The following is a 56,885-nucleotide window of genomic DNA, read 5'->3' as shown; positions in this document are numbered from 1 at the left end:
GATTGAGCCGCAAGAGTATCTGCCGTTTGTCTGGCTGATGAATCGCTCATGGCTGATTCTCACCGACTCCGGTGGCATTCAGGAAGAAGCGCCGTCATTAGGCAAACCGGTGCTGGTGATGCGCGATACCACCGAGCGTCCGGAAGCGGTGGACGCAGGCACGGTGAAACTGGTCGGCACCGATATCAGTAAAATTGTCGCTGAAGTCAGCCTGCTGTTGCAGGACGATGAAGCCTGGCAGGCAATGAGTCGCGCGCACAATCCGTATGGCGATGGCCATGCCTGCGCGCGCATCTTGCAGGCCCTAAAACAACACAGAGTGTAACCATGCGTTTTGAAACCATTTCCGTTATCGGACTGGGCTACATTGGGCTGCCAACGGCAGCCGTTTTTGCCTCAAAGGGAAAGAAAGTCGTTGGGGTGGATATTAATGTCCGCGCCGTTGAAACCATCAATCGTGGCGATATCCATATCGTGGAACCCGAGTTGGGTGATGTGGTGCGCGAAGCGGTGCGTGCCGGTCATCTACGTGCGACTACACAGGCCGAAGCCGCCGATGCATTCCTGATCGCCGTGCCCACGCCGTTTATCGGCGACCATCAGCCGGATCTCAGCTATGTGCAGGCCGCGGCGCTGTCGATTGCACCCGTGTTAAAAGCGGGCGATCTGGTGATCCTCGAATCGACGTCGCCGGTGGGCGCCACCGAGCAAATGGCGGAATGGCTGGCGGCGGCGCGTCCCGATTTGCGTTTCCCGCAGCACGGTGATGCGTGCGATGTGTTTATCGCTTACTGCCCGGAGCGCGTGTTACCCGGCAAAGTGATGGTTGAACTGCTGGAAAACGATCGCGTCATTGGTGGCATGACGCCAGCCTGTTGCGCACGCGCCAGCGAGCTGTACCGCATTTTCCTGCGCGGCGCGTGTGTGGAAACCAATGCGCGTACCGCCGAGATGTGCAAATTGACAGAAAACAGCTTCCGCGATGTGAATATCGCCTTTGCCAATGAGCTTTCGCTGATTTGCGCCGAGCAGGGCATCAACGTGTGGGAACTGATTGCGCTCGCGAATCGCCATCCGCGCGTCAACATCCTGCAACCCGGACCGGGCGTCGGCGGGCACTGTATCGCCGTCGATCCGTGGTTTATCGTGGCGCAGAATCCAGAACAGGCGCGACTGATTCGCACCGCACGTGAAGTGAATGATGCCAAACCGGGCTGGGTGCTGGATCAGGTAAAGCAGGCGTTAGCAGAGTGCCTTACCGCCAGCGGCAAACGCGCCAGCGATGTCACCATTGCCTGCTTTGGTCTGGCCTTCAAACCGAATATTGACGATCTGCGCGAAAGTCCGGCGATGAGCGTCGCCCATCGTATTGCCGAGTGGCACAGCGGCGTAACCTGGGTGGTTGAACCGCATGTGGAAGACATTCCGCAACGTCTGGCGCACGAAGCCACGCTGGTTGCTACGGATGTAGCGCTGCAGCAGGCGGATATTCTGGTGATGCTGGTTGATCACGCACAGTTCCGCGCGATTGATGCGGCCCAGCTTGCCCAGCCGTGGATTGTTGATACCAAAGGCGTGTGGCGATGAAACAGTTTTTGGTGACCGGCGGGGCAGGATTTATCGGTTCTGCGCTGGTACGTTTTCTGCTTGAAAACACCGAACACCGCGTGGTGGTGGTCGATAAGCTGAGCTATGCCGGCAATCTGGCGTCGCTGGCGCCGGTGCAACAGAATGCACGTTTCGCCTTCGAACAGGTGGATATTTGCCATCGCGCTGAGCTGGATCGCGTCATGGCGCACTATCAACCGGATTGCATTATGCATCTGGCGGCAGAAAGTCATGTTGACCGCTCGATCGATGGACCTATCGCCTTCGTCGAAACCAATATTGTCGGCACCTATCAGCTGCTGGAAGCGGCGCGTCATTACTGGAATGGCATGGCAGATGAACGTAAAAAAGGCTTCATTCTGCACCATATCTCCACTGATGAAGTGTTTGGTGACCTGCACGGTAGCGACGACTTCTTTACCGAAACCACGCCGTATGCGCCGAGCAGCCCCTATTCGGCGACCAAAGCCAGCAGCGATCATCTGGTGCGCGCCTGGCTGCGCACCTACGGTTTGCCGGTCATCATCACTAACTGCTCCAACAATTACGGACCGTATCATTTCCCGGAGAAGCTGATCCCACTCACCATCATTAATGCGCTGGCGGGCAAACCGCTGCCAGTGTATGGCAACGGCAGCCAGATACGCGACTGGCTATATGTAGAGGATCACGCGCGGGCGCTGTATAGCGTAGTGAGCAGCGGTAAAGTGGGGGAAACCTACAATATTGGTGGTCATAACGAGCGACGTAATCTTGAAGTGGTGGAAACGCTGTGCGATCTGCTGGATGAGTTGGCGCCGCAACAGCGTGCACCGCACCTGAGCCGCTACCGTGACCTGATTACCTTTGTTAGCGATCGTCCCGGCCACGACCAGCGCTACGCCATCGACGCCAGTAAAATTGAGCGTGAGCTGGGTTGGACGCCGCAGGAAACCTTTGAGAGCGGCATTCGTAAAACCGTGCACTGGTATCTGGCAAACCCGCAATGGTGGCAGGCAATTCTTAACGGCAGCTATCGCGGTGAGCGTCTGGGATTAGCCACGCCGCGTTAAACGCACTTCAGAAGGAGCAGCGATGAAAGGCATTATTTTAGCCGGAGGTTCGGGCACGCGTTTGCATCCGATTACCCGCGCCATCTCGAAACAGCTGTTGCCGGTATATGACAAACCCATGATTTACTATCCGCTGTCGGTACTGATGCTGGCAGGGATTCGCGAAATTTTGATCATCACCACGCCAGAAGATCGCGCCCATTTTGAACGTTTACTGGGCGACGGCAGTGAATTTGGGATTCAGCTAACCTATGCAGAACAACCCCGTCCTGATGGGCTGGCGCAGGCATTTATCATTGGCGAAAGTTTTATTGGTGACGATCACTGTTGTCTGGTGCTGGGCGACAATCTCTATTTCGGCCAGGGTTTCAGCCCCAAGCTGAAGAAAGTGGCCGCGCGCAGCAGCGGCGCGACCGTCTTTGCTTATCAGGTGATGGATCCGGAGCGTTTTGGCGTGGTGGAGTTTGATGACGACTTTAACGCGCTCTCCATTGAGGAAAAACCGCAGCAGCCGAAATCGCGCTGGGCGGTCACCGGACTCTATTTTTACGACAACCGCGTGGTGGAGTTCGCCAAACAGGTGAAACCTTCCGAGCGCGGTGAGCTGGAAATCACCGCCATCAACCAAATGTATCTCGATCAGGGCGAGCTGGCGGTGGAGTTGCTGGGGCGCGGATTTGCCTGGCTGGATACCGGCACGCACGACAGCCTGATTGAGGCGAGTATGTTTGTGCAGACGGTGGAAAAACGGCAGGGCTTTAAAATTGCCTGCCTGGAAGAGATTGCATGGCGTAACGGCTGGCTGAGCGATGCCCAGCTTTTAGCCGCGGCTCAGGCGCTAACCAAAACCGGCTACGGCCAGTATCTGCTGGATGTTCACAATGCCCGTCCGCGTCAATATTGATCCCCTTACGTGGGAAAATGGCTTTTTCGGTCAGAACAGCGCGCGCTTATCGCTGGATGGCGATTTGGTGCTGGCCGAGGCCCTTCAGCAGCCGTATGCGCTGTGGCAAGTGAAGGTGCCCGCTGAACGCGTTGATGCCATCGATGCGCTGAGCCAGCATGGTTTTCAGTTAGTGGAAGGCGAAGCTGACCTTTCCCTCAGCATCAAACATACCGAGCGGCAAGTTGGCGTGCGCATTGCGCGGGAAGCACAAATCCCGGCACTGCGTGAAGCGGCTGCGCAGGCGTTTAGCCAAAGTCGCTTCCGCGCGCCGTGGTTTGCTGCAGCAGACAGCGGACGTTTCTACGCGCAGTGGATTGAAAATGCGGTGCGCGGCACCTTTGATAATCAATGTCTGGTGGCCTGCGATGAGCAGGGCGCGCTGCAAGGTTTCGTCTCGATGCGCGAAGTGGACGGCGACATGCGCATCGGTCTGCTGGCGGTATTGCCCGCCGCACAAGGTTGCGGCGTCGGCCTGCGCTTACTGCTTGCTGCCGCCGACTGGGGCCGCGTGCGTCAGCTAACGCATCTGCGCGTGGCGACCCAGCTCAGTAATCTCACGGCGATGCGCCTCTATTTACGCAGCGGTGCGCGGCTGGAAAGCACCGCTTACTGGTTCTACAGGAAAGTCTCATGATCCCATTTAATGCGCCGCCGATTGTCGGCAGCGAAGTTGAATATATGCAGTCGGCGATGGCCAGCGGCAAGCTGTGCGGCGATGGCGGCTTTACTCGCCGCTGCCAGCAGTGGATGGAACAGCATTTCGGCAGCAAAAAAGTGCTGCTGACGCCATCCTGCACCGCGTCGCTGGAGATGGCGGCGCTGCTGATTGACCTGCAGCCTGGCGATGAAGTGATCATGCCGAGTTACACCTTCGTCTCCACCGCCAACGCCTTTGTGCTGCGCGGCGCGACCATTGTGTTTGTCGATGTGCGCCCCGATACGCTAAATATCGATGAAACGCTGATTGAAGCGGCGATCACGCCGAAAACCCGCGCCATCGTGCCAGTGCATTACGCGGGCGTGGCCTGCGAGATGGACAGCATCATGGCGCTGGCGGCGAAGCATAAACTCTATGTTATCGAGGATGCCGCGCAAGGCGTGATGTCGCAGTACAAAGGACGCGCGCTCGGCACCATTGGTCACATTGGCTGCTTTAGCTTTCACGAAACTAAAAATTACACCGCCGGCGGTGAAGGCGGCGCAACGCTGATCAATGACGCGAAGCTGGTGGATCGTGCCGAGATCATTCGTGAAAAAGGCACCAACCGCAGCCAGTTTTTCCGTGGTCAGGTAGATAAATATACCTGGCGCGATATTGGCTCCAGCTATTTGATGGCGGATTTGCAGGCGGCCTATTTGTGGGCGCAGCTGGAAGCGGCGGAGCAAATTAATCAGCAGCGTTTGCGTTTGTGGCAACGCTACTACGATGCGCTGCAGCCGCTGGCTGCTGCCGGCCGTATTGAGCTGCCGGTGGTGCCAAAAAATTGCCGCCACAATGCACATATGTTCTACATCAAGCTGCGCGACAGCGACGATCGTCAGGCGCTGATCAACTGGATGAAAGAGGCGGAAATCCTCACGGTGTTCCATTACATCCCGCTGCACTCGTCGCCAGCGGGTGAACGTTTTGGCCGCTTCCACGGTGATGATGCCTTTACCACGCGTGAAAGCGAGCGCCTGCTGCGCCTGCCACTGTTCTACAACTTATCGGATAACAACCAGCGTACGGTGATCAGTTCGCTGCTGAGTTTCTTTGCCTGATGTCATTAGCAAAAGCATCAGTCTGGACCGCTTCTTCCACGCTGGTAAAAATCGTTGCTGGCCTGCTGGTGGTGAAACTGTTAGCGATAAGCTTCGGACCCGAAGGGATCGGGCAAGCCGGTAACTTCCGCCAGTTGATTACTGTACTCGGCGTATTGGCGGGCGCGGGCATCTTCAACGGCGTCACTACGTTAGTCGCGCAACATCAGCAACAGCCACAACAACTGCGCGCGGTGACCGGCACGGCTTCGGCGATTGTGCTCGGTTTTTCAACGCTGCTGGCGCTGGTGTTTTTGCTGGCGGCAACGCCCATCAGCACGGCGCTGTTTGGTCATGCTGAATATGCCAACGTGGTGCGCATTGTCGCCTTTCTGCAGCTCGGTATTGCCTGGGCCAATCTGACGCTGGCGTTGCTGAAGGGCTTCCGCGATGCGCGCGGCAATGCGCTGGCGCTGATTGCCGGAAGTATCGTCGGCGTGCTGGGTTATGTGCTGTGCTGGTGGCTGGGCGGCTATGCTGGTGCGTTAGTGGGGTTGGCGCTGGTGCCGGCGCTGCTGGTGTTTCCGGCGTTGCTGATGCTACGTCGCCATCGCGATCGGCTGCCGCTGAGCTGGCTGATGCCAGGCTGGCATCCTGACCTGGCGCGCAATCTGGCGAAGTTTACGCTGATGGCGCTGATCACCTCATTCACCTTGCCGGTGGCGTGGGTGATGATGCGAAATCTGCTGGCCGAGCAGCAAGGCTGGGCGCAGGTTGGTTTATGGCAGGGCGTGACCAGTATTTCCGATGCCTACCTGCAGTTTATCACCGCCACCTTTAGCGTCTGGCTGCTGCCCACGCTGGCGCGGCTGGAGCAGAAACCGCAAATCGCCCGTGAGATTGGGCGTGCGCTGCGCTTTGTGTTACCTGCCGTCGCAGCGGCCAGTTTCTGCGTATGGCTGCTGCGCGATGTCGCTATATGGCTGCTGTTTTCGCCGCAGTTCAGCGCGATGCGTGACCTTTTTGTCTGGCAGTTGTGCGGTGATGTGTTTAAAGTCGGCGCCTATGTTTTCGGATATCTGGTGATCGCCAAAGCGTCACTGCGCTTCTATATTCTGACGGAAATCAGCCAGTTTGCGCTGCTGACCGGTTTTTCCCATTGGCTGATTCCGCTGCACGGTACCGCTGGAGCCGCGCAGGCTTACATGGCAACCTACGTTCTCTATTTCGCCCTGTGTTGTGGCGCCTTCATGATTTATTGCCGGAAAAAATGACGACTTTTCACGTATTGGGATCGGATATCCCGCATCACAATCATACGGTGCTGCGCTTCTTTAATGACGTAATGAGCGCCGAGCTGCCAGGCGCTGCCCCGCGTCAGTTTATGGTGGTATCCAGCGCGCCCGAAACGCTGCAAGCGTATGCTTCATTGCAGATTGAAACCTTTGCCAGCAAGCATGCGCTGGCGCAAGCGGTGGTGACGCGTGCTGCCGATCGCTCGCAGCGCTTCTTCTTTCACGGCCAGTTTAATCCCAGCATTTGGTTGGCCTTGCTGAGCGGCAAACTGCGTCGTCAGCAGGCGTTCTGGCATGTATGGGGCGCGGATCTCTACGAAGAAGGGCGCGGTCTTAAGTATCAGCTGTTTTATCTGCTGCGCAGAATGGCGCAAGGACGCGTGGCGCGCGTGTTTGCGACGCGCGGTGATTTGCACCATTTCCAGCAGCGTCATCCGCGCGTTCCCGCCTCGCTGCTCTATTTCCCGACGCGCATGCCGGATGTGGCGCTGCCTGCGCCAATGGAAAGCCCCGATTTCACTATTCTGCTCGGTAACTCCGGCGATCGCAGTAATCGTCACATTGCCGGTTTAGAGGCGATTCGAGCCCAGTTTGGTGAACAGGTGAAAATCGTCGTGCCGCTCGGTTATCCGCAGAATAATCACGCTTATATCGATGAGATTGCCGCCGCCGCACAGCGCCTGTTCCCGGCGGGGCAAGTGACGCTGCTGCGCGACAAGATCGACTTTGATGCCTATCTGACATTGCTTAGCCGCTGCCAGCTCGGCTATTTTATGTTCGAGCGCCAGCAAGGCATTGGTACGCTTTGCTTGCTGATTCAGGCCAATATTCCGTTTGTGCTGAACCGCAAAAATCCGTTCTGGCGCGATCTTAGCGAGCAAGGTTTGCCGGTGCTGTTTAGCGAAGATGCGCTGGATAGCGCCAGCGTGGCCGAAGCGCAACGGCAATTAGCGCAATGCGATCACTCTTCGATTGCCTTTTTTGCCCCCGGCTATCTGGCAGGCTGGCGCGACGCGCTAACCCTGAGTGAAAGGGAGAGAACATGAGCCTGATGCAGTTTAGTGGTCTGCTGGTGGTTTATCTGTGTTCGCTGGGTTTCATTCTGACCCTAACCTGGCGGGAATTTAAACGGGTGCGCTTCAACTTCCACCTGTTCTTCACCATTCTGTTTTTGTTGACCTTCTATTTCGGCTTCCCGCTGACCAGCGTGCTGGTATTCCGCTTTAACGTGGCGGTGGTGCCGCCGGAATATCTGCTGCAGGCGCTGCTGGCCGCTACCAGCTTTTATGCCATCTATTACGTTAGCTACAAGGTGCGGCTGCGGCCGGCCAATGCGCCTGCGCGCAAACCCTGGCTGCAGATGAACCGGGTTGAAACCCATCTGACCTGTCTGCTGCTGGCGCTGGTGGCAATTGGCACCGTGACGGTGTTCTTTATGCACAACGGCCTGCTGCTGTTCCGGCTTTCGGCTTACAACCAGATCTTCTCCAGCGAAGTGTCCGGCGTGGCGCTTAAACGCTTCTTCTACTTCTTTATTCCGGCGATGCTGATTCGCTACTTCCTCAAGCCAACCCAGCGTCAGTGGCTGTGGTTTTTGCTGGTGTCGGTGGCATTTGGCTTGCTGACCTACGCGCTGGTGGGCGGCACGCGCGCCAATATCATTATCGCGTTCGCGCTGTTCTTGTTTATTGGCATTACGCGCGGCTGGATCACGCTGTGGATGCTGGTTGGCGCCGGTGTGATGGCGATTGGCGGTATGTTCTGGCTGGCGTTGCGTCGCTATAACCTCGACGTGGTGGGCGATGAAGCGTTTTATACCTTCCTTTATCTGACGCGCGACACCTTCTCGCCGTGGGAAAATCTGGCGCTGTTACTGCAAAACTACGACAAGATCGATTTTCAGGGGCTGGCACCGATTTGGCGCGATTTCTACGTGTTCATTCCCAGCTGGATGTGGCCGGGACGTCCAACAGCCATTCTTAACAGCGCTAACTACTTTACCTGGGAAGTGCTGAATAACCATTCCGGCTTGGCGATCTCGCCCACGCTGTTGGGTTCGCTGGTGGTGATGGGCGGCGTGTGGTTTATCCCAATCGGTGCGGTGGCTGTCGGCCTGCTGATGAAAGGCTTCGATAACCTTTATCTTTATGGCCGCGATACCAGCAATCGTTACAGCGGGGCGATTTTGCAGAGTTTCTGCTTCGGCGCGGTGTTTAATATGATCGTGCTGGCGCGTGAAGGGCTGGATGCTTTCGGCTCGCGCGTGGTGTTCTTTTGTCTGATTTTTGCGGCCTGTATGTGGGCGGCTAAATTGCTTTACTGGCTGTTGGCGCGCGCGGGGTTGATTCGCCCGCGCAGCAAGCCGGTTTTACACAGCCCTTCTTAACCTTTGGGCACAACGGGAAATTCATACCATGGAAACCGATAAGCCGCGCTATAGCCTGCGCGGAGTCGATCTTCACGCCTTCAACGATATGGCGAGCTTTCTGCGCTTTCTGCTGCCCGAGGGTAAACCGCGTTGCGGCACGCTGGTGGCGATGAATGCCGAGAAAATGCTCACGCTGGAAGAAGATGCGCAGCTACGCGCACTGATCGCTGAGGCTGAGTTCAAATATCCGGATGGCATCAGCATCGTCCGTTCGCTGCGTAAGAAGTATCCTCAGCTGCAGGTGAACCGCATTGCAGGCGCGGATTTATGGGAAGCGTTGATGGAGAGTGCAGGGCGTAGCGGCATTCCGGTGTTTCTGATTGGTGGACGTCAGGCGGTGCTGCAGGAAACCTGCGACAAGCTGCGCCGACAGTGGAATGTGAATATCGTTGGCAGTCAGGATGGTTACTTTGCGCCTGAAGCGCGCGACGCGCTGTTTGCCCGCATCGCCGCGAGTGGTGCGCAGATTGTCACGGTGGCGCAAGGTTCGCCGCGCCAGGAGCTGTTGATGCGTGATTGCCGCGCCCATTGGCCGCATGCGCTCTATATGGGCGTTGGTGGCACTTACGATGTGTTTACCGGGCACGTTAAGCGCGCGCCCGTTTGGTGGCAAAAGTCCGGACTGGAATGGCTTTATCGCCTTATTCGTCAGCCTTCGCGTCTGCGTCGCCAATTTAAGCTGCTGAAATACTTACGCTACCATTGGCGGGGCGACCTCTGAAATTGCTGGTTTTTCCAGCGAAAATGAGAGGGTAAGCGCCTCAAACTGCTGTAATTATCGATGGAATGCACAAAGCGTAATCAAACGCGTTTTTTTTCTAAAAAAGGGCTGGACAGTATGAGGTCAAGCCCGTAGTATGCCCATCCGCAACGGCGCTACGCGCCCGTAGCTCAGCTGGATAGAGCGCTGCCCTCCGGAGGCAGAGGTCTCAGGTTCGAATCCTGTCGGGCGCGCCATTTAGTTTGTGCGCAAGAGCTTCGGTGGTTGGTTAGACCGCGTTATGCAGTGAATTAGTAAGCGAAACACGCTTACGCACCAGAATTATGGTGGCTATAGCTCAGTTGGTAGAGCCCTGGATTGTGATTCCAGTTGTCGTGGGTTCGAGTCCCATTAGCCACCCCAGATTTTGCTCGGTCACGCGATGGTGGCGGAATTGGTAGACGCGCTAGCTTCAGGTGTTAGTGTTCTTACGGACGTGAGGGTTCAAGTCCCTCCCTTCGCACCAGGCAAAATTACGCTGTAGCGTTAAAGAAGTAAAAAATCGGCGAGTAGCGCAGCTTGGTAGCGCAACTGGTTTGGGACCAGTGGGTCGGAGGTTCGAATCCTCTCTCGCCGACCATATTCGAAAAGCCTGCTTGAAAAAGCAGGCTTTTTTCGTTTGTATCCGCCATTCATATTCTCAACTCTTCCCATCATTTCCTTTGAGCGTAATTCCGCACATTGTCGCTATTTAGATACATATAACTCATTGATTTATATGGGTATGACAATTCCTTGCATAGCTTGTCGTTCTGCGGAGACAGCTTATTGAATGATCGTCGCGTTTTACCGACAGTGGCTAACACCGGGATTGTGGCAGGGACTATATCCTGTTGATATTAACTAGCTTATTGCACGTGCTGCAACTTTGGCACGTCTTGTGCAATAATCTACCTGTAGATGCTCATTCCACCTCTTATGTTTGCTGATGCTACATAAACCTGGGAATGATGCAGAGCCCCTTACGGCATCCGTTGTCCAGCCTGGCAGTATTTGCGCACGCTTTACTGCAGTAAGAAGGACATTACGTTGAGTCGGATGCCATCAGTTGTCTTAACGACCTGATCTTACACCTGCTTATGGCAGGTGTTTTTTTGTCTGCAGTATGGTGAAGGGTAGATTCGGCTTCGGAACGCAAGGTTCAGTTAAGCCGCTTTGGGTTTTGCGATGAGTTCACTGGTCACGCGTATATCGAACTCAGTGAAAAGTGCGGTAGGAATTTTTTTTTTGCCTATCTTCTTCAGGCTCACAAAGCCGTGACCTTCCAACGTTTTCAGCGTCGCAGACAGATTACTGACTCGACGTCCCGAAAGCTCCGCCAGCTCTGTAACGGTCTGAGGTTTGCGCTCGTGCATAAGCTTGAGAAGTAGGATGTTCTCATTGCTAAGCACCTGCGCAATCGCGTTTACGGACGCAAACCAAACTTTGGGTTCATCAGCCTCAGGTTTGTACTGCCCACTCGCAATGCTCAGCATGCGATTACGCATATTCTCTGGAGAAATAATGCCGATGAGCGCTTTCATGATTTACCCTCTTTTTCACCAATGATTTTGTCTACATTTTCCAGAAAGTCTTCGAGCAGTTGGCTGGCCGAAACAAAGAAATAGGGCTGCCCAGAATCAACAGAGGTTTTATGCAGATGGTCATAAACCGTCCATTTACCTGAAAAACCTCTCTTCGGCGGCTTAATGGCATGAGCGTTATCTATGCCGAAGATGCGGGTGTTGTAATTGTTATGGAAGGTAAGATTGTACCTTATGCCATGCGGCCTGAACTTCGACGGTGCTTCTTTACGAACCTCAATTTTCCACCAATATCCGCTCTCATAAGTAAATCGATATCCATCCATGTCGATCAGCGTATTTAATCCGTAGTCTTCATCATCCATATACTTATGACCCGATCATAACAAATCTATGTTGCTGTGTAAAATTTCATCAGGCCCACACGGTAATGATCGAAACAGATCTGGATATTGATTAGCGATAAATTGCAGGCAAAAAAAAGCCGGGACAAGCCCGGCGTGCACAAAAGTAACAATCGTAAAATCAGGCGCTGGAATTGGTCTTCAGCGTGAGTAGCAGGCCTTCACGACGCATTTTGGCAGCATCTTCCGGGCGATGCAGGCGGTCGTAAACATCGGCCAGCCAGGCATAATCAAACGCATCCGGACGCTGCGCCAGCGCTTGCTGGAACGCTTCTGCTGCCTGCTGCCATTCCCCATGACGCATCAGCAGCTGACCCAACGTGCTATGGAGCAGCGGCGTGGCGCCATGCTGTTTAATCTGCTGACGCAATGCTTTCTCCAGAGATTGCGGATCGCCACTTTTGATGCGGCGGCATCAGCAATACCAGACGATCGTCATATTGACGTTTCAGACCTTCCAGCACGATGCTCTGTGCGGTATCCGGATCGTCACACTCAATCAGGTGTTCTGCCATAGCCACCTGCAAGGCGGTTTCCTGACGCGTTTTGCGGCTCTGGTTTTGCCACCATTTCTTCAAACCGTCGCTGCCTTGATCGGCCATCGCCTGGTTCATCAGGCCCAGCCAGGCTTGCTGCTGCAAGGCATCGCGCTGTGCTTCATCATTGATCTGCACTTTCTGCATCGCAGGCAGAATGTCGAGCAATGCGCCCCATGCGCCGGTACGAATATAGGCTTGTTCTGCCAGACGCAACACTTCCGGATGGCGCGGCGCGACTTCCAGCAGGCGATCAACGCCATGGCGTGCCGCATGATCTTCGTTGCGCGCCAGTTGCAGACGTACGCGTGTGATTTCAACCGGAATCGTGTCGTTCACCGATAACTCAGAAGCGCGCTCCAGATGCTGATTAGCACGGATTTCGTCACCGCGTTGCTGTGCCGCTTCGGCAGCCAGCAAGTAGTTTGCCACTGGCTGATCGGCGTGGTCGGCATTTTTCGACAGCAGTTTTTCGGCCTGTTTAAAGTCACCTTCCGCCAGTTTCATCAGCGCGCTTTGCGTGTGGCGCTGCGCGCTACGGCGCTTGCGGCCGGTGAACCAGCCGCGTGTGCGGGCGCCAGTACGGAACAGGCGACGCAGAATCCATTCCACCAACAAAATCACCAGCAGGCTGAGGATCAAGATGATCGCCAGGCCGGTTACGCTGGTTTCAATGTTCCAGTTGTCGGTTTGGATCAACACGTAGCCCTGATGGCCGGCCACCATCGGTCCAACCACAATGCCCGCAATCAGCAGCAGGAAAAGCACCAATACTTTCAGCATGGTTAGCCTCCTTGTTGATCAGCAGCAACCGATGGCTGAGCCAGCAAATTACGTACGCGGGTTTGCATCAGTTTTTCCAGCAGCGGCTGGCTTTCCAGCGTATCCGGCACATCCATTGAAATGCTTTGCTGACTCAATTCATCCAGCTGTGCAAGGAAGGCTTTGGTGGCGGCATCGTTGGTGTCATACCAGGCGCGAACCCAGGTTGATACCGCATCGATAGACTGTTTGTAGATCTCATCCTGATGACGCGGTACGGCCTGAGCCGCAATCAGCAGGCGCGAACGAATGTTTTCGCGCAGGTAAACGTCCTGATTCGGTGCCAGCAGCGGCTGTGCGGTGTTGTCGCGGCGGCGGATGGTGATGAAATCATCCATAAAGTTATGCCAGCTTTTCACCAGATTTTGACGCCACTCGTGCAGCGAACTTGAGAGTTCACCGCCATCAGCGTCCATAGGCGAATCATCGCTGTCGTTGTCGGCCAGGCGTAGATTATCGACGCCGTTCGACAGCTGATTAAGCTTGAGGATGGTGCCGTCATAATCAACCTGGCTGACGGCGGAGAGTGAACTGATGTCCTGCGTTAAGGCGCGACGCACGTTCATCACACTCGGATCGTTCATGTCGGCCAGGCTGGAATCAGCACTTTTCAATAACGCTGCCGCGGTGGTGACATCCTGATCGCTCCACAGTTTGCGGCCCGCCAGTTTGACGAGGTAGTCCGCTTGCGCCAGTAGCCAGGTACGCGTGTCGTTTCCAGAGATGGTAGCGACTTTATCGCGCAGGGTTTCCAGCTCTTTTGCGCTGTTATCCTGCTGCGTGCGCGCCTGCTGCAAGGCGCTGTTGGCGCTATCCAGCTGTTGCGTCAGCTGCTGTTTGTCGCTGCCCAGTTGCTGCTGCAAGGCGCTCAGCTGCTCACTGAGATTCTGGTTAGTTTGAGCCTGTAAATCGGCCTGGTGTTTCCCATTAAGGTAAAGTCCCGCCCCAATCGCCAGCGCAATCACAATCGCCACGGCACTCAGCACCTTGCCATCGCCTTTTTTATCGCGAGGTGGTTTGGTTGCTGGCGAGGGAGAATTGTCCGCTGGGGTGGTTTCTTCAACCATGGCGGAGGAGGCTTTTTGTTCCGTCATTATGGCTCATCCCATTGTTAAGTTCAGCGTAACGCGCGCAGCAGCGCATCGTTATCGGCACCATCGGCTACATCAATGTCCTGCCAGCCTAATTCAGCGGCTTGCGTAGCCAAACGTTCACTGACGACCACAAGCCGACAGTGCAGTAACCATTCCCGACGATCAATTGGCGGAAACAGAGAAAAGAGTTGTTGTAACATTTCGCCGCTGGTTACCACCAGCGTTGTAATGCCGCGATCGCGCCAGCGTCGGCCTTCAGTCGCGCCGTTGTAGTGCTTTTCACAGCGCTGATAGCACTCGCAGTATTGCACCTCAACGCCGCGTTCAATCAGCGTTTCTGCCAGCAACTCGCGCCCCGGACTGCCGCGCAGAATCAGCGCGCGTTTGCCACTCACCTGCTGCAGACGGTTCAGGCGCACCAGCTCTTCGCTGGTCTCCCGCGCATGAGGATAGTCTACTTTGAGATTACTGACGGTATGCAGGGCTAAAGCGGTGCTGCGACCAATAGCATAATAGTTGAGGGCTTCAGGCCATATTGTTGCGCTTTGCTGTAAAGCGGGCTCGGCGAAAGTAACGACCTGCTGCGACAGTAAAAACACCAGATCGCCTGGCTGTAACGCCGCAAGTTGGCTTGGCAAATGGATAAGATCGCGACCCGGCGTAAATTCAATCAGCGGGAAGCCCCATGCCAGCTTGCCCAGGCTGCGCAAACGCGAGACCAGTTCAGTGGCGGCCGGTTCCGGGCGGGTCACGAGGATGGTCATACTGGCGGTTGACCTTGATACACTTCACGCAGAATGTCGCGCGCGCCGCCATCCAACAGCTCTTCGGCCAGCGAAACCCCCATTCTTTCGGCGTGATCGCGTGGACCGCGACGCTCGCCGACCACCATTTGACTGCCGTCCGGTGAGCCGACTAATCCGCGCAGCCACAGCTGATTGTCTTCCAGCACCGCGAAGCTGCCGATAGGCACCTGACAACCGCCTTCCAGCCGCGTGTTCATTGCGCGTTCGGCGCGCACGCACACGGCGGTATCGTCGTGATTCAACGCCTGTAGCAGCGTAATCAATTGTTCATCATCTGCGCGGCATTCAATGCCGACGGCGCCCTGACCCACTGCGGGCAGAGAGATCTCGGCAGGCATTGCCTGACGGATGCGATCTTCCAGACCTAAACGCTTCAAACCGGCCGCCGCCAGAATGATGGCGTCATATTCACCGGCATCGAGTTTGCCGAGACGCGTGCCGACGTTGCCGCGCAGTGAGCGAATCACTAAATCCGGACGACGGGCGCTAAGCTGGCACTGGCGACGCAGGCTGGACGTCCCAACAACCGCGCCTTGTGGCAGCTCATCAACACTGTTGTAACGATTGGAGACGAAAGCATCGCGCGGATCTTCACGCTCGCAAATGGTCACCAGACCGAGGCCTTGTGGAAAATCGATCGGCACATCTTTCATTGAGTGCACGGCGAGATCGGCGCGGCCTTCCAGCATTGCCAGCTCAAGCTCTTTAACGAACAGCCCTTTGCCGCCAACCTTTGCCAGTGGCGTATCAAGGATGACATCACCTTTGGTGACCATCGGCAGCAACTCAACTTGCAGACCCGGATGAGCCGCCATCAGACGCTGTTGGACATATTGTGCCTGCCACAAAGCAAGGGGACTTTGTCTGGTAGCAATTCTGAAAATTTTGTTTAACATGCTGTTAACCATTTTGATCGTTCATCGAATATCCTATCATTGATAGGGGAATGCTGTCAGTTTCAACGGATTGAAAAGGCCGCGATGTCAGACTGCGCCTGGATCTTGCGGGTCGCAGTTTTATGTCGAAGTCTGAAAAAAGCAGGGCTACGGTCGGAACATGCTAAACTGTTAAGTAGCGCAACTTTCTTTACGGTCAATCCTCCGGGTGTTAGATTGATCACGTTTCCAGCAATTATTTGCCCGATATCTTTATTATTAAGCGGCAGAATGCGGAAACAGGGTGCTTAACACTGGGACAATCAGGCGAAACGTCTTGTACCTCTACATTGAGACACTGAAACAGAGACTGGATGCGATTAACCAGCTGCGTGTAGATCGCGCACTGGCTGCCATGGGGCCTGCTTTCCAGCAAGTCTACAGTCTGCTGCCAACATTATTGCATTACCATCATCCGCTGATGCCGGGCTACCTCGAAGGTAGCGTTCCGCATGGCGTCTGCCTTTACACGCCCGATGAAAATCAATTCCAGCTGCTGCAGAACTTAGCGGGCGGACAACCGCTCGATCTCACCGCCGCCGTCGCGGGCGAACGTCCAATTACCGGCATTTACTCAATGGGCAGCACCTCGTCGGTTGGGCAAAACAGCATTTCCGACCTCGACATCTGGGTATGCCACCAATCGTGGCTGGATAATGAAGAGCGCCTCAATCTGCAGCGTAAGTGTACGCTGTTGCAGAAATGGTGTGTGTCGATGGGTGTGGAAGTCAGCTTCTTCCTGATTGACGAGAACCGTTTCCGCCATAACGAAAGCGGTAGCCTCGGCGGTGAAGACTGCGGTTCTACCCAACATATTTTGCTGCTGGATGAGTTCTACCGCACCGCCGTGCGTATGGCGGGTAAACGCATCCTGTGGAATATGGTGCCTGGCGAAGAGGAGCACCATTACGACGATTACGTCATGTCGCTCTATTCACAAGGCGTACTGACGCCGAATGAGTGGCTGGATCTCGGCGGCCTTGGCACGCTGTCAGCGGAAGAGTATTTCGGTGCCAGCTTGTGGCAGCTGTATAAAAGTATCGACTCGCCGTATAAAGCGGTGCTGAAAACCCTGCTGCTGGAAGCCTACAGCTGGGAATATCCCGACACGCAGCTCTTGTCGATGGACATCAAGCAGCGCCTGCACGACGGCGAAATTGTCTCCTTCGGTCTCGATCCTTACTGCATGATGCTGGAGCGCGTGACGCGCTATCTCACTAGCGTTGATGACATGGCGCGCCTCGATTTAGTGCGTCGATGTTTCTATTTAAAAGTGTGTGAAAAGCTCTCGAGCGAAGATCACCATCATCAGCGCACCGGCTGGCGGCGCGAGATCTTATCGCAGCTGGTTAAAGAGTGGGGCTGGGATGAAGAGAAGTTAGCGGTACTGGATAACCGCGCGCAGTGGAAAATCGAACGGGTACGCGAAGCGCACAACGAGCTGCTGGATGCGATGATGCAGAGCTATCGCAACCTGATTCGCTTTGCGCGTCGCAACAATTTAAGCGTCAGCGCCAGCCCGCAGGATATCGGCGTGCTGACGCGTAAACTGTATGCCGCGTTCGAGGCGCTGCCGGGTAAAGTCACTTTAGTGAACCCGCAGATTTCGCCCGATCTCTCGGAAGAGAATCTTACCTTTATTCATGTCCCGGCGGGCCGCGCTAATCGCGCCGGTTGGTATCTGTATAACCAATCGCCGGACATGAGTTCCATCATCAGCCATCAGCCGCTGGAATATAATCGCTATCTGAACAAGCTGGTGGCGTGGGCGTGGTTTAACGGTTTGCTGACCAGCAAAACGCGTCTGCATATGAAGGGCAACGATCTGTGCGATCTGCCGCGTCTGCAGGAACTGGTTAACGATGTGTCGAGCCACTTCCCGCTGCGCGTGCCAGCACCGACGCCGAAAGCGCTCTACAGCCCGTGCGAAATTCGTCACTTAGCGATTATCGTTAACCTGGAACACGATCCTACCTCCGCATTCCGCAATCAGGTGGTGCATTTTGATTTCCGTAAGCTGGATGTGTTCAGCTTCGGTCAGCAGCAGCAATGTCTGATTGGCAGCATCGATCTGCTCTATCGCAACTCGTGGAATGAAGTGCGTACGCTGCACTTCAATGGTGAGCAGGCGATGATTGAGGCGCTAAAAACCATTCTCGGCAAAATGCATCAGGATGCAGCGCCGCCGGATACGGTAGAAGTATTCTGCTACAGCCAGCATCTGCGCGGTTTAATTCGTACTCGCGTGCAGCAGCTGGTTTCGGAATGCATTGAGCTGCGTCTGTCGAGCACGCGTCAGGAACCGGGCCGCTTTAAAGCGTTACGCATGGCGGGCCAAACCTGGGGCTTATTCTTCGAACGCATGAGCGTGTCGGTGCAGAAGCTGGAAAACGCCGTGGAATTTTATGGCGCGATTTCTAACAACAAGCTGCATGGTTTGTCGATTAAAGTGGAATCGAACCAGACGCCGTTGCCGCCGGTGGTGAACGGCTACGCCAGCGAAGGCATCATTCAGTTCTTCTTTGAAGATACTAATGACGATCGCGGTTTCAACATCTATATCCTCGACGAAACCAATCGCGTTGAGGTTTATCACCATTGCGAAGGCAGTAAAGAAGAGCTGGTACGCGACGTGAGTCGATTCTACTCATCGTCGCATGACCGTTTTACCTACGGTTCCAGCTTTATCAATTTTAACCTGCCGCAGTTCTACCAGATTGTGAACACTGGCGAACGTTTCCAGGTGATTCCTTTCCGCAGCCAAACGCTGACGCAGCTCTGCGCTACCCAGCCTGACAACGACAACGGCGACTTCCAGCCGCGCTACCAAATGCATTGATCCCGCCCGCGTTCGCGCGGCGGGATGCGCTGTTACTCTGACCTGCCGCAGGAAATGCGGCTATTTCCTGTTGCTTTTACAACGTCAACTGCGATGATAAGCAACCATGGCTTTAGGACAGAAGAGCAGACAGAATGATACGAGTGATGAGTCAGCTGGGTATGGCGCTGGCACTGGTCAGCCTGGTAGGCTGTGGCCTAAAAGGACCGCTGTATTTCCCGCCGAAAGATCAGCCAAACAAGCCGAAACAGCAGGTCACCGCGCAGCAGCAAAAAGCGGCTCAGGATGCTGATGTCGGTGGTTTGGTCACCAGCAAGCCTGGTTCGCAGGCCAACTAAACTCAATGAGTAATCCGGCGGAGCAGAAAATGCAGTTCTCAAAAATGCACGGTCTCGGCAACGACTTTATGGTTGTGGATGCTGTGACGCAAAACGTCTTTTTTTCGCCGGAACTGATTCGCCGCCTGGCGGACAGAAATCTGGGGATCGGTTTTGATCAGCTACTGATCGTTGAACCGCCTTACGATCCGGATCTCGATTTCCATTACCGCATTTTCAACGCCGATGGCAGCGAAGTCGCGCAGTGCGGCAACGGCGCACGCTGCTTTGCCCGCTTTGTGCGTCTGAAAGGTTTGACCAATAAAAGCGACATTCGTGTCAGCACGCAAACCGGCCGCATGGTGCTCAGCGTTACCAATGATGAGCTGGTGCGCGTCAATATGGGTCAACCCAACTTCGAACCGCAAAGCGTGCCGCTCCGCGCGAATAAAGCAGAGAACCTTTATTTGCAGCGGGTGGCCGAGCAAACCGTGATGTTTGGTGCGGTATCGATGGGCAATCCGCACTGCGTGATTCAGGTAGAAAGCGTGAAAACCGCGCCGGTGGAAACGCTGGGCCCAGAGCTGGAAAGCCACGAGCGATTCCCGGAGCGCGTCAATGTCGGCTTTATGGAAGTGGTCAATCGTGAACACATCCGTCTGCGCGTGTATGAACGTGGTGCAGGCGAAACCCAGGCATGCGGCAGCGGCGCCTGCGCGGCGGTCGCCTGCGGCGTTCAGCAGGGCATTCTGGCGGAAAATGTCCGCGTCGATTTGCCGGGCGGAACGCTGCACATTGCCTGGAAAGGGGAAGGGCAGCCGCTGTTTATGACCGGTCCAGCCACACACGTCTACGATGGGTTTATTCATCTATGAAAAATGTCGAAGAGCAAACCGAAAGCGAGGTTTTGCTGGACGATCAATCGGTAAGCGCATTTCTGCGTCAAAACCCCGATTTTTTTATTCGCAATGCGCGCCAGGTTGAACAGATGATGGTGCCGCATCCGGTACGCGGCAGTGTTTCGCTGGTGGAGTGGCATATGGCGCGGCAGCGCAACCACATCCAGCAGTTAGAAGAGGAGATCACGCTGCTGATGGAGCAGGCTACCGCCAACCATCAGCTGTTTGATCGCCTGCTGGCGCTGCAAGGTCATCTCGCCGCCGCCGACAGCTTGCAAGAGATGCTAACGCGTCTGCACCGCTGGGCGCGCGAACTGGGTCTGGCCGGCGCACACGTACGCGTGTTCAATGACAAGTGGCACATCGGCGCACCCTCTGATTTCACCCAGCTCGGCTTGTCACGTCAGGCATTCGAACCGCTGCGCATTCAGCGCTTCGGCAATGAACATCACTATCTCGGCAGCCTGAACGGTCCGGAATTGCTACTGCTGTTGCCGCAGGCCAAAGCGATTGGCTCGGTAGCGATGTCGCTGATGGGCGAACGCGGAGAGCTGGGCATATTAATGTTCACCAGCCGCGATAATCAGCATTATCAGGCGGGCATGGGTACGCTGCTGCTGCAGCATCTGGCGCAAATGTTGCCGGATCTGCTGTCACGCTGGATTGAACGCGCATGAGTCACGTCAGTCCGCTGCTGCCGGCCGTGGATGACTTTCTGCGTTATCTCAAGGTCGAACGCCAGCTGAGTCCGCTGACGCAAAAGAATTACCAACGGCAATTGCAGGCGATTATGGCAATGGCCGATGAGATGAAGCTGACGAGCTGGTCGCAGCTGGAACCGGCGCAGGTGCGCAGCCTGGCGGCACGCAGCCGGCGGGGCGGTTTAGGCGCCAGCAGTCTGGCGCTGCGTATGTCGGCGCTGCGCAGTTTTCTCGACTGGCAAGTGCATCAGGGCATGCTGAGCGCCAATCCCGCCAAAGGCATATCCACGCCGCGTAATGCGCGCCATCTGCCGAAAAACATGGATGTCGACGAAGTTAACCAACTGCTGGAGATCGATCTCAACGATCCGCTGGCGGTACGCGACCGCGCGATGCTGGAAACCATGTACGGCGGCGGTTTGCGTCTGTCTGAGCTGGTGAATATGGATTGTCGCCACATGGATTTGGAGGCCGGTGAAGTGCGGGTGCTGGGTAAAGGCAGCAAAGAGCGCCGCGTACCGATTGGCGGCACGGCGGTCACCTGGATTCAGCACTGGTTACCGCTGCGTGCTAGCTTTGCGCCGCAGGATGATGCGGTGTTTGTCTCCAGCCGCGGCAGCCGGATTTCGACGCGCAACGTGCAGAAGCGTTTTGCCGAATGGGGCATCAAGCAAGGCGTTGCCAGCCATATTCATCCGCATAAACTGCGCCACTCTTTTGCCACGCATTTGCTGGAATCGAGCGGCGATCTGCGCGCGGTACAGGAACTGCTCGGTCACGCCAATCTGGCGACCACGCAAATCTACACCCATCTGGATTTCCAGCATCTGGCGACGGTTTACGATGCGGCCCATCCGCGTGCCAAACGAGGAAAGTCTTAATGAAGTTTTATCGTCCGCTCGGCCCGATCAAAGCAATCACCTTTGATCTCGACGACACGCTGTATGACAACCATCCCGTCATTCGCAAAACCACTGCCGAATCGCACGCTGCGCTGCAGGCGTATCATCCAGCTCTGCGAGAATTCACCCCGGCGGATTATCAGACGCTGCGCAATGAGTTGCTGGCGCGCGAGCCGGAAATTTATCACGATGTGTCTGAATGGCGTCGTCGCTCGGTGGAGCTGGCGCTGCTCAATGTCGGCTTATCCAAAGCGGAAGCCACCGCCGGTGCCAGCGACGTGATGAGCGTCTTCCATCAGTGGCGTAGTGAAGTCGATATGCCGGAAGAGACGCATCAAACGCTGACGTGGCTGGGCGAGCGCGTGCCGCTGGTGGCGATCACTAACGGCAATGCCTGCCCGGAAAAGCTCGGTATTAATCATTACTTCCAGTTCGCGCTGCGTGCCGGTCCGCACGGTCGCGCCAAGCCGTGGCAGGATATGTATCATCTGGCCGCTGAGCGTTTGAGCATTGCGCCGCAGCACATTCTGCACGTCGGCGACGATCTCACCACCGATGTTGCCGGTTCGCTGCGTGCCGGTATGCAAGCCTGCTGGATCAATTTGCGTGAAGGCAATCTGATGAAGATCGACGATGCGCGTTTGCTGCCGCACGTTGAAATTGATCGGTTGGCATCTCTGACCTCGCTGCTATAATCCACACATGTAAATATATACAGCTCTATCCGCAGCAGTGTGGATTTGAGTTCATTTTCTTTCGCGAACGGTGCTTATGGACGTTTCTGATCTGCTTGACGGCTTGAATGACAAACAGCGCGAGGCGGTCGCCGCACCGCGCAGCAACCTGCTGGTGCTGGCCGGAGCAGGCAGTGGCAAAACCCGTGTGCTGGTGCATCGCATCGCCTGGCTGCTGTCGGTAGAGAACTGCTCGCCGTATTCGATTATGGCGGTGACCTTTACCAACAAAGCGGCGGCGGAAATGCGCCATCGTATCGATCAGCTGATCGGCACCAGCCAGGGCGGCATGTGGATTGGTACTTTCCACGGCCTGGCGCACCGTTTACTGCGCGCGCATCACCTTGATGCCGGTTTGCCGCAGGATTTCCAGATCCTCGACAGCGACGATCAGCTGCGTCTGCTGAAGCGCCTGATCAAAGCGATGAACCTTGATGAGAAACAGTGGCCTGCGCGTCAGGGCATGTGGTACATCAACGGCAAAAAAGATGAAGGCCTGCGGCCAAAACACATCGAAAGCTACGGCAATCCGGTTGAGCAAACCTGGCTGCGCATCTATCAGGCGTATCAGGAAGCCTGCGATCGCGCCGGATTAGTGGATTTCGCCGAGCTGCTGCTGCGCGCCCACGAACTCTGGCTTAACAAGCCGCATATCCTGAATCATTACCGCGAGCGTTTCAGCAACGTGCTGGTGGATGAATTCCAGGATACCAACAATATTCAGTACGCATGGATTCGCATGCTGGCGGGTGATAGCGGCCGCGTGATTATTGTTGGCGATGACGATCAGTCGATTTACGGCTGGCGCGGTGCGCAGGTGGAGAACATCCAGCGCTTCCTGCAGGATTTTCCCGGCGCGGAAACCATTCGCCTGGAGCAGAACTATCGCTCGACCAACAACATTCTGAAAGCGGCGAACACGCTGATCGCCAACAACAATGGCCGCCTCGGTAAAGAGCTGTGGACCGACGGCAGCGATGGTGAAAAGATCTCACTCTACTGCGCATTCAACGAGCTGGATGAAGCGCGCTTTGTGGTCAATCGCATCAAAAGCTGGCACGAGAACGGCAATGCGCTGCAGGATTGCGCCATTCTCTACCGCAGCAACGCCCAATCGCGCGTGCTGGAAGAGGCGCTGCTGCAAGGCAGCATGCCGTATCGCATTTATGGCGGCATGCGCTTCTTCGAGCGTCAGGAGATTAAAGATGCGCTGGCCTATCTGCGTTTAATGGCCAATCGCAATGACGATGCAGCCTTTGAGCGTGTGGTGAACACGCCGGTGCGCGGCGTCGGCGATCGTACCCTCGATGTGGTGCGCCAGACCGCGCGCGATCAGCAACTCACCTTGTGGCAGGCCACGCGCGAGCTGTTGCAGAACAAAGCCTTAGCCGGACGCGCCGCCTCAGCGCTACAACGCTTCTGCGAATTGGTCGATTCACTGGCCAGCGAAACCGCCGAGATGCCGCTGCATGTGCAAACCGATCGCGTGATTAAAGACTCCGGTTTATGGGTGATGTACGAGCAGGAGAAGGGCGAGAAAGGCCAGGCGCGTATTGAAAACCTTGAGGAACTGGTCACGGCAACGCGCCAGTTCAGCTATCAGGACGAAGACGAAGATTTGATGCCGCTGCAGGCATTCTTGTCACATGCGGCGCTGGAGGCAGGCGAAGGCCAGGCCGACAAATGGCAGGACGCGGTGCAGCTGATGACCATGCACTCGGCGAAAGGGCTGGAGTTCAGCCAGGTATTTATCGTCGGCATGGAAGAGGGCATGTTCCCGAGCCAGATGTCGCTGGATGAAGGCGGTCGTCTGGAAGAGGAGCGCCGTCTGGCTTACGTTGGCGTGACGCGTGCCATGGTCAAGCTGACGCTCACCTATGCTGAAAGCCGTCGTCTTTATGGTAAGGAAGTGTATCACCGTCCATCACGCTTCATCGGTGAGCTGCCGGAAGAGTGCGTGGAAGAGGTGCGTTTGCGCGCCAGCGTCAGCCGTCCGGTGAGCCATCAGCGCATGGGCACGCCCATCGCGCAAAATGACAGCGGCTTCACGCTCGGCCAGCGCGTGCGTCATGCCAAGTTCGGTGAAGGCACCATCATCAATCTCGAAGGCAGCGGTGAACACAGCCGTTTGCAAGTGGCGTTTCAGGGCCAGGGCATCAAGTGGCTGGTGGCGGCTTACGCCCGTCTGGAAACGGTGTAGCGCGGTTGCGCTACCTTGACGACTTTTTCGTCTCAGCGTAACATGCGCGCACTATTATCATGAGAGGACAATGCCTTGGACGCGCCCAGTCGATGCTGGCTCAATCACCTGTTTAACAGGAACTCCTAAGGTTACCTCTTTTAGCTGGTAGCCTTAGCGGTTAACAGCGACCTCCCTTTTTTACTCTCGTCGCGTGAGTTAGCACTGATTTACCCTTGAAGCGAAAGTTTCCGTGTTCAGGCTTCGCCGTGCCCGTAATTTACAGTGGTCACCGCCTTGTCCCATTCCGAAAAAATGGGGAGTTATTGCTATGCTGAGCGCATTTAAACTCGATCGTAATCGCCTGACGCGCATCGAGCTGGAAGAAGATAACGACAAACTCAACACGTCTGTTTGGGTCGATCTGATCGAACCTGACGACAGCGAACGCGATCGCGTGCAATGCGAGCTCGGCCAGAGCCTGGCGACGCGTCCGGAACTGGAAGACATCGAAGCCTCGGCGCGTTTCTTCGAAGACGAAGACGGCCTGCACATTCACTCCTTCTTCTTCTTTGAAGATGCCGAAGACCACGCTGGCAACTCCACCGTGGCATTCACCATCCGCGAAGATCGCCTGTATACGCTGCGCGAACGCGAACTGCCAGCTTTCCGTCTCTATCGCATGCGTGCGCGCAATCAGATGCTGACCGATGGCAACGCCTATGAGCTGCTGCTGGATTTGTTTGAGACCAAAATCGAACAGCTGGCGGATGAGATCGAGAACATCTATAGCGCGCTGGAGAAACTCAGCCGCGTGATCATGGAAGGCCAGCAGGGCGAAGAGTACGATCAGGCGCTGTCACGTCTGGCGGAGCTGGAAGATATCGGCTGGAAAGTGCGGTTATGTCTGATGGATACCCAGCGTGCCCTCAACTTCCTGGTGCGCAAAGCGCGTCTGCCGGGCAACCAGCTGGAGCAGGCGCGTGAAATCCTGCGCGATATCGAATCGCTGTTGCCGCATAACGAATCGCTGTTCCAGAAGGTCAACTTCCTGATGCAGGCGGCAATGGGCTTCATCAATATTGAGCAGAACCGCATCATCAAGATCTTCTCAGTGGTTTCGGTGGTATTCCTGCCGCCCACGCTGGTGGCATCCAGCTACGGCATGAACTTCGAGTTTATGCCGGAGCTGAAATGGAGCTTTGGTTATCCGGGCGCGATTAGCCTGATGATTCTCGCTGGCCTGGCGCCGTACCTCTATTTCAAACGCAAGAACTGGTTGTAACCGTTCTTAAGTCCAGGTCGTCATGAATGACGCCCCTACAAAACCGCTCATGACAAATGTAGGGGCGCCATTTATGGCGACCTGGTAGATAAACTTAAATTTTCTGCGTAACCTGTTGGCTCTGCTCACTATCTGATTCTCTCCTATGGCGCGCTTCTCACTGCGACTTCAGTGGACACTGCTGCTGATTGCTTCGTTAGTGCTGGGGATTATCCTCCAGCTGTTCCATCTTCCTGCGGCCTTGCTGCTTGGCCCGATGATCGTCGGCACCTTTATGGGCTTGTCCGGCGCGACTGTTCGCATCGATAAACGTTTCTTCGTGCTGGCACAAGCGGTGCTCGGCTGCATGATTGGCCAGAGCTTATCGCCGGGCATTCTCACACCGCTGATCCAGGATTGGCCGGTGGTGTTGGCGGTGCTGGTGCTGACGTTGGCGGCCAGCGGCCTGTCCGGCTTTCTTCTGGTACGCTTCAGTAGTTTGCCCGGCCCAACCGGCGCATGGGGATCGTCGCCTGGCGGCGCTTCGGCGATGGTGGCGATGGCCGGTGATTTCGGGGCGGATGTGCGGCTGGTGGCGTTTATGCAGTATCTGCGCGTGCTGTTTGTCGCCACCGCTGCGGCCGTGGTGGCGCGCATTGGCCTCGGCACCCACGGCGGTGCAGCTGAACTGGTGTGGTTTCCTGCGCTGCACAGCAGCTTTCTGCTGACGCTGCTGGTGATGGTCGCTGGTGCGTGGCTCGGCCAGAGGCTGCGAATTCCCTCTGGTGCCTTGCTGCTACCCGCGCTGATCGGTGCGATATTGCACGGCACCGATGTGGCGACTTTGCAGGTTCCGGAATGGCTGCTGGCGCTAGCCTATGCACTGATTGGCTGGAGCGTGGGATTGCGTTTCACCCGACCGATTTTCAAACTTGCGCTGCGAACGCTGCCGCAAATGTTGCTGTCGATTTTTGGTTTGATGCTGTTGTGCGGCGGATTAGCCTGGATGCTAACGCGCGTGCTACACGTCGATCTGATGACCGCCTATCTGGCAACCAGCCCGGGTGGGCTGGATACCGTGGCGATTATTGCGGCCGGCACGCGCGTCGATATGGCTTTTGTCATGGCGCTGCAGACGCTGCGTCTGTTCACCATTCTGCTTACCGGCCCGGCGCTGGCGCGTTTTATTTCACGCTACGCGCATGCGCGCCCGAGCTGAGAACGCAACCGCATCAATAATGAACACGGCGAGCGCCAGCCAGATAAAGCCGAAGGTCACCATTTTATCCGGCGTCAGGCGCTCGCCGTAGAACAGCACCGCCAGCAGGAACATCAGCGTCGGACCCAGATACTGGAAGAAACCGACGGTCGATAAGCGCAGACGCGCGCAGGCGGCAGCAAAAAACATCAGCGGAATGGTGGTGATAATGCCCGCCGCGACCAGCTTGAGATTGAGGCTCATGGCGTTGGCGCTGAGATGGCTGGTGGCGCTATCGGCAAAACCAAACAGGTAAATCGCCGCCAGCGGGAATAGCCACAGCGTTTCGATCAACATGCCACTTTGCGCATCGACCTGAATTTTTTTGCGCACCAATCCGTACAAAGCAAAACTCAACGCCAGGCCAAGCCCGATAATCGGCAGCGATCCAAACTGCCACAGCTGCACCAGCACGCCGGTGGTCGCCAGCAGTACCGCCAGCCACTGCAAGCGGCGGAAGCGTTCGCGCAGGAACAGCATGCCAAACACCACATTAATCAGCGGGTTGATAAAGTAGCCGAGGCTGGCTTCCAGCATGTGCTGATTGTTCACTGCCCAGATAAACAGCAGCCAGTTGCCGCCAATGGTGATGGCGGTCAGCGCCAGCAGCAGCACCTTTTTCGGCTGAGCCAATACGCTGCGTACCTGCGTCCAGCTACGCGTCAAAGTGATCAACAGCAGCATAAACAGTGCGGACCAAATCACGCGATGCGTCATGATCTCGGTGGCGGGTACCTCTTTGACCAGCTTGAAGTAGGCGGGGGCGATGCCCCAAATGAAGTAAGCGCCGAGCGCGTAGCCAATACCCTGGCGAGTTTGTTGCGAATCCATCATGTCATTCCAAAAGTACTGATTAGCCAATCATGTAGGTGGCGGTAGCGGTGGCGATGTAATCGCCTTGCTGGTTATGTAACTCCACGCGCGCCACAGCAACTTTGTTGCCGCCGCGCAGCAGGCTGCTGGTGGCGACAAAGCGCTCGCCACGGCCAGGGCGCAGATAATCCACGCGCATATCGATGGTGCCCATGCGCGACAGGCGCTGACGCAGCTCTTCCTCGGTAATGCTCTCCTGACGCGTCAGCGCATAGCTGACACACACCAGCCCGGCCGCGACATCGAGCACTGAAGCGATCACGCCGCCGTGCAGAATCTGCTGCGCTGCGTTGCCGACCAGCATGGTTTTATTGGCGAAGCCGAGTTCGGCATAATCCGCTTCCAGTCGATCCAGCTCTAATCCGAGCGCCTGATTGAAGGGCATGTGATAAACAAAGATTTCGCCAATCAGACGACGCGCTTCCTGCTGTGTCAGCAACGGGGATGACATAATGCCTGCCTTAAAATGTTAACGAGTTGTGTATATTATGCCGCGTTCGAGCCGCTTTCCAGTTTCGGAAATCGGCGCTGATCAACCGCAGGTTTTGCGTGTAGAATGGCCTGCTTTTTGAACCGTCACTTGACGATTACGACACGCAGTTCTCTGGAGAATTCTATGCGTAAGCATTACGCCTTGCTGGCCGCGGCGCTGATCCTTCCTGGCCTGGCGCAGGCTGAAGAAGCCACGATAAAAGAGGTTCATGATGCACCGGCAGTGAAGGGCAGCATTATCGCTAACCTGCTGGAGAAACACGATAACCCGTTCGTGCTTTATCCTTACGAAAACAACTATCTGCTCTACACCTACACCAGCGACATGAACAAAGAGGCGATCTCTTCGTACAACTGGGCAGACAAAGCTAAAAATGATGAAGTAAAATTCCAGCTCAGCCTGGCGTTTCCGCTGTGGCGCGGCATTTTAGGCGATAACTCGGTGCTGGCGGCGTCCTATACTCAGCGCTCGTGGTGGCAGCTCTCGAACCGTGGTGCGTCATCACCGTTCCGTGAAACCGATTATGAGCCACAAATTTTCCTCGGCTGGGCCACCGATTACACCTTCGCAGGCTGGACCTTACGCGATGTGGAAACCGGCTTAGTGCATCAGTCGAACGGCCGCAGCGAGCCGACCTCACGCAGCTGGAACCGCGTTTACGCGCGCTTCATGGCGCAGAACGGCAATCTGCTCGCAGAGATCAAACCCTGGTATCGTCTGCCTGAAAGTGAAAGCAATGACGATAACCCGGACATTACCAAATACATGGGTTACTACCGCGCCAAGCTCGGCTACATGATGGGCGAGAACATTTTCAGCGTGGAAGGTAACTACAACTGGAACAGCGGCTTTGGCGGTGCAACCTTCGCCTGGAGCTACCCGATCTCTGAACACGTGCGCTTTTACACGCAGGTCTTCAGCGGTTATGGTGAATCATTGATCGACTATAACCATCGCCAGACGCGCTTCGGCGTGGGCGTGACGCTCAACGATCTGTTCTAACCCGCAACAAAGACAGGATTACCGTGGCAACATCGGCAGTGCTTAATCAGGAAATGCTGGCGCAGCAGGTATTACAAGATACCTTCGGCTATCAGCAGTTCCGCCCAGGTCAGCAAAACATCATCGAAACCGCCCTGTCAGGACGCGATTGTCTGGTGGTGATGCCGACTGGCGGCGGCAAATCGCTGTGCTATCAAATCCCGGCGCTGGTGCGCGAAGGGCTGACGCTGGTGGTTTCACCGCTGATTTCACTGATGAAAGATCAGGTCGATCAGCTGCTGGCCAACGGCGTGGCTGCAGCGTGCCTCAACTCGACGCAGACGCGTGAGCAGCAGCAGCAGGTGTTTGCGGATTGTCGTACCGGCAAGCTCAAGCTGCTGTATATCGCGCCTGAACGTCTGATGATGGACAATTTCCTCGACAGCCTGCACCAGTGGAATCCGGTGATGCTGGCGGTGGATGAAGCGCACTGTATTTCGCAGTGGGGCCACGATTTCCGTCCGGAATATGGCTCGATCGGCCAGCTGCGTCAGCACTTCCCTGATTTGCCGGTCATGGCATTGACCGCCACCGCCGATGAAACCACGCGTAACGATATCGTCCATCTGCTGCAGATGGACGATCCGCTGATTCAAATCAGCAGCTTTGACCGCCCCAATATTCGCTACACGCTGGTGGAGAAATTCAAACCCACTGAGCAACTTCTGCGTTATGTGCAGGATCAGCGCGGCAAAAGCGGCATCATTTACTGTAACAGCCGCGCCAAAGTGGAAGACACCGCCGCGCGCCTGCAGAGCCGTGGTTTGAGCGTTGGCGCGTATCACGCCGGCATTGATAGCGCGCAGCGTGCCAGCGTGCAGGAAGCTTTTCAGCGTGACGATCTGCAAATCGTGGTCGCCACCGTGGCGTTCGGGATGGGCATTAACAAACCCAACGTGCGCTTTGTGGTGCACTTCGATATTCCGCGCAACATCGAATCCTATTATCAGGAAACCGGCCGCGCCGGGCGCGATGGCCTGCCTGCCGAAGCGATGATGCTTTACGATCCGGCCGACATGGCGTGGCTGCGTAAATGTCTGGAAGAGAAAGTGCCCGGCCCGTTGCAGGATATAGAACGCCACAAACTCAATGCGATGGGCGCGTTTGCTGAAGCGCAAACCTGTCGTCGTCTGGTGTTGCTGAACTATTTCGGCGAAGGTCGCCAGCAGCAGTGCGATAACTGCGATATCTGCCTCGATCCGCCGCGTCGCTACGACGGTTTGCTGGAGGCGCAAAAGGCGCTGTCGAGCATCTATCGTACCGGCCAACGCTTTGGAATGGGCTATATTGTTGAAGTTTTGCGCGGCGCCAGCAATCAGCGCATTCGCGACAACGGCCACGACAAACTGCCGGTGTACGGCCTGGGCCGCGAGCACAGCCACGAACACTGGATCAGCGTGCTGCGTCAGCTGATTCACCTCGGGATGGTAACGCAAAACATCGCCATGCATTCGGCGCTGCAACTCACCGAAGCGGCGCGTCCGGTATTACGTGCGGAAGTGCCGCTGATGCTGGCGGTGCCGCGTATCGTGACGGTGAAAACGCGCGGCAGCAGTTCGCCGAAAGTGCACAGCGGCAATTATGATCGCCAGCTGTTTGCCAAGCTGCGTAAGCTGCGCAAAGCAATTGCCGATGAAGAGAATATTCCGCCGTACGTGGTGTTTAACGATGCCACGCTGATTGAAATGGCAGAACAAATGCCGATTAGCGCGTCAGAAATGCTCAGCGTGAACGGCGTCGGTCATCGCAAACTGGAGCGTTTTGGTAAGCCGTTCCTGGTGATGATCAAAGAACATGTTGATGAAGGTTAAAGGAAAAAATTCATGCTGATGTTATTCGCCACCGTCGCGCTGGTGCATCTGGTTGCGCTGATGAGTCCCGGCCCGGACTTCTTCTTTGTGTCGCAAACGGCGGCGAGCCGCTCGCGCAAAGAGGCGATGATGGGCGTTCTGGGCATTACGCTGGGTATTGTGATCTGGGCCGGAGTGGCGCTGATGGGCCTGCATCTGATCCTGGAAAAAATGGCCTGGCTGCATGAAATCATTATGGTCGGCGGCGGATTGTATCTGCTGTGGATGGGCTGGCAGCTGATGCGCTCAGCGCGTCAACGTCATAAGCAGCCACAATCGGAAGCGCCGGTGGTTGAGCTGCCGAAAAAGGGCATGAGCTTCCTGAAAGGTTTCCTGACTAACCTGTCGAACCCAAAAGCGATCATCTACTTCGGTAGCGTATTCTCATTGTTTGTTGGCAACGACGTTGGCGCGATGGAGCGCTGGGGGTTGTTCCTGCTGATTATCGGAGAGACGTTCGCGTGGTTTACGCTGGTGGCGGCGATTTTCGCTATGCCGTGGATGCGTGATAAGTATCAGCGAATGGCGAAGTGGGTGGATGGTATGGCGGGCGTGTTGTTCGCCGGTTTTGGCATTCACCTCATCATTTCACGTTAAGCCTGGTTTACTTGCCATTTCGGTACCGGGCAGTGCTCGCCCTCCTCACGTACGACGTGTACGCTCCGGGGGCTGCGCGCTGGCCGGCACCGAACTGGCTGCGCCACCAACGGCTTTGAAGTGGGTGCGATTTTCTTTTACGCCATTCTGCGTGCGCTGGCTAGCAGCGCGCCTACTGCCATAAACAATCCACCAAAGGTGCGGTTCAGCAGCTTCATCTGCTTCGGGCCTTTAATCCAGCCGGCGATACGCGTTGCCAGCGTGGCGTAACCAATCATTACGATGATATCGACCACAATGGTGGTCACGCCCAGCACCAGATATTGCATGAGCTGCGGCTGGTGCGGCTGAATAAACTGCGGGAACAGCGCAGCGAGAAACACGATGCTTTTCGGGTTGGTGAGGTTTACCAACACGGCACGCTTAAACAGGCGGCGACGCGGCATCGCTTTGGCAACGGCGTCGAGGTCGATGCCACCCGCCGAGCGCCACTGCTGAATGCCCAGCCATACCAGATAGGCTGCACCGGCCCACTTCAGGACTTCAAACGCCAGAATCGATTGGGAAAACAGCGCACCTAAACCGGCGCCGACCAGCACAATATGAATGGCCAGACCCAGCTGCAAGCCGGTAATCGATGCCGCTGCGCCGCGATAGCCGTGACTGATGCCGGTGCTCATGGTGTTGATCGCGCCGGAGCCGGGTGAAAGGCTGAGGATGGTTGTGGTCAGCAGATAGGTTAACCACCATTCAATGGTCATGTGTGACATTCCCTGAAGTTAGCGAAGTGTGACACAATACGACAGAAAATCGCCGCACGCTACGCAGCACAGGCGCGCAAATCACGTTTTTTTCAGGGGGACGGATGCAGCAGCATAAACAGAGTTGGCTCGGACGTGAGCGAGGCTTTTCGGCCTTTGCCACCGGTCCGCTGCTCGACTTCTGGCGTCGCCGTGAAGAGTGTGAATTTACCGGCGTCGGCAACCTGAAGATTCGCTACGTCCGTTTCACCTCACCGCAACATCGCCGTGTCATTCTGGTCGTGCCTGGCCGCATTGAGAGCTACATCAAGTATCCCGAACTGGCTTACGACCTGTTCATGTGCGGCTACGATGTGGTGATTCTCGACCATCGCGGTCAGGGACGCTCTGAACGTCTGCTGGAAGATTCGCATCGCGGCCATGTGGTGGAATTTGGCGACTACGTTGACGACCTGGAAACGCTGTATCTGAAAGAGATCGTGAGTCCACATTATCAGCAGCGCTACGTGCTGGCCCACTCGATGGGCGGCGCGATTTTAGCGCTGTTTCTGGCGCGTCAGCCGCAGGCGTTTCATGCTGCGGTGTTCTCCGCGCCGATGTTTGGCATTGTGCTGCCGCTGCCCGACTGGATGGCGCACCGCATTCTGGACTGGACCGAGAAACTGCCGGCGCTGCGTGAAGGTTACGCGCTGGGCACCGGGCGCTGGCGCGCCAATCCGTTTGGCATCAACCGCCTGACGCATAGCCGCGAACGCTATCGCCGTAACCTGCGTTTTTACGCCGACGATCCGGCAATTCGCGTCGGTGGCCCCACTTATCACTGGGTGCGCGAAGGCGTGCAGGCCGGGCGGGACATCTTCAATCAGGTAGCGAACATCACCACGCCGACCTTGCTGCTGCAGGCCAGTGAAGATGATGTGGTGGATAACCGCTCACAAAATCTATTTTGTACGGCGATGGCCGCAGCAGGACATCCCTGCGCGGGCAACGCGCCGTATGTGATCAAAGGAGCGCGTCATGAGATCTTGTTTGAAACAGACGCGATGCGTGCCGAAGCGCTAAACGCGGTGGTCGATTTCTTTGAACGCCACGCTTAATCAATTTTACTTTCCGATATCAACACCCGAGGTTTACATGTATCACATCGTCGCATCCGACCTGGATGGCACGCTGCTCTCTCCGGACCATCGCCTGACGCCGTTCGCGCGCACCACGCTGCAGGAACTGGTGGCGCGTGATATCCACTTTGTCTTTGCCACCGGCCGTCACTATATCGACGTCGGACAGATGCGCGATAAGCTCGGCATTCCGGCTTACATGATCACGTCTAATGGCGCACGCGTGCACAATGCCGCAGGTGAACTGGTGTTCAGCCACAATCTTGACGCCGACATCGCCAGCGATCTGTATGGCCTGCAATATCATGACGAGCATATCCTGACGCACGTCTATCGCGACGATGAGTGGTTCATGAGCCGTCATCGTCCGGATGAGCAGGACTATTTCCGTGAATCGGTGTTTAACTATCAGGTTTACCAGCCGGGCATGCTGCCGACTGATGGCATCAGCAAAGTGTTCTTCACCTGCGAAGATCCGGAGCGGTTGATTCCCATGGAGCAGGCGATTGAAGCGCGCTGGAGCGATCGCGTGAATGTCAGCTTCTCGCTGCCAACGTGTCTGGAAGTGATGGCGGGCGGCGTTTCCAAAGGTCACGCGCTGGAAGCGGTAGCGAAACAGCTCGGCCACTCGCTGAAAGCGTGCATCGCCTTTGGCGACGGCATGAATGATGTGGAGATGCTCAGCATGTCGGGCAAAGGCTGCATCATGCGCAATGCGCAGCAGCGTTTGAAAGATACCTTGCCGACGCTGGAAGTGATTGGCAGCAACGCGGATGACGCCGTGCCGCACACGCTGCGTAAACTGTTCCTCGCCTAGAAAAAAGGGCCGGTCATCACCGGCCCTTTTTAGTTATGCCAACTGTTTCTTGTGTTTGTGCTCACTGACCATGGTGAGCAGCAGCAGAATCACTGCCAGCACCGATCCGCCAATCATCACAATGAATCCGCCGTCCCAGCCGAAATAATCCACGGTGTAACCGACAATCGCACTCGCCGCAACCGATCCGCCGAGATAGCCAAACAGCCCGGTAAAGCCCGCTGCCGTTCCGGCCGCTTTTTTCGGTGCCAGTTCCAGCGCGTGCAAGCCAATCAGCATCACAGGACCGTAAATCAGGAAGCCGATCACAATCATGCACAGCATGTCGATGCCTGGATTGCCTGGAGGATTCAGCCAGTACACCACGGTAGCGATGGTCACCAAAGTCATAAAGAACACGCCGGTCGCGCCACGGTTGCCGCGGAACACTTTGTCCGACATCCAGCCGCACAGCAGCGTGCCGGGAATACCGGCATATTCGTAAAAGAAGTAGGCCCACGAGGATTTATCCAGCGTGAAGTGCTTCACCTCTTTCAGGTAGGTCGGCGACCAGTCGAGAATGCCGTAACGCAGCAGGTACACAAACACGTTCGCCAGTGCGATGTACCACAGCAGCTTGTTGGGCAGAATGTACAGCATGAAAATCTGCTTCGCCGTCAGCTCCTGCTCGTGATCCTCGTTGTAATCCGGCGGATAATCATTTTTCCACGCTTCAATCGGCGGTAAACCGCAAGATTGTGGTGTGTCACGCATCAAGGCGAAGGCGATAATCGCGATGAGGATGGCGCCAAACGCCGGCATATACAGCGCGGCTTTCCAGTCGTTAAACCACGCCATGCCGAGCAGGAACAGCAGCGGAGGAATACCGCCGCCGACGTTATGCGCGCAGTTCCACACCGACACAATTCCGCCGCGCTCTTTCTGCGACCACCAGTGCACCATGGTGCGTCCGCACGGCGGCCAGCCCATGCCCTGGAACCAGCCGCACAGGAACAGCAGCACAAACATCACCATGATGCTGGAGGTGGCCCACGGCACGAACCCCATCACCAACATTACCGCTGCGGCAAGGATCAATCCGGCGGGCAAAAACACGCGCGGATTCGAGCGGTCTGAGACCGAGCCCATAATGAATTTCGAGAAGCCGTAAGCGATGGAAATGCCCGATAGCGCAAAGCCGAGATCGCCGCGCGAGAAGCCTTGTTCCACCAGATAAGGCATTGCCAGCGCAAAGTTTTTACGCACCAAATAGTAGGCGGCATAGCCAAAAAATATTCCCAGGAAAATCTGCCAGCGCAGACGACGATAAAGCGGATCAACACGATCATCGGCCACTTGTGGGCGATGCGGTGCAGGTTTGAAAATACTCAACATGAGTGTGGCCCTCCAGGGCGCGATATAGTTATGAGTTCCCAGCAGGTTGGGGCAAAAACAGGCAGTAAAAATGGCAAAGCGAAGTTTCCATTTCGCGCAAAGGATAGTGATGGTCACGCGCAGTTACTGTGACATGTGACACATATGTTACAGTTTTATGACAATGGAGAGCGAAAAAAACCAGGAAATGTTGTATTTCGCGCATTTTTAGCCGGTCGTAAAAATGAGGTTCGAAAATTATTCGTCGTTATTTTATCCACTTGTAAACCAGATAGTTCACCCCGATTTCGACAGTTTGTTTACACTAGCGCCACTGTTCATTTTGGGATCGTTACCGTGCCGTTACTGATCGTTACCACCATTCTGTGGGCCTTTTCCTTCAGTTTGATCGGGGAATACCTTGCTGGTCAGGTGGATTCCTGGTTCTCTGTTTTGATGCGTCTGGCGCTCGCCGCCATCGTTTTCCTGCCGTTCCTGCGCTGGCGCGGTTACCGTGCTTCCACCATCCTGCTGTATATGCTGGTGGGCATGCTGCAGCTTGGCATCATGTATTTATTAAGCTTTGAGGCTTATCTGTATCTTAGCGTGACCGAGTTCCTGCTGTTCACCGTGATGACGCCGCTGTATGTCACGCTGATCTACGATTTGCTCAGCCGACGTCCGCTGCGTATCGGCTATGCCTTCAGCGCGCTACTGGCGGTAATTGGTGCGGCGATTATTCGTTACGACAAAGTCAGCGACCATTTCTGGTTTGGCTTGCTGCTGGTACAGGCGGCAAACATCTGCTTCGCCATCGGCATGGTGGGCTACAAACGCCTGCAGGAAACTCGCCCGATGCCGCAGCACACCGCATTTTCGTGGTTCTATCTGGGCGCGGTGATGATCGCGGTGATCGCCTGGAGCTTGTGGGGCAATCCGAACAAACTGCCGACCACGTCGCTGCAGTGGGGCATTCTGGTGTGGCTGGGCGTGGCGGCTTCAGGTTTGGGTTACTTCATGTGGAACTACGGCGCTACGCAGGTGGATGCTGGCACGCTGGGTATTATGAACAACATGCATGTGCCAGCGGGCTTGCTGGTGAATCTGGCGATCTGGCAGGAGAAACCGCATTGGCCAAGTTTTCTCGCCGGTGCCGCCGTGATTTTCGCATCCCTTTATGTGCACAAACGCTGGGTGCTAGGCAAGACGGCCCAAAGCAACGCATAGGCTAAAAGGGAAGGGATAGCGCGGCAGAGGAGCAAAGCATCCGAGCCATGGATGGCGAGGCTGATCCACAGGGAAGTGGTTTCCCTTTGCGATCTGCCGCGCTATCCCTGACCCGGCTCGAACAAAGAAGCGATTAACCCTTCTTAGCCGGCCCCGGACGATGAATCATCGTCAACCCTTTCAGGAAATTACGCAGAATCTGATCGCCGCATTCGCGGAAATTTTTATGATCCGGGTTGCGGAAAATCGCGCCAACCTCAGCCTGTGAAATCTTGAAGTTCGCTTTCAGCAGCACATCCGGAATATCGGTGGTCTTCAGCTCAAAGGCGATACGCAATTTCTTCATGAAAATGTTGTTATTCATGCGGCGCTCAATCGAAGGCGCGGGCGCATCTTCACTCTTACCGCGACGGTAAAAAATCAGACCGTTAAGGAAATAGCCCATCAATACATCTGGCAGCTTGCGAAACGCGGCATCGTCATCTTTCTTCATCCACGCCTGCACGTCTTCCAGCGGCACTTCACTTCCCGCCAGGGCAAAAATCTCCACCACTTTGCTATCGCTCAAATCCAGCATATAGCGCACGCTGCGCAGAACATCGTTACTCATCATGGTGAAACTCTCTTGGTCGCGGGTTGAGGCGGCGCATTATAGAGCAGGCGGGGCAGGGATAATAGCGCGGGCGACCTTCGCCGCCCAACAACATCAGGATGAGGTGATTTGCAGTGAGCCGGGACGCGCGGCATCGCGCACGAAGGGCAGATGTTCACAGGCGTGCTGACGGGCAAACCGCACAAAGGCTTCCATTACCGGTTGACGCTGCTCGCCTTCGCGTACGGCGGCATACAAGCGGCTCCACAAACCATTGCCTAAGGTCTTGGTCACCACCAAACCCTGCTGCTCAAAATTCTCTACTACCCAATGTGGCAACGCGGCGATGCCCATGCGCGCCGACACCATCTGAATCAGCAGCAGCGTGTTATCGACGCTCTTCAAGGCTGGACTGACGCCCGCAGGCTGCAGGAAATGGCGCCACACATCCAAACGCTGACGCTGCACCGGATAAATCATCAGCACTTCATCGGCCATATCTTCCGGAGCAATGTGCTCAAGCTGCGCCAAAGGATGATCCGGTGCCATCACCAAACGCACTTCAAAATCGAACATCGGTGAATAAAACAATCCACTGCGCGGCAAAATATCGGAGGTCAACACCACATCCAGCTCGCCCTGTTGCAACGCGGGTTGCGGATCAAAGGTCACGCCGGATTTGAAATCCATCACCACCTGCGGCCAGCTCTGGCGGAAATTATTTAGCGCGGGCGTCAGCCACTGAATACAGCTGTGACACTCAATGGCGATACGCAACGTGGCCTGATGCGGCTCATGACACGCCTGCAAAGCCTGCTGAATCTGCGGTAAAACCTGCTCAGCCAACTGCAGCAAAATCTCTCCCTGCGGCGTAAAACGCAGCGGCTGGCTTTTACGCACAAACAGGCGAAAACCCAGCCGCTGCTCCAGATCGCTGAACTGGTGGGATAACGCCGATTGCGTCTGATGAAGCTGGGAGGCGGCGGCAGCTAACGAGCCGGTGTTCCGTAACGCCTGCAGCGTCCGCAGGTGTTTGAGTTCGATCATGAGAATCCTTCACATCGAGATTGAACAAATTGCGCTTGAGGAACATACAGTACCCGCAGATTATGGCGGTGTAAACATCTGGACGGCTAAACATCTCTGCCCCCTATTCAGTTAAGAATATCTGGAGAACAGAAAATGACCATTCTGAACCATACTCTCGGTTTCCCTCGCGTTGGATTGCGTCGTGAATTGAAAAAAGCACAGGAAAGCTATTGGGCAGGTAAAAGCTCACAGGAAGAGCTACTGGCGGTGGGGCGTGAACTGCGCGCCCGTCACTGGCAACAGCAGAAAGAGGCGGGCGTGGATCTGCTGCCAGTGGGCGATTTCGCCTGGTACGATCACGTACTTACCACCAGCCTGCTGTTGGGTAACGTGCCAGCTCGTCACCAAAATCAGGATGGCTCGGTCGATCTCGACACGCTGTTCCGCCTTGGCCGTGGCCGCGCACCAAGCGGTGAACCGGCGGCAGCGGCGGAAATGACCAAATGGTTCAACACCAACTATCACTACATGGTGCCGGAATTCACTCAAGGGCAGCAGTTCAAACTGACCTGGACTCAGTTGCTGGATGAGGTTGATGAAGCGCTGGCGCTCGGGCACAAGATTAAACCGGTGCTGCTGGGTCCGGTTACCTATTTGTGGCTGGGTAAAGTGAAAGGTACGCCGTTCGACCGCCTGTCACTGCTTAAAGACATTCTGCCGGTTTACCAACAGGTGCTGGCTGAACTGAAAAAACGCGGCATCGAATGGGTACAAATCGATGAGCCAGCACTGGCGCTGGAACTGCCGCAAGCGTGGCGCGATGCCTTCAAACCGGCTTACGACGCGCTGCAGGGCGAAAGCAAATTGCTGCTCACCACCTATTTCGACAGCATCGGTCAGAATCTCGACGTGATCAAAGCGCTGCCGGTGCAAGGTCTGCATGTTGACCTGGTCCACGGCAAAGACGACATCCAACAGGTGAACCAGCAGATTCCCGCGGATTGGCTGCTCTCCGTCGGCGTAATCAATGGCCGTAACGTCTGGCGTGCCGATCTCAGCAGCTGGTTTACGCGCCTGCAGCCGCTGGTGGGGCAGCGTCAACAATTGTGGATTGGATCATCCTGCTCACTGCTGCACAGCCCAATCGACCTCAGCGTGGAAACGCGCCTCGATGAGGAAGTGAAAAGCTGGTTCGCCTTTGCTCTGCAGAAGTGCACTGAGCTTGCACTGCTGAGTCATGCACTGAACAACAACGATGCCGCTTCGTTGGTTGAGTGGAGCGCACCGATTCGTGCGCGTGCCAACTCCACGCGCGTTCACAATGCCGCAGTCGGCGAGCGTCTGGCGAAAATTCAGGCCAGAGACGTTGAACGTGCCAGCAGCTACTCCGAGCGTGCCAAAGCGCAGCGTCACCGCTTTAACCTGCCAGCGTGGCCGACCACCACCATAGGTTCATTCCCGCAAACCACCGAAATTCGCGGCCTGCGCCTCGACTTTAAAAAAGGCAACATTGATGGTGGAAACTATCGCACTGGCATCGCCGAACACATCAAACAGGCGATTGTGGAGCAGGAACGTTTGGGCCTCGACGTGCTGGTGCATGGCGAAGCAGAACGTAACGACATGGTGGAATACTTCGGCGAAAACCTCGACGGCTTCGTATTCACCCAAAACGGCTGGGTACAGAGCTACGGCTCACGCTGCGTTAAACCGCCGATCATCATCGGCGACGTAAGCCGTCCGCAAGCCATCACCGTTGAGTGGGCGAAATACGCGCAGTCGCTGACCGATAAACCGGTGAAAGGCATGCTGACTGGTCCTGTGACGATTCTCTGCTGGTCGTTCCCGCGTGAAGATGTAAGCCGTGAAACCATCGCTAAACAGATTGCGCTGGCGCTGCGTGATGAAGTGGAAGATCTGGAAAAAGCCGGTATTGGCATTATTCAGATTGATGAACCGGCACTGCGCGAAGGCCTGCCGCTGCATCAGTCCGATTGGGCGGCGTACCTGACTTGGGCGGTGGATGCGTTCCGTCTCAATGCCGCCGTGGCGCAGAATGAAACCCAGATCCATACCCACATGTGTTACTGCGAGTTCAATGACATCATGGACTCGATTGCCGCGCTGGATGCGGACGTTATCACCATCGAAACCTCACGTTCCGATATGGATCTGCTGGATACCTTTAAGGAGTTCGACTATCCCAACGAAATCGGTCCGGGCGTGTATGAGATTCACTCACCAAACGTGCCGAGCGTGGAGTGGATAGAAGAGTTGCTGCGTAAAGCGGCGCAGAGCATCCCGGCAGAACGTCTGTGGGTTAACCCGGATTGTGGCCTAAAAACGCGTGGCTGGGCGGAAACCCGTCAGGCGCTGGCGAACATGGTAAAAGCGGCGCAGAACCTGAGGGGTGAAACGGTTTAGTCGTTAAGAATGAAATTGGGGGCGCATACGCGCCCCTTTTTATTACGCGTTCGGTGCTACGCCATATTGCGCGAACCACGCCAGCATGCGTTGCCAGCCATCTTTGGCGGAATCAGCGTGATAGCTCGCACGATAATCCGCGTTGAAAGCATGTCCCGCATCCGGATACACCACGATCTCCGCTTTAGCATTGGCGGCATGCAGCGCCTGTCGCATCTTATCAATGCTCTCCAGCGGGATGCTCTCATCCTGACCACCGTAAAGACCCAGCACCGGCGCATTCAGATCCACCGCGATATCGATCGGGTGCTTCTGTTGCTTCAGCGTCTTCTCACCGTCTAAACGGCCATACCACGCCACCGCTGCGCGAACCTGCGGATTGTGCGCGGCAAACAGCCAGCTAATGCGTCCGCCCCAGCAGAAACCGGTAATCGCCAGGCGACGGATATCACCATCGTGGCGCGTGGCCCAGTTGGCCACATGATCGAGATCGGACAACACCTGCGAATCCGGAACTTTGCTCACCAGCTCTTTGAACAGCGTGGGAATGTCGTGGTAATCGTTGGGATCGCCTTCACGGAAATAGAGTTCCGGAGCAATCGCCAGATAACCTTCCAACGCCAGACGGCGGCAGACATCGCGGATATGCTCGTGCACCCCGAAAATCTCCTGCACCACCAACACAACCGGCAAGGTGCCTTGATACTCTTTTGGTCGGGCGTAATAGGCGGGCAGATTTTCGCCCTGGCTCGCAACTGAGGTCTCGCCAGCATGAATCGCGTCGCTGCCGGTAATAATGGTGCTGCTTGCGGTGGGCTGAACGGCCGGTGCAAAGCCGCCGGGTGCCGTTTTTTGTGCCATATTGTCTTCGGTTTTCATTGTTCTCTCCGTGCTAGCAAATGCGCAATCACGTAACTATAGCCTGGCGAAGTGAAGCAAGGCTGGCGTAGGGTGCAGAGGGATTTTTTCACGTGTGCTGCTTCTCTATTAACATTGCCAACAACACTTACACAGCACCGCTTGTAGCAATTCAGAATTGCACAGCGTTAATGTGTGATTTATGTCACATAATGTTTTTCTGATAATGTAAGTTTCATTATCGATGGTGAATTGAGTCACATATTTATGCCGCCTGCTCACGTAGAGTGGCGCGCTCATCCCCAATTATCAGGAGTCTGTTATGGCCCAGTCTGACGTTTTCCACCTTGGCATTACTAAAGCTGATTTGAAAGGAGCCACGTTGGCCATCGTGCCTGGCGATCCTGAGCGCGTAAAGAAAATCGCCGCGCTGATGGACAATCCACAGCATCTGGCTTCACACCGTGAATTCACCAGCTATCTGGCCGAAGTGGATGGCAAACCGGTTGTGGTGTGCTCCACCGGTATCGGCGGACCTTCAACGTCAATTGCGGTTGAAGAGCTGGCGCAACTGGGTGTGCGCACCTTCCTGCGGGTTGGCACCACTGGCGCTATTCAGCCGCATATTAATGTGGGCGATGTGCTGGTCACTACCGCTTCGGTACGCCTCGACGGTGCCAGCCTGCACTTTGCGCCGATGGAGTTCCCGGCCGTGGCTGATTTCACCTGCACCACCGCGCTGGTGGCAGCGGCAGAAGCGTGCGGCGCGAAAACCCACATTGGGATTACCGCCTCATCTGACACCTTCTATCCAGGCCAGGAACGCTACGACACTTTCTCCGGTCGTGTGGTGAATCGCTTCCAGGGCTCAATGGAAGAGTGGCAGCAAATGGGCGTCCTCAACTATGAGATGGAATCCGCTACACTGTTAACCATGTGCGCCAGTCAGGGACTGCGTGCCGGCATGGTGGCTGGCGTCATCGTGAACCGTACGCAAAAAGAGATCCCGGATGCCGCGACCATGAAGCAGACCGAAAGTGATGCGGTGAAAATTGTGGTTGAAGCCGCGCGTCGCTTAATTTAGTGCGCCAGTCAGGGATGAATTCGAGACCAGGCTTATAAGGAATCCCGCTATTTCCTGATTAGAATGCGCGCAATTTCAGCAGCTACTGAGAAATTTCTTATGCGCAAAATGGTTTCTGTCTCACGTCCCAATTTCATGAATAATCCCGCTACTGCACAATCACGCGTTGAAGGTGCAGCAGCGAGATTTCGCCAGGCGATGGCGGCGAATAATTATCCTCTTGCGCGTCAATGCTGTGAAGAAGTGCTGCGCGTCTTGCCCAATCATATGCAGGTGCTCAGCGACTACGCGCTCACCCTGATGCGCGTTGGCGAATACAAAAAATCTTATAAAATTTACCAGAAGATCTACCAGGCTCCGGCCGCGCAGCGTGCGCAGGCATCGGAAACCTGGCTGGATGGATTAACCGAAGTGTGCGGCTGGTTGAATAAAGAAGATGAGTTGGCGCGGTACGGCCTCGAATCGCTGCAGAAATCCGATGTGACCTTCAGTAAAGGGGCGAAAGTCGCCTTCCCTTCTGAGGCACCACCGCCGATCAACCGCAGTAATCCGGCAGAAAATATCATCTCCTTTAGCCTGTATGGCAGTCAGCCACGCTACTGCGAAACCTTGATTAAAAACATCGAAGTGGCGCGCGAGCTTTATCCCGACTGGATCTGCCGCATCTATCTCGACGACAGCGTGCCGCAGCACGTCTGGCAGCGCCTGACGCAGCCAAACACCCAACTGGTGGATATGTCGCATGAGAAAACTATCTTCCCAACGCTGTGGCGTTTTCTGGTGATGGACGATACCAGCGTCAAACGCTACATCGTGCGTGATGCGGATTCGTTGCTGTCCGAGCGCGAAGTCGTGGCGGTAGAAGCCTGGCTGACTTCGCCTTACTGGTTCCATCATATGCGCGATTACTTCTCGCATACCGAGCTGCTGCTGGCGGGCATGTGGGGCGGCTGCCACGGCGTGTTCCACAACGTTGAGCAGCAGATGCGTGACTTTATCGCGCAATATGAAGGCAGCGAACGATTTACCGATCAGTACTTCCTCAAAGTGGCGCTGTGGCCGACGGTACGTGAGAGCATCTTGAATCATGACGATATTTTCCGCTTCCATCATGCACAACCGTGGCCGGCGCATCAGCCGATTCGCTGGCAAACCGACAGCTTCCACGTCGGTAGTAACGCCGGTTTTGCCAGCATGGCGGGCCAGGTCGAAAACGCTGAGAACGGCTGGCAGCAGGTTGAGATCACCTACGACGGGAAAAGCTGGACCTATCCGGCCAAAATCCAGGGTGAAACCGAATGGGTGTTGCCGATGCCCTTCTTCCTGATTGATGCGTGGAAAGCGGGCGATCTCACCGTAAAAGCCCTCTAATTAGAGAACGTTTTCCCTAAATAATTCGAGTCGCAGGAAGGCGGCAAGCGGCGAATCTCCGGGAGCTTACATCAGTAAGTGACTGGGGTGAGAACGTGCAGCCAACGCATCTGCGGCTTGAAGTATGAAGGGAAAAAAATCTGGACATTCATACAGTAGAGCTCTACCTTTTCCCTCAGCAAGTCGATCCGCGGGGGGATTATGGATCAGCAACTTATCATTAGCGGCGCGCTGGCGCTGGCCGGTTTGGGCATTGGCTGGATCATTGCTCAACTGCGCGCCGGTCATCAGCACGCCAGCTTCACCACCGAGCGTCGCCTGCTGGAAGAGGCGCAGCAGCGTCAGCAGCAGCAGCTCGAACAGTTACAGCAGCAAATCCAGCAACGCGAGCAGGAGATGCGCCAGCTACACGGTGCACTGAGCGGTGCGCAGGAACGTTTGCAGCAGCTTGATTACTGGCGCGGCGAAAGTGAACAACTCAGCCGTGAACTGCGAAATCAGCTGGAAGTGAACAGCGCGCAGGAAGCCGAACTGCGCGAAGTGACCATTCGTCTTGAAGAGACGCGCTACGGTGCAGAAGAGAAGCAGCGACTACTGACCAACAGCGAACAGCGCCTCAGCGCGCAGTTTGAAAATCTCGCCAATCGCATCTTCGAAAACAGCGGGCGGCGCGTCGATGAACAAAACCGTCAAAGCCTGAATAGCCTGATTGGTCCGCTGCGCGAACAGCTGGACGGTTTCCGCCGTCAGGTCACCGACAGCTTTGGCCTGGAAGCGCGTGAACGTCACACGCTGACCCACGAAATTCGCCAGCTACAACAACTCAACGCACAGATGGCGCAGGAAGCGGTCAATCTTACTAAAGCGCTGAAAGGCGACAATAAAATTCAGGGAAACTGGGGCGAAGTGGTGTTGGCCCGCGTGCTGGAAGCATCGGGCCTGCGTGAAGGCTACGAATACCAAACGCAGGTTAGCGTGCAGCTGGAACAGCAGGGCAGGATGCAACCGGATGTGATCGTGCGTTTGCCGCAGGGTAAAGATGTGGTGATTGACGCCAAAATGACGCTGGTGGCCTACGAACGCTACTTCAATGCCGACGATGAAGCCACGCGTGAGCAGGCGATTCAGGAACACATTAGTGCCATGCGCGGACACATTCGCCTGCTGAGCCGTAAAGATTACCAACAATTGCCCGGTTTACGCTCTCTGGATTATGTGTTGATGTTTATCCCGGTGGAACCGGCGTTTCTGCTGGCGATTGATCGTCAGCCCGAGCTGATTAGCGAAGCGTTACAGCAGAACATTATGCTGGTTAGTCCCACCACTTTGCTGGTGGCGCTGCGTACTATCAATAATCTCTGGCGTTATGAGCATCAAAGCCGCAACGCACAGCGCATCGCCGACCGGGCAACGCGGCTGTACGACAAAATGCGGCTGTTTGTCGATGACATGAGTGGCATCGGGCACAATCTCGACAAAGCGCAGCAAAGCTATCATCAGGCGATGAAAAAGCTGTCTGAAGGGCGCGGCAATCTGATCGCACAAAGTGAAGCGTTCCGTTCGCTTGGCGTGGAGATCAAACGTCCGATTAATCCGCAACTGGTTGAACAAGCGCAGCCGGAAGAAGCGGATGAAGATTGGGCAGACGATCGCACCGAGGATGAAAACGTTGCAGAACCAACAACAGACTCGCTGCGCCGCATCAACGAATAGCACGGTGGTCGCGTGCTCGTGTAGCGCGACTCTGATACACTTCGGCAAGAATTGTTTGTGGAACAGGTAAAACCGATGGCAGATGAATCACAGCAGGAAACTACCCATTTTGGCTTCCAGACCGTCGCGAAAAGCGAAAAGGCCGATAAAGTTGCGGACGTGTTTCACTCCGTCGCGGCAAAATATGACCTGATGAACGATTTGATGTCGTTTGGCATCCATCGTGTCTGGAAGCGTTTTACCATTGACAGCAGCGGCGTGCGCCGCGGTCAGCGCGTGTTGGATCTGGCGGGTGGTACCGGCGATCTCACGGCAAAATTCTCACGTCTGGTGGGCGAAACCGGCCAGGTTGTGCTGGCAGACATCAACAGCTCGATGCTGAAGATGGGCCGCGAAAAGCTGCGTAATCTCGGCGTGTCGGGCAATGTCAGCTATGTGCAGGCGAATGCCGAAGCGCTGCCGTTCCCGGATAACTACTTCGATTGCATCACCATCTCATTCGGCTTGCGTAACGTGACCGAAAAAGAGAAAGCGCTGGCATCAATGTTCCGCGTGCTGAAGCCAGGCGGACGTCTGCTGGTGCTGGAGTTCTCGAAGCCGCTGCTGGAGCCGCTCAGCAAAGCTTACGATACCTATTCATTCCACATTCTGCCGCGTATTGGTCAGTTGGTGGCGCAAGACGCTGAAAGCTATCGCTATCTGGCGGAGTCGATTCGTATGCATCCCGATCAGGAAACCCTGAAAGCGATGATGAACGATGCGGGCTTTGAAAATACCACCTACTTCAACATGACTGGCGGTATTGTCGCGCTGCATCGCGGATTTAAATTCTAATCCATCATGACTTTAACTCCTCTCATCACCGGCGGTCTTGAGACCGCCCTGAACCGTGTTCTCTATCGCGATCGCAGCCTGAAAGCCGCACGCCAGCGTTTGGCTGGTAAGGTATTGATGCTGCGTCTGCAAGAGCTCGATTTTCCTTTGGTGCTGGTGTTTAGCGAATCGCAACTCGATGTGCTGAGTGATTGGCAAGACAACAGCGACTGCACGGTGAGTTTGCGTGTCAGTACTTTGCCGAAACTGCGCGATCGCCAGCAGCTCACCAGCCTGATTCGTAGCGGTGAACTGGAGGTGGACGGCGACTTGCAGGTGGTACAGCAATTCTCCGCACTGATGGATCTCGCCGAGCTGGATCCGGCGGAATATCTTGCACCGTGGATTGGCGATATCGCTGCGCAAGGCGTAAGCCAGGCCGCACAGCAGGCGCTGAAGTTCGTGCAGCAGCAGTTCATCCGCCGCCAGGATTATCTTGGTCAGGTGCTGACGGAAGAGTGGCGCGTTGCGCCGGGCGCACTGGAACTGGCATGGTTTTGCGAGGAAGTGGAAGCGATAGAACGTTCGCTCAATGCGTTTGAAACGCGTTTGGCACAGCTGGAGGCGAAATGACGCTGGGAGAAATTCGGCGCTTATACTTCATCATCAAGATCTTTCTGACTTACGGCCTTGATGAACTGATTCCCCGCATGCGCTTCACGCTGCTTTTACGCTTGTGGCGGCGCTGCATCTTCTGGATCCCTAACCAACATAAAGATGCTTCCGCCGGCGTGCGCATCCGTTTAGCGATGGAGCAGTTGGGGCCGGTGTGGATCAAATTCGGTCAAATGCTCTCGACGCGTCGCGATCTGTTCCCACCGGCGATTGCCGATGAACTGGCGGTGCTGCAGGACCGCGTTGCGCCATTTGATGGCGTGAAAGCCAAACAGCAGATTGAAAAGTCGATTGGCGGCCCGGTGGAAACCTGGTTTGAAGACTTCGATATCAAACCGCTGGCCTCGGCTTCTATCGCGCAGGTGCATACCGCAACGCTGAAATCCAACGGCCGCGCGGTGGTAATTAAAGTGATTCGTCCCGACATCCTGCCGGTGATCAGAGCCGATATGCGACTGATTTACCGTCTGGCGCGGTGGGTGCCGCGTTTGTTGCCGGATGGTCGTCGTCTGCGTCCGGTAGAAGTGGTGCGCGATTACGAAAAGACCTTAATTGATGAGCTGAATCTGCTGCGTGAAGCGGCGAATGCCATCCAGCTGCGTCGTAACTTTGACCAAAGCCGCATGCTGTATGTGCCGGAAGTGTTTTCTGATTATTGCAGCGAATCGATGATGGTGATGGAGCGCATTTACGGCATTCCGATCTCAGATATCGCCACGCTGGAGCAGCACGGCGTTAACATGAAACTGCTGGCCGAGCGCGGTGTGCAAGTGTTCTTCACCCAGGTATTCCGCGACAGCTTCTTCCATGCCGATATGCATCCCGGCAATATCTTCGTCAGCTACGATCACCCGGAAGATCCGCAATACATCGGCATCGACTGCGGTATTGTCGGTTCGCTGAACAAAGAAGATAAGCGCTATCTGGCCGAGAACTTCATCGCCTTCTTTAACCGCGATTACCGCAAAGTGGCCGAGCTGCATGTGGATTCTGGCTGGGTACCGGCCGATACCAACGTCGAAGACTTTGAGTTTGCCATTCGTACCGTGTGTGAGCCGATTTTCGAAAAGCCGCTGGCTGAGATTTCGTTTGGCCACGTGCTACTCAACCTGTTCAACACCGCGCGTCGCTTTAATATGGAAGTGCAGCCGCAGCTGGTGCTGTTGCAGAAGACGCTACTGTATATTGAAGGGATTGGCCGCCAGCTCTATCCGCAGCTTGACCTGTGGAAAACGGCCAAGCCTTTCCTCGAAGATTGGATCAAAGATCAGATTGGTATCCCGGCGATTTTGCGGGCGGTGAAAGAGAAAGCGCCGTACTGGGCGGAAAAACTGCCGGAGTTGCCGGAGCTATTTTACGACAGCATGCGCCAGCACAAATTATTGAAGCACAGCGTCGATAAACTCGTCACCGATTTAAACGTACAGCGAACACGCAATCATCAGGCGCGCTATCTGTTTGGTGTAGGCGCTACACTGTTATTAAGTGGCACCGCCGTGCTGTTAAGTCGACCGGATTGGGATTTCTTCCCGGCGCTATTAATGGCCGCTGGCATCGTCACCTGGCTTATTGGCTGGCGCAAGACAAACTGATTGTCTGCCTGGTGCAAATCGCGTAATGTCGCAAGCTAAAGCCCGAAATCATACGGGCTTTCTGTGCGTTACAGTCAACAGTTTTTCACAGAATATTAGAGGCATATCTCATGGGCGGTATCAGTATTTGGCAATTGTTAATCATTGCCGTCATTGTTGTTCTTCTGTTCGGTACCAACAAACTTCGTAACCTGGGTTCGGATTTAGGATCTTCCATTCGTGGCTTCAAAAAAGCTATGGGCGATGAAGACGATAAAAAGGATCAACCGAAAGAGCAGGACGCTGACTTCAACGCCAAAACTCTGGCAGACAAACAGCAAACCACGGCGACTAAAGACGACGCCCGGAACGACAAGCAGGTATAACTGTGTTCGACATTGGTTTTAGTGAACTGGTATTAGTGTTCGTGATCGGGCTGATTGTGCTTGGCCCGCAGCGGTTACCGGTTGCGGTGAAAACCGTCGTCGGCTGGATCAGAGCCATTCGCTCGCTGGCCGCGAATGTACAAAACGAACTGGCGCAAGAGTTGAAACTGCAGGAATTGCAGGACAGCCTGAAAAAGGTGGAAGAAGCGGGCCGTGGCACGTTGTCACCCGAGCTGAAAGAGTCGATGGAAGAACTGCGTAAAACCGCCGACTCCATGAAGCGTTCGGTGCAGCAGAGTATCGATCTCGAAAAAGAGGAAGATGAAGCCAACACTATTCATCAGACTCCGCCAGCCGCCGTGCAGCCCGTGACTTCACCTGCGGTCACGCCCGCAGCAGCAGAGCATCAAACCAGTGCGCCTGCACAGACTCCGCAGCCTACTGACGAAATCTCTGCCGCAGAAACCCCTCCCGTCGCCAGTGCTCCTGAAAGCACCGCGAAGACTTCTCTCGTAAAAGATGAACGATAAACATGGCCGTTGAAGATACCCAACCGCTCATTAGCCATTTGATTGAGCTGCGCAAGCGTTTGTTGAATTGCATCATCGCTGTTTTAGTCATCTTTTTGTGTCTGGTCTATTTCGCGAATGATATTTACCATCTGGTCGCGTCGCCGCTGATCAGCCAGATGCCAGCCGGGGCGAGCATGATCGCTACCGACGTCGCATCGCCATTCTTCACGCCGATCAAGCTGACTATCATCGTTTCGGTGTTTCTGGCCGTGCCGGTGATTTTGTATCAGGTGTGGGCCTTTGTGGCGCCCGCGCTCTATCGCCACGAACGCAAACTGGTGATGCCGCTGCTGTTCTCCAGTACGCTGCTGTTTTACGTCGGCGTGGCGTTTGCTTACTTCATCGTGTTCCCGCTGGCGTTTGGCTTCTTCGCCAAAACCGCGCCGCAAGGCGTGACCATCGCAACGGATATCACCAACTACCTCGACTTCGTCATGACGATTTTCATGGCCTTCGGCGTGGCGTTTGAGGTGCCGATTGCGATTGTGCTGCTGTGCTGGACCGGCATAACTTCACCAGAAGATTTGAAAAAGAAACGTCCTTACATGTTGGTTGGCGCGTTCGTGGTTGGGATGTTGCTCACACCGCCGGATGTTTTCTCGCAAACTTTGCTCGCTATTCCGATGTACTGCCTGTTTGAAGTCGGCGTATTCTTCTCCCGCTACTATGTGGGTAAAGGACGTCAGTCTTCGGATGAGGAACACAACACCGAATCCTGATGTCCTTAATGCAGGGCATCCCGCAGCGCGCGGGAAGATGAATCTAAACCGCCCCGTTGGGCGGTTTTTTATTGGGGAGAAGACATGTTTGATATCGGTGTAAACCTGACCAGCACGCAATTCGCAAAAGATCGCGAGCAGGTGGTAAAACGTGCGCGCGAAGCAGGCGTCACCGGCCTGTTAATTACCGGCACCAACGCGCTGGAGAGCCAGCAGGCGCGGCAGCTGGCGGCATTGCACGCGGGCTATTGCTGGTCAACCGCCGGCGTCCATCCGCACCATGCCAGTGAATGGTCGACGGAAACCGCGAATACCTTGCGTCGCCTGGCGGAAAGTGAGCAGGTGGTCGCGATTGGCGAATGTGGCCTGGATTTCAATCGCAATCTTTCGGCCCACGATCAGCAGGAATACGCTTTCGATGCGCAGCTGGCGTTGGCTGCTGAGCTACAGCTACCGGTGTTTTTGCATTGCCGTGAAGCGCACGATCGTTTTGTTGCAGTACTTGAGCCGTGGCTACCGAAGCTGGTTGGTGCAGTCGTGCACTGCTTTACCGGTACGCGTGACGAGCTGCAAGCGTGTCTGGCGCTGGGATTGTCGGTGGGCATTACCGGTTGGGTGTGCGACGAGCGTCGCGGTATGGAACTGCGTGAATTGCTGCCGCTGATTCCGGCTGAGCGCCTGTTACTGGAAACCGACGCACCGTATTTACTGCCGCGCGATATGCATCCGCGTCCCACTTCGCGCCGCAATGAGCCATGCTTCCTGCCGCATATTGTGCAGCAGGTGGCGAACTGGCGTGGCGAGGAGGCGGAAGCGCTGGGAGCGCAGGTTAATCTCAACGCGCGTCAGCTGTTTAAACTCGCTTAGAGTTTACGGAACTGTTTGTTATCCACGCTGCGCATCACCTGTTTGTTCAGCATGTTGAGCAGCAGAACGGAGCGCGTTTCACCATCCGGCTCGGCAAAAATGGCGCGCAATCCTTCGAAAGTGCCATCGGTGATGATCACTTCATCACCGCTTTGCGGGGTTTCCGCATCGAGCACGATCTGCGGCACGTCGGTTTGCAGCGCTTCGATCACATCATTTGATACGGTGGCCGGCATGGTGCCAAAGCGCACGAAGTGGCTGACGCCGCGCGTGCTGCTGATGGTGGTGGTGTGAATCGCTTCGGGATCGAATTCGATAAACAGATAGTTGGGAAACAGCGGCTCACTCACGGTGGTGCGTTTACCGCGCACAATCTTCTCCAGAGCGATCATCGGGCTGAGGCAATTCACCTCTTGCCGCTCAAGATGCTCTTTCGCGCGCAACAGTTGTCCACGTTTGCAATAGAGTAAGTACCAGGATTCCATAACCGCTCCCAAATAATGGACGCTAAGAATATCAAATCAGTTGTCAGAGTTATAGCGCATCGGCGGGTGGAAACCGGGCGCTGAAAACAATTTCACTACGATTTATCCGATTGATGCGGCTTATTTACGCTTTCTTGCAAGAAAATTGACGGCCGGCGACCATCTGTATCAGACTCCCTCCCCATCTTTCGATTGAAAAGGAGTGGCTGATGGAACTGTTCCTGTTGAGTAACGGTAAAGTGGCTGACGATGCGCCGCTGTTAAGTTACGCCCACCTGCAGCTGCATGCGATGATCGCCCAGCGCGGCATCACTTCGGCGGTGCTGGTGCCGTACGCGATTATTCGTGGCGATCACGCGCAGCGCGCGCAGGAGTTATCCGCGTCGTTAGGCATTGACGTGCGCACCGTGCACGAGTTTGCATCGCCCGTTGCGGCGATTGAACAAGCTGAGCTGATTCTGGTGAGCGGCGGAAATACCTGGTTCCTCAATCAAATGCTGCACGAGCACGGCTTGATCGTCGCTATACAACGCGCGGTGCGCGAGCGTGATGTGCCGTACGTCGGCTGGAGCGCCGGTTGCAATGTGGCAACGCCTTCCATTCGCACCACCAATGATATGCCGGTGCGCAGCAGCGTAGTGTTGCCCGCGCTGGGTTTGTTCCCGGTGCAGATCAATCCGCATTATCTTGATGCGCACGTCAGCGGCCATATGGGCGAAACGCGTGATGAACGACTGGCCGAGTTCTGTGCCGTTAACCCGCATGAATCGGTGATTGCGCTGCGTGAAGCCAGCTTCCTGCACGTGAGCGAAAATCGCCTGCGTTACTACAGCGCACGCGGTGAAGACTTCAAAGTGTTCCGTCACGGCGAGCCGATTACTGCTTATCACGATGTATTGGCGATTCAGTCGCTGGTGCCGTTTTCCTGTCAGCCTGCCTGACGCAAAACCTCAACATGTCAGCGTAAAACGCCTCTATAATGGCGTTTCACTCTGGCCGGAAAGCTAAAGCCGCATGAAATATCAGGATTTACGAGACTTCCTCGCATTGCTGGAACAGCGTGGCGAGTTAAAGCGCATCACTCAGGAGATCGATCCTGAGTTAGAGATGACGGAAATTGCCGACCGCACGCTGCGCGCTGGCGGCCCGGCGCTGCTGTTCGAAAACCCGAAAGGGTACGACATGCCGGTGCTGTGTAATCTGTTTGGCACACCCAAACGCGTGGCGATGGGCATGGGCCAGGAAGAGGTCAGTGCGCTGCGTGAAGTGGGCAAGCTGCTGGCGTTCCTGAAAGAGCCGGAGCCACCAAAAGGCTTCCGCGATCTGTTCGATAAGATGCCGCAGTTCAAGCAAGTGCTGAACATGCCGACCAAGCGCCTGCGCAATGCGCCGTGCCAGGAAGAGATTTTCAGCGGCGATGACGTCGATCTGTCGCGCATTCCGGTGATGAAATGCTGGCCGGGCGATGCTGCGCCGCTAATTACGTGGGGATTGACCGTCACGCGCGGCCCGCATAAAGAGCGACAAAATCTGGGTATCTATCGTCAGCAGGTGATCGGCAAGAACCGCGTGATTATGCGCTGGCTGTCACATCGCGGCGGCGCGCTGGATTTCCAGGAGTGGTGTAAAGCGCATCCGGGCGAACGTTTCCCGCTGTCGGTGGCGCTGGGCGCCGATCCTGCCACCATTCTCGGCGCGGTAACGCCGGTGCCGGATACACTCTCCGAATACGCCTTTGCCGGTTTGCTGCGCGGGAATAAAACCGAAGTGGTGAAGTGCGTTTCAAACGAACTCGAAGTGCCAGCCAGCGCGGAAATCGTGCTGGAAGGTTATATCGAGCCGGGCGATGTCGCGCCGGAAGGTCCGTACGGCGACCACACAGGCTACTACAATGAAGTAGATAGCTTCCCGGTGTTTACCGTGACGCACGTAACGCAACGTCGCAACCCGATTTATCATTCAACCTACACCGGACGTCCACCGGATGAACCGGCGGTGCTGGGCGTGGCGCTCAATGAAGTGCTGGTGCCGATTCTGATCAAGCAGTTCCCGGAGATCGTTGATTTCTATCTGCCGCCGGAAGGCTGCTCTTATCGCCTCGCGGTAGTAACGATCAAGAAACAGTACGCGGGTCACGCCAAGCGCGTGATGTTCGGCGTGTGGTCGTTCCTGCGTCAGTTCATGTACACCAAGTTCGTGATTGTGTGCGATGACGACGTCAACGCGCGTGACTGGAATGATGTGATTTGGGCGATTACCACCCGCATGGATCCGGCGCGCGATACGGTGCTGGTTGAGAACACGCCCATCGATTATCTCGACTTCGCCTCGCCGGTTTCCGGCTTAGGCTCGAAGATGGGACTTGATGCGACCAATAAGTGGCCGGGCGAAACCACGCGCGAGTGGGGCACGCCGATTGTGAAAGATCCGGCGGTGACCGCGCGCATTGACGCCATTTGGGATGAGTTAGCTATCTTTGCCGAGCCGCCGCAGCGCTAACGGCGGCAGACCAATTAGACCCGAAGAAAAAGGGAACGCATGACAACGTTAAGCTGCAAAGTGACTTCGGTTGAAGCGATTACGGACACGGTTTACCGCGTTCGTTTAATTCCGGCGGCGGATTTTAACTTCCGCGCCGGACAGTATTTGATGGTGGTGATGGATGAGCGCGATAAGCGCCCGTTTTCGCTGGCTTCTACGCCAATGGAAAAGGACATCATTGAGCTGCACATCGGCGCGTCGGATCTCAATCTCTACGCGATGGCGGTGATGGACCGCATCAAGAACGATCGCCAGATTACGGTTGATATGCCGCACGGCGATGCATGGCTGCGTGAAGATAGCGAGCGTCCGATCATTCTGATCGCGGGCGGTACCGGCTTCTCCTATGCGCGTTCTATTCTGCTGACCGCGCTGGCACAGCAACCCGATCGCGAGATTGCGATTTACTGGGGCGGCCGTGAGCTGATGCATCTGTACGATCTGGATGAGCTGAATGCGCTGGCGGTGAAGCATCCGAACCTGAAAGTGATCCCGGTGGTTGAACAACCGGCGGATGACTGGACCGGACGCAGCGGCACGGTACTGACGGCGGTGATGCAGGATTTCGCGTCGCTCAGCGAGCACGATATCTATATTGCCGGTCGTTTTGAGATGGCGAAGATTGCGCGTGAGCGTTTCTGCGCCGAGCGCGGTGCGCTGGAAGCGCAGATGTTTGGCGATGCGTTTGCCTTTATTTAAGGTCAACAGAACGCGATAAATCGCGCCGCTACGATGATGTGCACGGATTCGTCGCGGCGCAATGTATTGCGTAAAAAAACCGCCCGAAAGGGCGGTAACACGTGCAACATTAACGTATTAAACCCGTTCGAACACCGTGGCGATGCCCTGGCCTAAGCCAATGCACATGGTCGCCAGACCAAATTGCGCATCGCGACGTTCCATCAGATTTAGCAGCGTAGTACTGATACGCGCACCGGAACATCCCAGCGGATGACCGAGCGCAATCGCGCCGCCATTCAAATTCACTTTTTCATCCAGCTGTTCCAGCAAGCCCAAGTCTTTAATGCATGGCAGCGCCTGTGCGGCAAAAGCCTCGTTGAACTCGAACAGGTCGATATCCTGCACGCTCAATCCGGCGCGCTTAAGCGCCAGCTTGCTGGCGGGAACCGGACCGTAACCCATAATCGACGGATCGCAGCCAACCACCGCCATGCTGCGAATGCGCGCGCGCGCTGTCAGACCGAGTTCGCGTGCGCGGCTTTCACTCATGATCAACATCGCGGCTGCGCCGTCGGAAAGCGCGGATGAGCTGCCTGCGGTCACGGTGCCGTTGACCGGATCGAATGCCGGGCGCAGCGCAGCCAATCCTTCGAGGCTGGTCTCTTCGCGGATCACTTCGTCGCTCTCAAAGCGCTTCAACACGCCGTCGGCGTCGTGGCCGTAGGTCGCCACAATTTCACGCTTGAAGTCGCCGCGCTGGGTTGCTGCCCAGGCGCGCTGGTGCGAACGCAGCGCAAAAGCATCCTGCTGCTCACGCGTAATGTGATGCATGCGCGCCAGCATCTCGGCTGTTAACCCCATCATGCCCGCCGCTTTCGCCACCGTGCGACCCAGGCCCGGATGGAAATCCACGCCGTGGCTCATCGGCACGTGGCCCATATGTTCTACGCCGCCAATCAGGCAGCTGTGCGCATCGCCAACCATAATCGCACGTGCCGCGTCGTGCAGCGCCTGCATCGACGAACCGCACAGGCGGTTGACGGTGCTGGCAGGTACGCGATGCGGGATCTCCGCCAGCAGCGCGGCGTTACGTGCAATGTTGAAGCCTTGCTCCAGCGTCTGCTGCACGCAGCCCCAGATAATGTCGTCCAGCGTGGCGGGATCAACCGCCGGGTTGCGGCTCAGCAGCTCGCGCATCAAATGCGCCGAGAGATCTTCCGCCCGCACCTGACGAAACGCACCGCCTTTGGAGCGGCCCATCGGCGTGCGGACCGCATCAACAATTACCACTTTTTCCATTTTCATTACCTCAGGCACTTTGCAGCGCCGCTT

The 56,885-nt window shown here is 55.8% G+C and carries 54 protein-coding genes, 4 tRNA genes and 1 pseudogene (2 of these 59 running past the window's edge); 43 read left to right on the top strand and 16 right to left on the bottom strand.

The features are described 5' to 3' along the window. The 14 genes from wecB to Q3H59_RS19360 all read left to right on the top strand — a co-directional run. Positions 1 to 325 carry the end of a non-hydrolyzing UDP-N-acetylglucosamine 2-epimerase gene (gene wecB, locus Q3H59_RS19425; protein WP_309836428.1) on the top strand. 800 nt of this gene lie to the left of the window's left edge, so only the last 325 of its 1,125 coding nucleotides appear in the window; its start codon lies beyond the left edge, outside the window; the stop codon is at positions 323 to 325. Positions 326 to 327: 2 nt separating this feature from the next. Continuing rightward, positions 328 to 1,587: a UDP-N-acetyl-D-mannosamine dehydrogenase gene (wecC, locus tag Q3H59_RS19420; protein WP_309836426.1), complete on the top strand. Its 1,260-nt coding sequence runs from the start codon at positions 328 to 330 to the stop codon at positions 1,585 to 1,587. Continuing rightward, entirely contained in the window at positions 1,584 to 2,660 is a 1,077-nt protein-coding gene (gene rfbB / locus Q3H59_RS19415) for a dTDP-glucose 4,6-dehydratase (protein ID WP_309836424.1), read from the top strand. Before wecC ends, rfbB begins: the two co-directional genes overlap by 4 nt. 22 nt (positions 2,661 to 2,682) lie before the next feature. Next, a complete protein-coding gene (gene rfbA, locus Q3H59_RS19410; RefSeq protein ID WP_101763770.1) occupies positions 2,683 to 3,564 on the top strand; it encodes a glucose-1-phosphate thymidylyltransferase RfbA in 882 nt (293 codons plus the stop codon). Beyond that, a complete protein-coding gene (rffC, locus tag Q3H59_RS19405; RefSeq protein ID WP_309836421.1) occupies positions 3,542 to 4,240 on the top strand; it encodes a dTDP-4-amino-4,6-dideoxy-D-galactose acyltransferase in 699 nt (232 codons plus the stop codon). Before rfbA ends, rffC begins: the two co-directional genes overlap by 23 nt. Further along, complete coding sequence (rffA, locus tag Q3H59_RS19400) at positions 4,237 to 5,367, top strand: dTDP-4-amino-4,6-dideoxygalactose transaminase (protein WP_008105756.1); 1,131 nt, start codon at positions 4,237 to 4,239, stop codon at positions 5,365 to 5,367. The genes rffC and rffA overlap by 4 nt, the downstream gene beginning before the upstream one ends. Next, positions 5,367 to 6,620: a lipid III flippase WzxE gene (gene wzxE, locus Q3H59_RS19395; protein ID WP_101763767.1), complete on the top strand. Its 1,254-nt coding sequence runs from the start codon at positions 5,367 to 5,369 to the stop codon at positions 6,618 to 6,620. Before rffA ends, wzxE begins: the two co-directional genes overlap by 1 nt. Further along, positions 6,617 to 7,687 carry a TDP-N-acetylfucosamine:lipid II N-acetylfucosaminyltransferase gene (locus tag Q3H59_RS19390; RefSeq protein WP_210081006.1) on the top strand — a complete coding sequence of 357 codons (1,071 nt, stop codon included), beginning with the start codon at positions 6,617 to 6,619 and terminating at the stop codon, positions 7,685 to 7,687. Before wzxE ends, Q3H59_RS19390 begins: the two co-directional genes overlap by 4 nt. Next, complete coding sequence (gene wzyE / locus Q3H59_RS19385) at positions 7,684 to 9,027, top strand: ECA oligosaccharide polymerase (RefSeq protein WP_309836417.1); 1,344 nt, start codon at positions 7,684 to 7,686, stop codon at positions 9,025 to 9,027. Before Q3H59_RS19390 ends, wzyE begins: the two co-directional genes overlap by 4 nt. A 28-nt stretch (positions 9,028 to 9,055) precedes the next feature. Further along, positions 9,056 to 9,790, top strand: coding sequence for a lipopolysaccharide N-acetylmannosaminouronosyltransferase (gene wecG / locus Q3H59_RS19380; protein WP_309836415.1), 735 nt, complete (start codon positions 9,056 to 9,058; stop codon positions 9,788 to 9,790). Positions 9,791 to 9,949: 159 nt separating this feature from the next. After that, positions 9,950 to 10,026 (top strand) — tRNA-Arg (locus Q3H59_RS19375). 90 nt (positions 10,027 to 10,116) lie between these two features. Continuing rightward, positions 10,117 to 10,192, top strand: a tRNA-His gene (locus tag Q3H59_RS19370). Positions 10,193 to 10,208: 16 nt separating this feature from the next. Beyond that, a tRNA-Leu gene (locus tag Q3H59_RS19365) sits at positions 10,209 to 10,295 on the top strand. 37 nt (positions 10,296 to 10,332) lie between these two features. Further along, positions 10,333 to 10,409: transfer RNA gene (locus Q3H59_RS19360), tRNA-Pro, on the top strand. 565 nt (positions 10,410 to 10,974) lie between these two features. Here the strand turns inward: Q3H59_RS19360 and Q3H59_RS19355 are convergent. From Q3H59_RS19355 to hemC, 6 genes and pseudogenes are all read right to left on the bottom strand, one after another. Then, positions 10,975 to 11,352 (bottom strand): MarR family transcriptional regulator, encoded by a 378-nt coding sequence (locus Q3H59_RS19355; protein WP_309836413.1) that lies wholly within the window; start codon positions 11,350 to 11,352, stop codon positions 10,975 to 10,977. After that, positions 11,349 to 11,717: a DUF6516 family protein gene (locus tag Q3H59_RS19350; RefSeq protein ID WP_101763762.1), complete on the bottom strand. Its 369-nt coding sequence runs from the start codon at positions 11,715 to 11,717 to the stop codon at positions 11,349 to 11,351. The genes Q3H59_RS19355 and Q3H59_RS19350 overlap by 4 nt, the downstream gene beginning before the upstream one ends. A gap of 160 nt (positions 11,718 to 11,877) precedes the next feature. After that, positions 11,878 to 13,075: pseudogene (gene hemY, locus Q3H59_RS19345) on the bottom strand (protoheme IX biogenesis protein HemY). Between the two features lie 2 nt (positions 13,076 to 13,077). Beyond that, positions 13,078 to 14,208 (bottom strand): uroporphyrinogen-III C-methyltransferase, encoded by a 1,131-nt coding sequence (gene hemX / locus Q3H59_RS19340; protein ID WP_101763760.1) that lies wholly within the window; start codon positions 14,206 to 14,208, stop codon positions 13,078 to 13,080. 23 nt (positions 14,209 to 14,231) lie between these two features. Then, positions 14,232 to 14,972: a uroporphyrinogen-III synthase gene (gene hemD, locus Q3H59_RS19335; protein ID WP_309836408.1), complete on the bottom strand. Its 741-nt coding sequence runs from the start codon at positions 14,970 to 14,972 to the stop codon at positions 14,232 to 14,234. Then, on the bottom strand, positions 14,969 to 15,910 hold the full coding sequence (gene hemC, locus Q3H59_RS19330) for a hydroxymethylbilane synthase (protein WP_309836406.1): 942 nt from the start codon (positions 15,908 to 15,910) through the stop codon (positions 14,969 to 14,971). Before hemC ends, hemD begins: the two co-directional genes overlap by 4 nt. Before the next feature lie 316 nt (positions 15,911 to 16,226). On the opposite strand from hemC, the gene Q3H59_RS19325 reads away from it, so the two are divergent. From Q3H59_RS19325 to Q3H59_RS19285, 9 genes are all read left to right on the top strand, one after another. Beyond that, a complete protein-coding gene (locus tag Q3H59_RS19325; protein WP_101763758.1) occupies positions 16,227 to 18,788 on the top strand; it encodes a class I adenylate cyclase in 2,562 nt (853 codons plus the stop codon). A 134-nt stretch (positions 18,789 to 18,922) separates the two neighbouring features. Beyond that, positions 18,923 to 19,126 (top strand): LPS translocon maturation chaperone LptM, encoded by a 204-nt coding sequence (locus Q3H59_RS19320; RefSeq protein ID WP_101763757.1) that lies wholly within the window; start codon positions 18,923 to 18,925, stop codon positions 19,124 to 19,126. A 29-nt stretch (positions 19,127 to 19,155) separates the two neighbouring features. Continuing rightward, positions 19,156 to 19,980: a diaminopimelate epimerase gene (gene dapF / locus Q3H59_RS19315; RefSeq protein WP_110867946.1), complete on the top strand. Its 825-nt coding sequence runs from the start codon at positions 19,156 to 19,158 to the stop codon at positions 19,978 to 19,980. Continuing rightward, positions 19,977 to 20,681, top strand: a complete 705-nt coding sequence (locus Q3H59_RS19310; RefSeq protein ID WP_101763756.1) for a DUF484 domain-containing protein — start codon at positions 19,977 to 19,979, stop codon at positions 20,679 to 20,681. The genes dapF and Q3H59_RS19310 overlap by 4 nt, the downstream gene beginning before the upstream one ends. After that, on the top strand, positions 20,678 to 21,586 hold the full coding sequence (gene xerC / locus Q3H59_RS19305; protein ID WP_222234955.1) for a tyrosine recombinase XerC: 909 nt from the start codon (positions 20,678 to 20,680) through the stop codon (positions 21,584 to 21,586). The genes Q3H59_RS19310 and xerC overlap by 4 nt, the downstream gene beginning before the upstream one ends. Then, a complete protein-coding gene (gene yigB / locus Q3H59_RS19300; protein ID WP_277974368.1) occupies positions 21,586 to 22,302 on the top strand; it encodes a 5-amino-6-(5-phospho-D-ribitylamino)uracil phosphatase YigB in 717 nt (238 codons plus the stop codon). Before xerC ends, yigB begins: the two co-directional genes overlap by 1 nt. 76 nt (positions 22,303 to 22,378) lie before the next feature. Then, on the top strand, positions 22,379 to 24,541 hold the full coding sequence (uvrD, locus tag Q3H59_RS19295; protein WP_101763753.1) for a DNA helicase II: 2,163 nt from the start codon (positions 22,379 to 22,381) through the stop codon (positions 24,539 to 24,541). A 310-nt stretch (positions 24,542 to 24,851) separates the two neighbouring features. Beyond that, positions 24,852 to 25,805: a magnesium/cobalt transporter CorA gene (gene corA, locus Q3H59_RS19290; RefSeq protein WP_008105777.1), complete on the top strand. Its 954-nt coding sequence runs from the start codon at positions 24,852 to 24,854 to the stop codon at positions 25,803 to 25,805. A gap of 145 nt (positions 25,806 to 25,950) precedes the next feature. Continuing rightward, entirely contained in the window at positions 25,951 to 27,003 is a 1,053-nt protein-coding gene (locus Q3H59_RS19285; protein WP_280172311.1) for an AbrB family transcriptional regulator, read from the top strand. Here the strand turns inward: Q3H59_RS19285 and rarD are convergent. Together rarD and Q3H59_RS19275 are read right to left on the bottom strand one after the other, a co-directional pair. Beyond that, complete coding sequence (gene rarD, locus Q3H59_RS19280) at positions 26,974 to 27,873, bottom strand: EamA family transporter RarD (protein ID WP_309836749.1); 900 nt, start codon at positions 27,871 to 27,873, stop codon at positions 26,974 to 26,976. The two genes, Q3H59_RS19285 and rarD, sit on opposite strands and share 30 nt — an antisense overlap. A gap of 22 nt (positions 27,874 to 27,895) precedes the next feature. Further along, on the bottom strand, positions 27,896 to 28,366 hold the full coding sequence (locus Q3H59_RS19275) for a thioesterase family protein (RefSeq protein WP_101763750.1): 471 nt from the start codon (positions 28,364 to 28,366) through the stop codon (positions 27,896 to 27,898). Positions 28,367 to 28,531: 165 nt separating this feature from the next. Between Q3H59_RS19275 and pldA the strand changes: the two genes are divergently transcribed. Genes pldA through rhtC form a run of 3 tightly spaced genes read left to right on the top strand, consistent with a single transcriptional unit; the run spans position 28,532 to position 31,896 of the window. Further along, on the top strand, positions 28,532 to 29,410 hold the full coding sequence (pldA, locus tag Q3H59_RS19270) for a phospholipase A (protein ID WP_101763749.1): 879 nt from the start codon (positions 28,532 to 28,534) through the stop codon (positions 29,408 to 29,410). Positions 29,411 to 29,433: 23 nt separating this feature from the next. Next, on the top strand, positions 29,434 to 31,260 hold the full coding sequence (gene recQ / locus Q3H59_RS19265; RefSeq protein ID WP_101763748.1) for an ATP-dependent DNA helicase RecQ: 1,827 nt from the start codon (positions 29,434 to 29,436) through the stop codon (positions 31,258 to 31,260). A 12-nt stretch (positions 31,261 to 31,272) separates the two neighbouring features. After that, positions 31,273 to 31,896, top strand: a complete 624-nt coding sequence (rhtC, locus tag Q3H59_RS19260; RefSeq protein ID WP_110867926.1) for a threonine export protein RhtC — start codon at positions 31,273 to 31,275, stop codon at positions 31,894 to 31,896. Between the two features lie 137 nt (positions 31,897 to 32,033). On the opposite strand, the gene rhtB is transcribed toward rhtC, so the two are convergent. Further along, the gene (rhtB, locus tag Q3H59_RS19255) at positions 32,034 to 32,657 is read right to left on the bottom strand and encodes a homoserine/homoserine lactone efflux protein (protein ID WP_101763746.1); all 624 of its coding nucleotides are present in this window, start codon (positions 32,655 to 32,657) and stop codon (positions 32,034 to 32,036) included. Between the two features lie 104 nt (positions 32,658 to 32,761). Here rhtB and pldB point away from each other — a divergent pair, with 104 nt between their 5' ends. Both pldB and yigL read left to right on the top strand, forming a co-directional pair. Further along, positions 32,762 to 33,754: a lysophospholipase L2 gene (gene pldB / locus Q3H59_RS19250; RefSeq protein ID WP_101763745.1), complete on the top strand. Its 993-nt coding sequence runs from the start codon at positions 32,762 to 32,764 to the stop codon at positions 33,752 to 33,754. Positions 33,755 to 33,791: 37 nt separating this feature from the next. After that, complete coding sequence (gene yigL, locus Q3H59_RS19245) at positions 33,792 to 34,592, top strand: sugar/pyridoxal phosphate phosphatase YigL (protein ID WP_309836394.1); 801 nt, start codon at positions 33,792 to 33,794, stop codon at positions 34,590 to 34,592. A 33-nt stretch (positions 34,593 to 34,625) separates the two neighbouring features. Here yigL and glpT read toward each other — a convergent pair whose 3' ends face one another. After that, on the bottom strand, positions 34,626 to 35,966 hold the full coding sequence (gene glpT, locus Q3H59_RS19240) for a glycerol-3-phosphate transporter (RefSeq protein ID WP_309836392.1): 1,341 nt from the start codon (positions 35,964 to 35,966) through the stop codon (positions 34,626 to 34,628). A 336-nt stretch (positions 35,967 to 36,302) separates the two neighbouring features. Here glpT and Q3H59_RS19235 point away from each other — a divergent pair, with 336 nt between their 5' ends. Next, positions 36,303 to 37,172: a carboxylate/amino acid/amine transporter gene (locus Q3H59_RS19235; protein ID WP_277974370.1), complete on the top strand. Its 870-nt coding sequence runs from the start codon at positions 36,303 to 36,305 to the stop codon at positions 37,170 to 37,172. A gap of 133 nt (positions 37,173 to 37,305) precedes the next feature. On the opposite strand, the gene Q3H59_RS19230 is transcribed toward Q3H59_RS19235, so the two are convergent. Further along, a complete protein-coding gene (locus tag Q3H59_RS19230; RefSeq protein ID WP_101763741.1) occupies positions 37,306 to 37,785 on the bottom strand; it encodes a DUF1456 family protein in 480 nt (159 codons plus the stop codon). 93 nt (positions 37,786 to 37,878) lie between these two features. Further along, positions 37,879 to 38,811, bottom strand: coding sequence for an HTH-type transcriptional regulator MetR (metR, locus tag Q3H59_RS19225; RefSeq protein ID WP_110867932.1), 933 nt, complete (start codon positions 38,809 to 38,811; stop codon positions 37,879 to 37,881). 135 nt (positions 38,812 to 38,946) lie between these two features. On the opposite strand from metR, the gene metE reads away from it, so the two are divergent. Beyond that, a complete protein-coding gene (gene metE / locus Q3H59_RS19220; RefSeq protein WP_309836389.1) occupies positions 38,947 to 41,217 on the top strand; it encodes a 5-methyltetrahydropteroyltriglutamate--homocysteine S-methyltransferase in 2,271 nt (756 codons plus the stop codon). Positions 41,218 to 41,259: 42 nt separating this feature from the next. Here the strand turns inward: metE and Q3H59_RS19215 are convergent, their stop codons facing one another. Then, positions 41,260 to 42,096, bottom strand: coding sequence for a dienelactone hydrolase family protein (locus Q3H59_RS19215; RefSeq protein WP_137384919.1), 837 nt, complete (start codon positions 42,094 to 42,096; stop codon positions 41,260 to 41,262). A gap of 301 nt (positions 42,097 to 42,397) precedes the next feature. On the opposite strand from Q3H59_RS19215, the gene udp reads away from it, so the two are divergent. The 10 genes from udp (at position 42,398) to tatD (ending at position 51,846) form a co-directional block, all read left to right on the top strand. Next, the gene (udp, locus tag Q3H59_RS19210; RefSeq protein ID WP_101763737.1) at positions 42,398 to 43,159 is read left to right on the top strand and encodes a uridine phosphorylase; all 762 of its coding nucleotides are present in this window, start codon (positions 42,398 to 42,400) and stop codon (positions 43,157 to 43,159) included. Positions 43,160 to 43,258: 99 nt separating this feature from the next. Beyond that, positions 43,259 to 44,530, top strand: coding sequence for a tetratricopeptide repeat protein (locus Q3H59_RS19205; protein WP_280172315.1), 1,272 nt, complete (start codon positions 43,259 to 43,261; stop codon positions 44,528 to 44,530). A 201-nt stretch (positions 44,531 to 44,731) separates the two neighbouring features. Next, positions 44,732 to 46,243, top strand: a complete 1,512-nt coding sequence (rmuC, locus tag Q3H59_RS19200; RefSeq protein WP_101763736.1) for a DNA recombination protein RmuC — start codon at positions 44,732 to 44,734, stop codon at positions 46,241 to 46,243. Between the two features lie 75 nt (positions 46,244 to 46,318). Then, a complete protein-coding gene (gene ubiE / locus Q3H59_RS19195) occupies positions 46,319 to 47,077 on the top strand; it encodes a bifunctional demethylmenaquinone methyltransferase/2-methoxy-6-polyprenyl-1,4-benzoquinol methylase UbiE (RefSeq protein WP_008105805.1) in 759 nt (252 codons plus the stop codon). 6 nt (positions 47,078 to 47,083) lie between these two features. Beyond that, on the top strand, positions 47,084 to 47,689 hold the full coding sequence (locus tag Q3H59_RS19190) for an SCP2 domain-containing protein (protein WP_110867936.1): 606 nt from the start codon (positions 47,084 to 47,086) through the stop codon (positions 47,687 to 47,689). Further along, complete coding sequence (gene ubiB / locus Q3H59_RS19185) at positions 47,686 to 49,323, top strand: ubiquinone biosynthesis regulatory protein kinase UbiB (RefSeq protein WP_101763734.1); 1,638 nt, start codon at positions 47,686 to 47,688, stop codon at positions 49,321 to 49,323. The genes Q3H59_RS19190 and ubiB overlap by 4 nt, the downstream gene beginning before the upstream one ends. Before the next feature lie 110 nt (positions 49,324 to 49,433). After that, a complete protein-coding gene (gene tatA / locus Q3H59_RS19180; RefSeq protein WP_008105810.1) occupies positions 49,434 to 49,688 on the top strand; it encodes a Sec-independent protein translocase subunit TatA in 255 nt (84 codons plus the stop codon). 2 nt (positions 49,689 to 49,690) lie between these two features. Continuing rightward, positions 49,691 to 50,218 carry a Sec-independent protein translocase protein TatB gene (tatB, locus tag Q3H59_RS19175; protein WP_101763733.1) on the top strand — a complete coding sequence of 176 codons (528 nt, stop codon included), beginning with the start codon at positions 49,691 to 49,693 and terminating at the stop codon, positions 50,216 to 50,218. A 2-nt stretch (positions 50,219 to 50,220) separates the two neighbouring features. Next, positions 50,221 to 50,979: a Sec-independent protein translocase subunit TatC gene (tatC, locus tag Q3H59_RS19170; protein ID WP_101763732.1), complete on the top strand. Its 759-nt coding sequence runs from the start codon at positions 50,221 to 50,223 to the stop codon at positions 50,977 to 50,979. 84 nt (positions 50,980 to 51,063) lie between these two features. Beyond that, entirely contained in the window at positions 51,064 to 51,846 is a 783-nt protein-coding gene (tatD, locus tag Q3H59_RS19165; protein WP_309836381.1) for a 3'-5' ssDNA/RNA exonuclease TatD, read from the top strand. Here the strand turns inward: tatD and rfaH are convergent. Further along, positions 51,843 to 52,331: a transcription/translation regulatory transformer protein RfaH gene (rfaH, locus tag Q3H59_RS19160; RefSeq protein WP_101763730.1), complete on the bottom strand. Its 489-nt coding sequence runs from the start codon at positions 52,329 to 52,331 to the stop codon at positions 51,843 to 51,845. The two genes, tatD and rfaH, sit on opposite strands and share 4 nt — an antisense overlap. A 209-nt stretch (positions 52,332 to 52,540) precedes the next feature. Here rfaH and pepE point away from each other — a divergent pair, with 209 nt between their 5' ends. From pepE to fre, 3 genes are all read left to right on the top strand, one after another. After that, positions 52,541 to 53,272 (top strand): dipeptidase PepE, encoded by a 732-nt coding sequence (gene pepE, locus Q3H59_RS19155; RefSeq protein WP_309836377.1) that lies wholly within the window; start codon positions 52,541 to 52,543, stop codon positions 53,270 to 53,272. 73 nt (positions 53,273 to 53,345) lie between these two features. Next, positions 53,346 to 54,830, top strand: coding sequence for a 4-hydroxy-3-polyprenylbenzoate decarboxylase (gene ubiD / locus Q3H59_RS19150; protein ID WP_309836375.1), 1,485 nt, complete (start codon positions 53,346 to 53,348; stop codon positions 54,828 to 54,830). A gap of 39 nt (positions 54,831 to 54,869) precedes the next feature. Beyond that, positions 54,870 to 55,571, top strand: a complete 702-nt coding sequence (gene fre, locus Q3H59_RS19145; RefSeq protein ID WP_101763727.1) for an NAD(P)H-flavin reductase — start codon at positions 54,870 to 54,872, stop codon at positions 55,569 to 55,571. 117 nt (positions 55,572 to 55,688) lie between these two features. Here fre and fadA read toward each other — a convergent pair whose 3' ends face one another. Beyond that, positions 55,689 to 56,852: an acetyl-CoA C-acyltransferase FadA gene (gene fadA / locus Q3H59_RS19140; RefSeq protein WP_309836372.1), complete on the bottom strand. Its 1,164-nt coding sequence runs from the start codon at positions 56,850 to 56,852 to the stop codon at positions 55,689 to 55,691. Positions 56,853 to 56,862: 10 nt separating this feature from the next. Then, positions 56,863 to 56,885: the final stretch of a fatty acid oxidation complex subunit alpha FadB gene (gene fadB, locus Q3H59_RS19135; protein WP_309836370.1), read on the bottom strand. It continues 2,161 nt past the right edge of the window; only the last 23 of its 2,184 coding nucleotides appear in the window; its start codon lies off the right edge, out of view; it ends in the stop codon at positions 56,863 to 56,865.

Origin of the sequence: Pantoea sp. SORGH_AS_0659 (genome assembly GCF_031453915.1) — a bacterium.
In the GTDB taxonomy this organism is placed as follows: domain Bacteria; phylum Pseudomonadota; class Gammaproteobacteria; order Enterobacterales; family Enterobacteriaceae; genus Pantoea; species Pantoea leporis.
The sequence above is the reverse complement of the archived record's forward strand: the minus strand, read 5'-3'. Positions and strand labels throughout refer to the sequence as shown.

Bases quoted from the DNA above. Each gene is read 5' to 3' on its own strand.
- rffA (WP_008105756.1), top strand. From the start codon at position 4,237: ATGATCCCATTTAATGCGCCGCCGATTGTCGGCAGCGAAGTTGAATAT.
- Q3H59_RS19230 (WP_101763741.1), bottom strand. From the start codon at position 37,785: ATGATGAGTAACGATGTTCTGCGCAGCGTGCGCTATATGCTGGATTTG.
- hemD (WP_309836408.1), bottom strand. From the start codon at position 14,972: ATGACCATCCTCGTGACCCGCCCGGAACCGGCCGCCACTGAACTGGTC.
- glpT (WP_309836392.1), bottom strand. From the start codon at position 35,966: ATGTTGAGTATTTTCAAACCTGCACCGCATCGCCCACAAGTGGCCGAT.
- fadA (WP_309836372.1), bottom strand. From the start codon at position 56,852: ATGGAAAAAGTGGTAATTGTTGATGCGGTCCGCACGCCGATGGGCCGC.
- yigL (WP_309836394.1), top strand. From the start codon at position 33,792: ATGTATCACATCGTCGCATCCGACCTGGATGGCACGCTGCTCTCTCCG.
- wzyE (WP_309836417.1), top strand. From the start codon at position 7,684: ATGAGCCTGATGCAGTTTAGTGGTCTGCTGGTGGTTTATCTGTGTTCG.
- Q3H59_RS19275 (WP_101763750.1), bottom strand. From the start codon at position 28,366: ATGTCATCCCCGTTGCTGACACAGCAGGAAGCGCGTCGTCTGATTGGC.
- tatA (WP_008105810.1), top strand. From the start codon at position 49,434: ATGGGCGGTATCAGTATTTGGCAATTGTTAATCATTGCCGTCATTGTT.
- tatD (WP_309836381.1), top strand. From the start codon at position 51,064: ATGTTTGATATCGGTGTAAACCTGACCAGCACGCAATTCGCAAAAGAT.
- wecG (WP_309836415.1), top strand. From the start codon at position 9,056: ATGGAAACCGATAAGCCGCGCTATAGCCTGCGCGGAGTCGATCTTCAC.
- yigB (WP_277974368.1), top strand. From the start codon at position 21,586: ATGAAGTTTTATCGTCCGCTCGGCCCGATCAAAGCAATCACCTTTGAT.
- rfbB (WP_309836424.1), top strand. From the start codon at position 1,584: ATGAAACAGTTTTTGGTGACCGGCGGGGCAGGATTTATCGGTTCTGCG.
- rffC (WP_309836421.1), top strand. From the start codon at position 3,542: ATGCCCGTCCGCGTCAATATTGATCCCCTTACGTGGGAAAATGGCTTT.
- wzxE (WP_101763767.1), top strand. From the start codon at position 5,367: ATGTCATTAGCAAAAGCATCAGTCTGGACCGCTTCTTCCACGCTGGTA.
- pldB (WP_101763745.1), top strand. From the start codon at position 32,762: ATGCAGCAGCATAAACAGAGTTGGCTCGGACGTGAGCGAGGCTTTTCG.
- dapF (WP_110867946.1), top strand. From the start codon at position 19,156: ATGCAGTTCTCAAAAATGCACGGTCTCGGCAACGACTTTATGGTTGTG.
- ubiE (WP_008105805.1), top strand. From the start codon at position 46,319: ATGGCAGATGAATCACAGCAGGAAACTACCCATTTTGGCTTCCAGACC.
- ubiB (WP_101763734.1), top strand. From the start codon at position 47,686: ATGACGCTGGGAGAAATTCGGCGCTTATACTTCATCATCAAGATCTTT.
- rhtC (WP_110867926.1), top strand. From the start codon at position 31,273: ATGCTGATGTTATTCGCCACCGTCGCGCTGGTGCATCTGGTTGCGCTG.
- Q3H59_RS19190 (WP_110867936.1), top strand. From the start codon at position 47,084: ATGACTTTAACTCCTCTCATCACCGGCGGTCTTGAGACCGCCCTGAAC.
- Q3H59_RS19310 (WP_101763756.1), top strand. From the start codon at position 19,977: ATGAAAAATGTCGAAGAGCAAACCGAAAGCGAGGTTTTGCTGGACGAT.
- tatC (WP_101763732.1), top strand. From the start codon at position 50,221: ATGGCCGTTGAAGATACCCAACCGCTCATTAGCCATTTGATTGAGCTG.
- pldA (WP_101763749.1), top strand. From the start codon at position 28,532: ATGCGTAAGCATTACGCCTTGCTGGCCGCGGCGCTGATCCTTCCTGGC.
- Q3H59_RS19320 (WP_101763757.1), top strand. From the start codon at position 18,923: ATGATACGAGTGATGAGTCAGCTGGGTATGGCGCTGGCACTGGTCAGC.
- Q3H59_RS19285 (WP_280172311.1), top strand. From the start codon at position 25,951: ATGGCGCGCTTCTCACTGCGACTTCAGTGGACACTGCTGCTGATTGCT.
- Q3H59_RS19215 (WP_137384919.1), bottom strand. From the start codon at position 42,096: ATGAAAACCGAAGACAATATGGCACAAAAAACGGCACCCGGCGGCTTT.
- uvrD (WP_101763753.1), top strand. From the start codon at position 22,379: ATGGACGTTTCTGATCTGCTTGACGGCTTGAATGACAAACAGCGCGAG.
- fre (WP_101763727.1), top strand. From the start codon at position 54,870: ATGACAACGTTAAGCTGCAAAGTGACTTCGGTTGAAGCGATTACGGAC.
- metE (WP_309836389.1), top strand. From the start codon at position 38,947: ATGACCATTCTGAACCATACTCTCGGTTTCCCTCGCGTTGGATTGCGT.
- Q3H59_RS19390 (WP_210081006.1), top strand. From the start codon at position 6,617: ATGACGACTTTTCACGTATTGGGATCGGATATCCCGCATCACAATCAT.
- rfaH (WP_101763730.1), bottom strand. From the start codon at position 52,331: ATGGAATCCTGGTACTTACTCTATTGCAAACGTGGACAACTGTTGCGC.
- xerC (WP_222234955.1), top strand. From the start codon at position 20,678: ATGAGTCACGTCAGTCCGCTGCTGCCGGCCGTGGATGACTTTCTGCGT.
- rhtB (WP_101763746.1), bottom strand. From the start codon at position 32,657: ATGACCATTGAATGGTGGTTAACCTATCTGCTGACCACAACCATCCTC.
- wecC (WP_309836426.1), top strand. From the start codon at position 328: ATGCGTTTTGAAACCATTTCCGTTATCGGACTGGGCTACATTGGGCTG.
- ubiD (WP_309836375.1), top strand. From the start codon at position 53,346: ATGAAATATCAGGATTTACGAGACTTCCTCGCATTGCTGGAACAGCGT.
- udp (WP_101763737.1), top strand. From the start codon at position 42,398: ATGGCCCAGTCTGACGTTTTCCACCTTGGCATTACTAAAGCTGATTTG.
- metR (WP_110867932.1), bottom strand. From the start codon at position 38,811: ATGATCGAACTCAAACACCTGCGGACGCTGCAGGCGTTACGGAACACC.
- rarD (WP_309836749.1), bottom strand. From the start codon at position 27,873: ATGGATTCGCAACAAACTCGCCAGGGTATTGGCTACGCGCTCGGCGCT.
- Q3H59_RS19205 (WP_280172315.1), top strand. From the start codon at position 43,259: ATGCGCAAAATGGTTTCTGTCTCACGTCCCAATTTCATGAATAATCCC.
- rmuC (WP_101763736.1), top strand. From the start codon at position 44,732: ATGGATCAGCAACTTATCATTAGCGGCGCGCTGGCGCTGGCCGGTTTG.
- hemC (WP_309836406.1), bottom strand. From the start codon at position 15,910: ATGTTAAACAAAATTTTCAGAATTGCTACCAGACAAAGTCCCCTTGCT.
- Q3H59_RS19350 (WP_101763762.1), bottom strand. From the start codon at position 11,717: ATGGATGATGAAGACTACGGATTAAATACGCTGATCGACATGGATGGA.
- rfbA (WP_101763770.1), top strand. From the start codon at position 2,683: ATGAAAGGCATTATTTTAGCCGGAGGTTCGGGCACGCGTTTGCATCCG.
- Q3H59_RS19355 (WP_309836413.1), bottom strand. From the start codon at position 11,352: ATGAAAGCGCTCATCGGCATTATTTCTCCAGAGAATATGCGTAATCGC.
- pepE (WP_309836377.1), top strand. From the start codon at position 52,541: ATGGAACTGTTCCTGTTGAGTAACGGTAAAGTGGCTGACGATGCGCCG.
- hemX (WP_101763760.1), bottom strand. From the start codon at position 14,208: ATGACGGAACAAAAAGCCTCCTCCGCCATGGTTGAAGAAACCACCCCA.
- corA (WP_008105777.1), top strand. From the start codon at position 24,852: ATGCTGAGCGCATTTAAACTCGATCGTAATCGCCTGACGCGCATCGAG.